The following is a 57,671-nucleotide window of genomic DNA, read 5'->3' on the forward strand; positions in this document are numbered from 1 at the left end:
GGCGAGGACGGTCCTTGCGCACTGGACCGGGCACTACATCTTCAACGTCGACATCACGTCGAACCTCCTTCGATGCATGCTGCTGTACTCATGCGACTTCGTGTCGCACGGCGATGTTGAGCCAGGATCCGTGTTTGGGGGTGTGGTGGATCTCCAGGCGCTGAGCCAGGCTGAAGGCTTCGCCGGGTTCGTATGCTTCATAGAGCGAGGCGATGCCGTGGGTATTGAGGTTGTCCATGACCAGTACGACGGTTTCGGCGTCGGGGTAGTCGACGGTGAGTAGTTCTTTGACCTGCCCGGCCCAGTCGATCCTGGTGCGTCGGGAGAGGGCGTGCACCCGGCGCCAGCCGCGCAGGGGTTCGACCCACACGAAGATCGAGCAGGTGCCGCAGCGGACGTACTCGCTGTCTTCTTTGCGATCCTGGCCGGGCCCGGCGGGGATCGGGTCGCGGACCTGGCCGAGGAGCTGGTAGGGCTTCTCGTCCATGCAGACCACGGGACGGGCGGGGTCGTAGGGCCGGGCGTAGACCGCCAGCACATCTTCCATGCGGGCAGCGAACTCCGCGTTCGCCCGTGGTGGGATGGTCCAGCATTTTTTCAGATGAGGACGCAGTTCCGTTTTTTTAGGACCCGGCCGATGGTGGAGTGATCCAGGTTCGGGATGTCCTCGGTGAGCGCGACGTGTTTCTCCAGCAGTCGCAGTGACCACCGGGCGTGCCCCGCCGGCGGCTGCGAGCACGCCAGGGCGATCAGCCGTGCCTCAACCTCGCCGGTGACCTGCGAGGGCACCGGCGGAAGCTCACGCGGTTTGCGCCCGATCGTGGTCAGCACGTCGTCGCCGGTCTCGTCGAACCGCTTTGCAATCGCCAGCACGGTATTCACCGTGACCGCGATCCGATCCGCGATCACCACCCGATCGGCCACCGGGCCGGCGTTCTCATTCAGCTCCAGCAGCACCCGAGCCCGCATGATCATCCGCGCCGGGTGAGCGCCGGACGAGGTCAGCTTGGCCAAGAACTCACGATCGACAGCCGACAAACCGATCGTGAACACCTTCGGACGAGGCATCGTGAGGGCATCCTCTCAGCAGAAATCGTGCACTGCCAAGAACTCCTACACCAAATACATCCAGACTTAGCGGCGACAGTCTACTAGGAGAGATGACGATGGAGAGTTCACGAGCAATAGTCAAGACCTGTGGATGAAGATCTTTTAGGCGGCTTCCGGTCGGTGATGGTCGTCGGGTCGCTCGACGAGCTTGCCGTTGACGAACGTGGCGCCGGCGCGAACGACCGCGACCAGGTGCGGGCCGTTCACCTCGCGCCAGCGGTCCTGCGCGGCCTCGATCAGCTTGAACGCCATCGCCAACCCGGCCGCCCGCGATCCGGGCCCGCGGGTGATCTTCGTGCGGTGCCGGACAGTGGCGAAAATCGACTCGATCGGGTTGGTAGTGCGCAGGTGAATCCAGTGCTCGGTCGGGAAGTCATAGACCGCTAGAAGCACCTCGATGTCGTCGTTGATCTTCGCGACGGCCGTGGGGAACTTCGCCCCGTAGGCCGCCGTGAAGGCGGTCACGGCGTCGACGGCGTGCCGGCGGTCCTCGGCGTTCCAGATCTCGGCCAGGGCCTTCTTCGCCCCCGGATGCGCCGAGCGCGGGAGGGCCCGAGCACGTTGGCGATCTTGTGGAACCAGCAGCGCTGCTCCCGGGTTGCGGGGAACACTTCGCGCAGCGCCCCAGAACCCGAGCGCGCCGTCCCCGACCGCGAGCACCAGCGCCGACATTCCGCGCCGCGCGCAGTCGCGCAGCAGGTCCGCCCACGACTCGACCGACTCGTGGTAGCCGTCGGTGAGCGCGATCAGTTCCTTGCGCCGGTCGGCGCGCACCCCGATCAAGCACCAGCAGGCACAACTTGTGCTCCTCGAGGCGAATGTTGACGTGGATCCCGTCGGCCCACAGGTACACGTAGTCCACATGCGACAGATCCCGGGTGGCGAACGTGGCTTGCTCGGCCTTCCAGGCCTCGGTCAGCTTCGTGATCACCGATGCCGAGAGCCCGGCGGTGGATCCGAGGAACTGGCCGAGCGCTGGCACGAAATCCCCAGTGGACAGGCCGTGCAGGTAGAGCAGCGGCAGCACCTCGGTGATCTTCGGAGTCTAGCGGCACCACGGCGGGAGGATCGCGGAGGAGAACCTCGCTCGCTCGCTCGTCTCCGGGTCGACCCGGCGGTCGTTGACCCGAGGCACGGTCACCTCGACAGCGCCGGTGCTGGTGAGGACCTCACGGGGCTGGTGGCTGCCGTTGCGCACCACCACCAGCCGGCGACCGTCGGCGTCGCGGTCGGTGGTGAACCGGGCGATGTAGTCGTCGACCTCGGCCAGCAGGGCTTCAGCCAGCATCCGCCGGGCGCCTTCCCGGACCAGCTCGTCGATCAGAGCCGGCGAGCTGCCGTCCTGGCGGGGTTCATCGGCGTCGGCAGCTCCAGGAACTGCGGTGAGCACGGGTCGTACCCTTCCGACCGGCGTTCCAGCGCCGATCTTGCTTGAGAGCCTCAAGATCACCGGAAGGGTACGACCCCTCCAGGGCATCCACAGGTTTCAAGCATTGCTCAGAGTTCACCCACGCCGGCTGACAAGTCGGTTGCGTCGGTAGTCGAGAAGGTGCGCGTGATCGGCCCCGCCCTCCGTGAGCGTGCCCTGAAAGCTGAGCGTGCTGGCCGCCTCTCGGATGAGACGATTGCAGATCTCGATGCCACCGGAGCTTTCAGCATTGCCACCCCGAAGGAGTTCGGCGGCTTCGAACTGCCGGTGACCCAGCTGGCCGAGGTGATCACCGAGGTCTCGAAGTGGGATGGTTCCTGTGGGTGGGTCGTCTGGGTCGGGGCGACCACGAACTGGATCCCGGTGGGGCTCGATAAGCGAGTCATCGAAGAGGTGTGTGACCAGGCCTGGGTCGGACCACGCGTGTCTGGCACAGATCACCATCCGGGCACCCTCGGTCGAGCGCGACGCGTCGAGGACGGATGGATCGTGCCGGGCGGGACCGTGGCGGTTTGCGACCAACTCCCTGTGGACGCCGTTCACGAACCTCGGCTGCATCAGCGAGGAAAACGGACATAGGTCGCTTATCGGCCTGCGTGTCCCTGCAGATCAATTGGAGCACCTCGACGACTGGTCGCCCGCCGGCATGCGGGGGACCGGGAGCGGCTCGGTACGGCTGGTCAACGACGAGGTCTTCGTCCCCCAACACCGCGCCGTGGTCTTCGGTGACGCGACCTTCGGCAATCGGGAGACCGGGCTGGCCGGGTCGATCTGGAAGGCACCTGCCCGAGGACAGTCGTTCAGCCTGATGACGGCCATGTCGGTCGGCATCGCCCGTGGAGCGTTGGAACGATTCATTGAGCGAGCGGCAGGCCGTCCGGTTCGCGGAACTGTCTACAAGGAGCAGCTCGAGGCGCCGATGACGCATCTCATGCTGTCGGAGGTGCATCCCAAGATCCGGTCTGCGCCGCTGATCGCTGACACCAAGCCGAGGCCCGCCGAACCCATGTCCGACAACGACTCCGACTACAAACGTTAGTGATCTAGCCCTGTAGTACTAGGGCGCATGACTGCCGAAGGGCCTTCACTTGTCGCGGCTGATCGCCGCTCGACTGTGCTGGAGTCGGCGCTGGTGACGTTCGGTCGGTATGGGTATCGCAAGGCGTCGATGGATCAGGTGGCGCAGGACGCGGGCATCTCCCGTCCCGGGGCTGTACTTCATGTTCGCCTCGAAGGAGGAGCTGTTCCGTTCCGCAGTGTCGAGGGCGCTGGAGCACGACCTGGCGGAGGCCGCGGCCTCTCTTCGCGACACCGACCTCCCCCTGGCAGCGCGTCTACTGGAGGCCTTCGACCACTGGGCGGAGCGGTACGTCGGGCCGTTGGTCCGGGACATCGCCGGCGTCGTCGAGGACAACCCGGACCTGTTGGGCTCGCTTGCCACCACCGCCGTCGCGGCTGCGGTCCCGCAGCCCAGGACGACAGCCGACCAGCTGGTGCAGACCCTCATCAGCACGTCGATCGGCATCAAGCAGCAGGTCAACACGCGTGAGGAGTACCTCGCCCGTATGACCGTCGCGATCGGCCTGAGCCTGCGCTGAGGCAACGCGCACAGGGGTTCACGGGCAGCTCGCGTACCCGACGCGACTTCCTGGTGTCGAACCCGACAGGTGGGCCTGCCTGGTCAGTGGGCGGTGTTGGCGGCCTGTCGGACCGCGGTGGGGAGGCGACCGCGGTCGAAGACGGTGTGGCCGTTGGCCTGTGCCCATCGTCGGATGGTGGTGGTGTGGGTGCTATCGGGAGGCGTAGACGAGGGTGTCGGGCTCGAGGAGCGGCACCAGCGCGTGCCCGTCCATGTCGCGGCGGATGGTCACCCCGGCCCTGGTCCGCGACTTCAGCATGCCGAACCAGCAGAGCAGCCCGGTGATCAGCAGACCGACGGTGACGATGTTCGCGTCCGTAGCGGTCGGCCAGGCCCGTGGCTACCCGAGGCGAGCGCACCGAAGATGGAGCCGACGACGCTGATGTTGACGAAGTACACAGAACAACGGCGCCGAGGTGTAGCAGGCCGCCGCCGACGCCCAATGGAAACACCACTTCTGGATCATGGGCCCCAGGCCAGCTCCTGTTCATCCCCTCGTTGTCGTGTCCGGAATCGCTCCGGGCCTCTATCGACGAGCGCGAACGGGGGAGCACGGTGGCTCAGACAGTGTCCAGCCACGAGTTGATGTGGGCGTCGTGCTGTCCGCGCAGCGGGGGAGCCGTGTGGGTCTGGCGGGCGGTGTTCCTGCCGTGGAGGTCCTCCAGTCGCACTGGCGGTCCCGGGAGCTGGACAGTCCCCAATGTGGGGTGGTCAACGTTGATGATGAGTCCCTGGCTGCGGGTCTGTTCCCACGTGTAGACCTGATCCAAGGTGCGGACCTTCCCCGACGGGACCCTCGCCGCGGCGAGGCGAGCGAGCCACTCCGCCGAGCTCCTCGCCTGCAACTCGGTCTCCAGCATGGTGATGCTCCGGTCGGTGCTGGACCCGGCTGCGGGCTGTCGCGAAGCGCGGGTCAGCTGGGTCGAGCCCGGTCTCGACCGCGAGCGGTCGAGACCGGGCTCGACCGCTCGCGCGTGCCATTGGACGTCGTTGCCGATAGCAATCTGGATCGTGCCGTCTTGCGTGACGAATGCCCCGTACGGGGCGATGGCGGGGTGGTGGTTGCCCATGGCGCGTGGGACTTCGCCGGCCACCGTCCACCGGGTGTCCTGGAATGCGTGTACTCCGACGAGTGCCGCCAGCAGAGACGTCCGGACAACCGTGCCGTGTCCCGTACGGGCCCGGTCGGTTAGCGCCGAGACCACCCCGAACGCCCCGTACAATTCCTGCGAGTAGGTCACCGATGGGCACCCCGACCTTCGTGGGGTGGTCGGGGTCGGCGCCGGTCAGGGACATCAGTCCTGCTTCGCCCTGGGCGATCTGGTCGTAGCCCGCGCGACCGCCTTCGGGTCCGTCGTGCCCGAAGCCGCTGATGGACAACAACACCAGGCGGGGGTTCAGCTCGTTGAGGCGGTCAATGCTGAAGCTAAGGCGATCCATGGCCCCTGGCCGGAAGTTCTCCACGAGGACGTCCGCCCGCTCGACGAGCCGCTCGAGTCCGCGGCGTCCCTCGTCGGACTTCAGGTCGAGCTGGACCGACTCCTTGTTGCGGTTGGCACATAGGAAGTACGTCGAGACGGGCTCGTCGTCCGGTCCGACGAACGGTGGACCCCAGTGGCGGGGACTCGTTGCCGACGCCAGGCGATTCCACCTTGATGACGCGGGCGCCCATGTCGCCGAGCATCATGGTGGCGTGGGGCCCGGCTAGGGCACGGCTGAGGTCGACGACGACGGTGCCGCTCAGCGGCCCGGTCGCGATTGCCGCGGTCACGGCCGCCGCCGCGGGTACCTGTGCGCCTCGAGTGTGGCGACCACCGGGTCGGTCGGGGAGCTGGCGCTGGCGGGTGTGTCGGAGTGGTTCACAGCTCTCCTGAGAGTTGGACCCGGTGAGGCCTCACTAGGTCTGGTGGTAGGCGGATGGTCGGTCGACGTTGCGGCCGGCGTTCGGAGGGTCGGCCGTCGCCACCAGTGGCCTTCATGATCAGTGCTGCGCCTGGACGGGCAGCTGCAGGTAGGAGGCGTGCTGACCGCCGGTGTGGATGACGTGCGCACCGGCGTTGACGGGCACATACTCACGGATTCCGGGCATGAGGGTCCCCAGCAGGTTGCGGGCGCTGACGACGAACCGCAGCTGCTCGCCGGTGGAGAAGTCCAGGCCGAGGGGGAGCAGGTCGATCTCCACATCGACAACCTCGCCCGGGGCGAGTTTCTCGACCCGGTCGAAGCTGTGGGCGGGGACGTCCTCGGTGGACAGGTCCAAGTCGAGGTGGCGGGCCGAGACGCGCAGCCGCCCGTCGGAGCCCTTGTACTTCAGGATTGTGGCGCCGTGGTCGGTGAGGTCGTGCGCCATGGCGCTCCGGTTGGGCACGGTGAAGGCTTGCAGTGGTGTTCCGTGGGCGTCGAGCTTCTGAACCAGCACAAACAGGTCCATGTCGTCGGCGCCGCGCGCCTCGACCCACAGGTGGGCCTTGGGGTACCCGACCAGGACGGTGTCGTGGTCGAAGCGGGTGAGGAACGAGACCGCGTCCGGGTTGCGGGTGACGTCGTAGGCCACCTCTGCCGCGTCGGCCGGTGCCGTCGTGACCAACGATCGGGAGCGTCCGTCGAGGTAGTACCTCGTCGAGGTCACGTCCGTGGGTGGAAACTCCTTGGCGGGTAGGCCGACCTGGTCACCGCCGTGGAGGTCCAGGACGGAGTAGCGGACACGGGGCGTCTGCTCCCAACCGTTGTCGACGTCTTTGAGGTAGTGGTCGAAGAAGCGGCGCAGGTCCTCCACGTTGGCCTCGTCGTAGTAGTCGGGCCACTCCTGGGTGTTGTGGATGCGCAGCCACTTGTCTTCCGATGCCATCCGTCGCCAGGCGCGGAAGGTGCCGGCGGTGTGCAGGGTGTTGGAGTAGCTGGCCACGACGTAGGCCGGCACGGTGATTCGGTCAAAGGCTGGGATCTTGTCCGCCCACAGCTCGTCCAGGAGCGGGTGCTGTTCGACCTCGGTGAGAATGTCTTCCTTGTGACTCTTCCCGAAGAAACTGCCTTCCTGCATCAGCTGGGCGAAGCCGGTGTCGGGCATGCCACCGCGCCGCACGAGGTCGCGATAGACGTCGCTGACGCCCTCCCACGGGTTGATCGCCGCCAGGTGGGGCGGCTGCTCGGCGGCGGTGAACCACTGCGCGACGGCGAGGTAGGAGGTACCGCTCATCCCGACCTTGCCGGTGCACCAGTCCTGCTCCGCCAGCCACTCGACGAGGTCGTAACAGTCACGGCCCTCCTGGCGGTCCCACAGCACGCTGTCGCCCTCGGAGTCGACCGCTCCGCGGGTGTCGGGGTTGCAGATCGCGTAGCCCTGCGCGCACCAGTACGCCGGGTCCGGGGCCTCGAACTTCTCCAGCCCGGACACGGTGTCGTTGCCCAGCCCGACGAGGCCGAAGACGCCCATCACGCTCATGGAGCTGCCCTGGCCCTTGCCGTAGGGGCTGTAGCCCACCAGGACCGGCACCGGCTCGGTCCCGGTGGGGCGGAACACGTCGACGTAGATGGTCACACCGTCCCGCAGCTGGACGGCGACGTCCTTCTCAAACACGATGTCGACGGGCAGTGCGCGGAACTGGGGGGCGACCTGGTGGCCCGCCGGCAGGGTGCGGGTGCCTGGCTCGAAGGCGGTCAGCAGACCGGTCCGGGCAGCGGGCAGGGGCTGGGAGGGCACGTACACCTTGAGGTCGTCGGTCATCATTGGGCTCCTTCTCGTGGGCCGGGGCCGGCAGAGCCCTCAGCATCGGTGGGTCGGTGGCGCTGATCGTTGGCGACGACCGGGTTGGTCAGGAGGCCCAGTCGCTCGATCTCGACCTCGACGGTGTCACCGGGGTGCAGCAGCCAGGGCGGGGTGCGGGCGTAGCCCACCCCGGAGGGGGTGCCGGTGGCCAGCAGGTCACCCGGGCGCAGGGTGAGGGTGTGGGAGACCAGGGAGAGGGTGTCCCCCACGGTGTAGACCATCTCGGCGGTGGACCCGTCCTGCACGAGCTCACCGTTGACCCGGGTTTGCACGCGCAGCCCGTCGCGAAGGTCGCCGACCTCGCCGGCGGGGACCAGCGGCCCCAGCGGGCCGGAGTTGTCGCCGTTCTTGCCCAGGATCCACTGGCTGGTGAGCTTCTGCGCCCGGCGGGAGGTCACGTCGTTGAACGTCGAGTAGCCCACGACGGCGGCCAGGGCTTGCTCGGGGGTGGCGTCGACGAGGGTGTCGCCGACGTAGGCCACGACCTCACCCTCCCAGTCCACACCGTCCTCGTTCGACGGCACCGGGATCGGGGCGCCCCCCACGGTGAGCGAGGGGGTCCAGCGGGCGAACAGCGACGGGTGAGCGGGCAGCTCCTTGTCGGCGGAGGTGCCCTCGGCGACGTGGCGGAGGTAGTTCAGCCCGATGCAGATCACCCGGGCGCCGGGCAGGACCGGGGGCACCTGCTGCACATCGGCCAGCGCGACAATGTCCCCTGCCGGGATCTGGGTGAGCAGGCTTGCGACGTCGGCCCAGAACTGCCCGAGCCCGGCCAGTACGGTGACCTGGGTGCCGTCCTCGGACAGGGCCGCGACCTCGACCGGTCCGCGGTCGCGGCGGATGCCCACAATCCTCACTGGCGCTGCCCTGCGTGGGGGGTGTCGAGGTGGTGCTGCAGGAGCAGGTCTTCGGCGAAGTCGTGGGAGGGGGACCGCCACACGCTGTGCACGTGGTTGGCGTCGTCCTCGGCGTTGTCGAACTCCACCAGGGTGGCCCCACCCTGGATGCGGAAGTAGTGCGGCTTCTCGATGGTGGTGGCTCCGGCCCAAGCGAAATGCAGCTCCTCGACCCCGCCGACGGCGGCGATACGATCCATCTCGACGCCGACCAGACCGGGCCGGGCGCGGTGCACGAAGCTCGCAAGCAGCCCGTCGAAGGTGACGCGCTGGGTGGGGGAGAGGTCACCGGTGCGGATGCCGCGGGGGTGGTCGCGGAAATAGGCCAGCGCCCGGCGGTCCTCGTCGGTGATCATGGCATCGCGGCGGCCAACGCCGTGGTGGTCCGGATACTCCACCTCGCTGATGCGGGCCACGGTGCGGGTGACGAAGTCCGCCGGCGGCGTCGGGTGGATGACCGCCTCGGTGCGCTGGGCGTCGGTGAGCTGGTCGAGCAGGGCGAACGCGGCGTCCTCCTCCTCGCCGAGGATGCGGAACGGGCCGATGCGGGCCGGTTCGGCGCCGAGCAGGAACGGGGTGGTGGTGAGCAGGTCCCCGTCGACGACGGTGACGTTGAGCGACAGGTGGTGCCCGACCAGGCGCCAACCCCATGTCGTGTCGGGCTGGGGCTGCCCGAAGAACGTCAGGAAGTAACCCCGGGCATCACGGAAGGTGGTGGCGACGTGCCCGAACACCGGCAGGTTCAGCTCACGCAACACGTGTTCGTTGCTCATCACCTGCACCACCCGGGCGTAGGCCGGCAGCGACATCGACTCCACGATCAGCCGGTGGGCCAGCACCTCCTGGGAGCGGGTCAACGCCCCCAAGGCCACGCCGTGCCGGCCGGACTCGGGCAGGAAGTTCCAGTGTGTGCGGCCGGGGTCGTCGTGCGGGAGCAAGATCTGCGCCCGTTGGACACCGTCCAGGCTGTCGAACAGGCCCATCGCGGCGAAGGTGACCACGGTGGCGTCGAACGACCCGTCGTCGCGGGGCAGGTGTGCGGCGGGCAGGTCGGTCATGTGGTGGCCGGTCGGATGACGAGCATGCTGGCCGGCAGTGCGCTGCGGTTGGCCACCTGACGGACGGTGCCCGCCGTGAAGTGCACCGAGTCGTAGGGGTGCAGGGTGGCCTCCTGCTCGTCGCTGATCATCACCAGCTCACCGCTGAGCAGGACGTACACGGTCTCGACCAGCTGGGGGCTCATGTCGGCCTCCCCACCGGGCAGGTAGTGCGAGAGGACGACGGTCACCTGCTCGGTGGGGGTGTCGCGCCCGCCTTGCAGTCGCAGCGGGCCGACGCCGCTGTGCCCGGAGGGGGCGAAGGCCTCAGCGTCGGCCAGCCGGGTGATGCGCATGCTCATCGCGGTCGGTTCCTTTCGGTGATGACGGGCTGGAGCGTGCGGCGCAGCCCCGAGACGAGGGTCGGGGCTGCGGCGTGGTCGCCGGCGCCGTAGACGTAGAAGTCCGGCCGGGACAGGAACACGTCGCAGCCGTGCCGGGTGAACCACCGCTCGTAGGCCCCGTCGACGTCGCACACAGGGCCCGTCGGGGACATGTCGGTGAGGCTGCCGCCGATCCGCTGGAACCAGGCTGCGGTTTCGGCATCGAGCAGAGCGCAGGGGTCACCTACCCGGCTGACGAGCTGCCACTGGCCGCCGACGACGTCGTCGAACAACCCGGTCCGGTCGCCGACGGTGACGCGACCTTGCGGAGCCAGCCGACCCTCGACGTCCCGGCTGGGTACGGTGATCGAGGGGTGGCCGAGCCGGGGGTGGGGTGGTTCGGTGGTCGCAGTGGGGTCGGCCATCTGCTGCCGCATGTCGGCGTCGCGGGCGGCGGCGCGTTGCGGGTCGAGCTCGCAGATGACGCGACCGGCCGCGACGGCTTCGTCGATGATCTCCCGGACGTGGCCGGAGCGTTCGGGGCCGTAGCTGTCTAGCACCGTCGGGTCGGCCAGTCCTGCGTGCACCATGCTCAGACGCCAGGTCAGGGCGCGGGCATCGCGCAGGCCCGCGCACAGTCCCTGCCCCATGAACGGGGGCATGAGGTGCGCGGCGTCGCCGACGAGGAACGTGTCGCCCACTCGCCACGTCTGCGCCCACCGGCCGCGGAAGGTGTAGACGGCGTGCCGCTCCAGCTCGGCTGTCTCGGGTGTCACCCCCCATGGGGCCATGAGAGCCCAGGCTGTATCTTCCCGGGCGAGCTCCTCCGGTGTCACCTCAGCAAGGCGCATAAACTCGAAGCGTCGCCGCCCCGGGCCGCTGTTCACCGCGGTCGTGGGTTGCCGTGGGTCGCAGTACTGCACGACGAAGGCGTCCCACGACTCCTCGGCCAGGGGCCGGTAGTCCACGACCAGCCAGTCGGCCTCGAAACCCGAGTCACCCACCTCGATTCCGAGGTGGGTGCGCACCGGGCTGTTGGCCCCGTCGGCGCCGACGAGCCAGCGGCTGCGCACCGAGACCACCGCGGTGTGGCTGTCGGTGGCCGCCAGCTGCGTCACCGCGCGGCCTTCTTCGTCCTGGGTGCTGGAGGTGAAGGTCCACCCCCGGTGCACGGTCACACCCGGCGTGGCGATGGCGGCGGCCTCCAGGACGGCCTCAAGGTCCGGTTGGTAGAAGCCGTTGGTGTTGGCCCACCCCGACTCGGCCGGGCGGTTCCAGTCGATCGCCTGGAGCAGCTCGCCGTCGCCGTTGCGGAACTGGTAGCCGCCGCGCTCTCCCCGGGAGGGTTCGAAGAGGTGCTCGTGGTCGGCCATGATCCCGGCGGCCTGCAGGATGCGCAGCGATTCGTGGTCGATGGTGCAGGCCCGCGGCAGCGGGTACTGGCGGGGCCACCGCTCGACGACGGACACCTGCAGGCCGGCGTGACCCAGCAGGATGGCGGTCAGCAGGCCGACCGGGCCCCCACCGACGACGAGGCAGTCGACGTCGGTGGGCGGTCCCTGCTGCGGCGCCGGTGAGGTCGCGATCATGCTCGGGTCTTGCTTGCAGGCGCGAGCAGGTGCTTGTTGGGCAGGACGACGCACTTGGCGTGGGGTGAGGCCGCTTGCTCCCGCCACGCTGCGGGGAGCTTGTCGAGGCCGAAGGTGCGGGTTGGCACCTGCAGCTGGCCGTCGGCAAGGGCGGCCCACAGCCAGCTCAGCGCCGGCTGCTTCGCAGCCAGGGCGAGGTGCAGGCCGGCGAAGCCGAACAGGGTGAGCTGCTTGCCGCGTAGCAACCCGGCCGGGAGCTGCGCGGTGGGACCGGCGAGGTTGCCGATGTTCACCAGCCGCGCCCGTGGTGCGCAGACCTGCAGGGCTGCCTCCAACGGCACGCCATACAGCCCATCCAGCACGACGTCGACCGGTCCGGCCGCCACTTCCAGCCGGGCGGCCAGATCCTCGCGGCTCTCCCCCTCCTGCAGCGCGACGACGGTGTGGGCGCCGAGGGTGCCTACCCGTTGCAGTGCGTCGGGGTTGCGGCCCACACCGATGACCCGCCCGGCCCCGACCTGGCGAGCCACCTGGACCGCGATCTGGCCGACGGCACCGGTGGCGGCGAGCACCAGGACCGTTTCCCCCGGGCGCAGGCCTGCGGTCTCCATCAGCGGTATGAATGCTGCGGTGCCGGAGTTGCCGACGGCCGCGGCCAGCACAGGGTCGACCCCATCGGGCAGGGGAAGCACGTCATCGTCGGCGACGAGCACCCTTGTGGCGAAGGAACCCGGGGTGAGCGGTGAGGCGTGGCACTCGGCGTACACCCAGCTCCCGGGCTCATACCGGTCGGAGGCGAGCACCACGCCCACGCACTCACTGCCCGGAACATACGGCGCCTCATGGCGGGCCGAGTGGAAGCCACCAGAAGCAATGAGCAGGTCCAGCGGGTTCAGTGGCGCCGCCACCACAGCCAGCAGGGTCTGCCCGCCCGCTCTCGGCGCCAGGATGATCTCGCGGACAGAAGGTTCGCTGCCCGGGAAGTCCACCACGGCCGCCCGGACCCCCCCTGGAACTGTGCCGGCCCCCGGTGTGGCCACACCGGTGCTCACGGCTGGGCCGCACCCCACGGAGCAGCGGGCGACGTAGTGAGCGTTGTGGTCACAGGGACCTCCGGATAGTCGGCGGCGACCCATGAAATGTTGCACGCGGCGAGTGACATGTCAATCGGGCGCGCCCACGTTGGTCTCCTGACCCCAGATGCAGGACGGCGGGTCAAGAGCTGGCGGTCACAACGACCTCGCTGCTCATGACCGACGGCCAGCGGGCGACGGCAGTCAGTACACGCCGGTGCACGTCCTCGATGTAGCGACTTGCGAGCGCAGCGGCTTCGTCCGGGTCGTCCTCTGCCAGGATGCGGCGCACCCAGTGCTCCGCCGGCGCAGGGGGGGTGGACACCTGGTCGGAGGTCAGGAGCAGGACCCGGATCCGTCCCATGTCGCCCATGAGCCGCTGGTAGAGGTTGACCAGGTAGGCGTTGCCGGTCGCCTCCGCCAAAATGCCGAAGGTGCCGTTCACGACCTCGATATCGCGGACGACCGAGCCGACGCCACCCTCACCGGCGAGGCGGTCCAGCTCCGCGAAGTTCGCCTCCGCGGCCGCGATCTGCTCCGCGGTCGCGTGCCGGATGCCGAGCCGGATGAGCTCGGGTCCCACGATCTGCCAGAGAATGAACAGGTCGTCGATCGACTTCGGGGTCAACGGGGTGACCTGGTAACCCTTACGTGGCAGCGTCCGAATGAGGCCCTCGTGGTCGAGCCGGGTGAGGGCATCGCGCAGCGGGGCGATGCTGAAGCCGAAGTCGGCCGCCAGCTGTTTTTCCGTCAGCCGCTGCCCCGGGGCGAGGCGACAGGCGATGATGTCCTCACGAAGTCGGCGGTAGGCCACTTCGTTGAGCGAGACGCGCGGTCCGGGTGCATGCGTCACGTGGGACTCCCTCCGACCTCCCGAGGCCGGGAGCATTCGGCGATCAGCGTGCCAGACGCCCCGCCGCGACCGCCGGGCCCCGAGGGTCTATCAGGGCCGCCACGACCACCACCATCGCGGCCCGCCGCGCCAGCAGAGGCCGCGGCCGTCCGACTTCATCCGGGCCGGTCACGCGCGGTTGGCCCGAGACGGATACCCCGCGGGGCCCGGGTCGACCGCCCTTGACACACCGCGCCTTCCCCCCCAACATGTCACAGAACACTTTAAGAAATGTCACAGGCACCTTACGAACGGAGCAGCACCGTGGCTGACGATGCCGACAAGGCAGCTGTCATCGAACTCCTCAACCTCTACGGCTTCGCCCTCGACGCCCACGCCTGGGACCTGTTCGACCGCATCTTCGCCGAGGACGTGGTGGCGGAGTTCGGTCCTGCCGGCAACGCCTGGGTGGGACTGGAGGACTTCAAGCGCTCCTTTGCCGAGTTCCACGAGACCCTCGACAGCCACCAGCACACGATGATGGGCCAGCTGGTCCACGTCGACGGGGACACGGCCAACGCGTTCAGCTACGGCAACTGGCTGCTCATCCGGGAGTCGGCCGAGGACGGCACGACGTGGACGGGCACCGGTTGGTACGACGACGAGCTGGTGCGGACCGAGGCCGGGTGGCGCATCCAGCACCGGGTGTGTCGGCTGCAGGGCTGGACCGGCAACCCGCTCGTGCCTGAGCCCAACGCCGAGCACCGCCCCGACATGAAGCTCAACGTCCTGCAGGAGCACGCCGACGCCGGCAAGGTCGCCTACCTCAACGCCATCCGGGGCCAATAGCAGCACCCCCTCCGGGCGTGAGGTGAGGCCCCTGCCCGACCGGGCGCACCATCGCACGACCCGGCCGGCCCACGTCAGGGGCCCCTCTGCCCCGCGCCGCCCGTACCTATTCGACGACGAGAAGTGGAACCCCATGGTCAACGGCGATCACACGACGACCGACATCCGCACCGGTGTCTTCGCCGGCCCGACGGCTGGCCTGACGTATCAGACCCCGACCCGCCGCGGCGTCACCGACGAGCGCGGCCGGTTCGAGTTCGCAGACGGCGAGGTCGTCTCCTTCCTGCTCGGCGAGCTCGTGCTGGGGTCGGTGCCGGGTGCGCCCACCGTGAATCTGGCGCAGCTGGTCCACCGGGTGGACGGGCGGATCGACAGGCTCCACGACCCGGCCGTCACCAACCTGGCCCGCCTGGTACAGACCCTGGACCGCGACGGTGACGTGGAGTCCGGCGTGACCATCGTGCCCGCCGTGCACGACCTCGTCCCCTCCCTGCTCTCCTTCGAGCAGCCCGAGGCCGCGTTCGAGAGAGCGGTCGAGGACCTGCTGCAGGCCCTCAACGCCGCGCCCGACGTCTACACGGCACGGACGCCGCGTACCCTGCACACCCCCGAGGCCGCCCGCAACGAGCTGCGGCGCAACATCCGCGGCATCGTCAAGACCACCGACGTCCGGATCCCCCTGCGCGACGGGTCGTTCGTCTACGCCGACGTCTTCCGACCGGCCGCCGACGGCCACTACCCGGTCGTCATGAACAAGGGCTTCTACGGCAAGGCCTTCAACCACGACTGCATCGGCAGCCCCGAACAGGCCCAGGAGAAGGAGGCGCTGGAGGACCGCTTCTTCTCCGGCAACCCCGACGGCCTCCAGTACGAGAACCACGAGAGCGTCGACTCGGCGGTCTGGGTCCCGCAGGGCTACGTGTGCATCCGCGTGGACAGCCGCGGCGTCGGCCGGAGCCCCGGACTGCAGGCGCCCTTCAGCGTCCAGCAGTCCGAGGACTACTTCGACGCCATCGAGTGGGCCGGCACCCAGCCCTGGTCCAACGGCAACGTCGGCCTGTGGGGCATGTCGTACCTGGCCATGACCCAGCACATGGTGGCCAGCCTCCAGCCACCCCACCTGAAGGCGATGATCGCCCTGGGCACCGACGCCGACCTCTACAACGAGGCCACCTACGGCGGCGGCCTGTTCGGCGAGGGCTTCTGGATGTGGTGGTGGAAGGCCATGTCCGGCCACAACTTCGTCGGCGAGCAGCGGCCCGAGACCGACTGGATGGCCCGCCTGCGCGCCACGGAGTTCAACGACCCGCAGGCGTACGGCACCAACGGATCGATCTTCATGAGCGCGGACCTGGACCGGGCCACCGCTCCCGTCTGGATCATCGGCCCGCAGACCGGTGTCACCATCCACCAGCTGGGCAGCAGCGAGACGTTCATCCACTCCACCGCGGCGTCGGCCCGCCGCTTCGACTTCGTGGACGCCTGGTTCCCGCACAGCTACGCGGAGTCGACCGTCGCCGAGCACGTGCGGTACTTCGACCACTGGCTCAAGGGCGAGGACAACGGCGTTCTGGACGGGCCGTCCGTCCGGGTCCAGGTCCGGACGGGCAACGGCGCCCACCACGTCCTGCACGAGCAGGAATGGCCGATCGCGCGCACCGAGTACCGGCGTTGGTACCTCGACGCCACCCCCTCGGACTGGACGGGCGACAGCCGGCGAGACGACATCCTCCGGATCGTCGACGAGGCGCCCGACGCCCCGAGCCAGGCGGACTACGAGGCCCACCTGGACCTCGGCCGCCCCACCCTGGCACCCACTGGGCCGGTGGGGGGCACCCCGCGATGGTCCACGGGCGTGTCCTTCGTCAGCGACCCCCTGGCCGAGGATCTCACGCTCGCCGGCTACATGAAGGCCGGTCTGTGGGTGTCGTCGACCAGCACCGACATGGACGTGTTCGTGTCCCTGCGCGTGATCGACGAACACGACCGCGAGGTCCGCTACGAGTCCGTGGTGCTGCCCATCGACCCGGCGCACATCCACCCGGTCGGGCACGGGCTGCTCAAGGTGTCGCACCGCGGCATCGACGAGAAGCGGTCCACCGACTACTGGCCGGTGCACACCCACGCCGAGGCCGACCACCAGCCGCTGCGCAGCGGCGAGGTCGTGCCGATCGAGGTGGGGCTGTACCCGAGCACCGCGCTCATCCGGGCGGGCTCGCGGCTGCGCATCGACATCCAGCCCTACACGCCCGCGGGCATCCCGGTCCGCGCCTACGACCAGAGCTACCACGACGGTGCCCGCAACACCGTCTACACCGGACCCGACCATCCCAGCTACGTGCAGCTACCGATCGTGCCGCCCACCTGACAGGCCGGCCAGCAACGCACCACCGGCGGCCACGACCACCAGCAACGACTCGCACGAACCCCCAGTGGAGATGACGATGACAATGACAACGACGCGTACCAGAGCCGACCGCGCCGCGGCGGTACTGGACAACATGCGCGCCCTGGGGCCGACCCTGCGCGAGCGTGGGCTCGCCGCAGAGCGCGCGGGCCGTCACTCCGACGACACCATCGCCGACCTGGCCGCGACGGGCGCCTTCGACATCGCCAGCCCCGCCGAGCACGGTGGCGCCGAGCTGACCGTGCGCCAGCAGCTCGACATCATCATCGAGGCCTCCAAATGGGACGGATCGTGCGGCTGGATCGTGTGGGGGGGTGCCTCGACGAACTGGATTCCCGCCGGCTGCGGACCTCGCGTCATCGAGGAGGTCTACGGCCCAGAGTGGGCCGGACCCCGAGTCGCCGGTTCGAGCCACTTCCCGGCCTCTCGCGGGCGTGCCCGGCGGGTCGAGGGTGGCTGGGTCCTCTCGGGCGGACCCTGGACCTTCGCCACCGGCTCGCTGTGGGCGCCCTTCACCAACCTGGGGTGCCTCGCCGACGACGGTGACGGGCCCTTCCTCGTCGCCGCCCAGGTGCCCCGTGACCAGCTCCGGTTCCTCGACGACTGGCATGTCGCCGGTATGCGAGGCACAGGCAGTGTCTCGGTCGCTCTCGCGGGCGAGGAGCTCTTCGTTCCCGGCTACCGCGGCATCGATTTCCGGGACATCGCCGGCGGGGCCCTGGACAGCGGACTGGCGGGCTCGCTGTGGAAGGTGCCCAACCTTGGTTGGGCGTTCACGACGATGGCCGGGATGTCCATTGGCCTCGCCCAAGGTGCGCTGGAGCGGTTCCTCGAGCGGTCCGCTGGCCGACCCATCCGTGGCACCACCTACAAGAACCAGCTCGAGGCACCGCTCACGCATCTGATGCTCGCTGAAGTGCACTCCAAGATCCAGTCCGCGACGTTGATGACCCGCGCCAACGCCGCGGAGACGGACCGGCTGGGCACGCTCGCCGCGGCCGGCACCGCGGCCGACCCGGACTACATGCAGCAGTTCAGCGCCCGAGTTCTCCTCGAGACGGCCTACGCGGCCCGCTGGTGCGCCGAGGCGATCGAGCTCCTGCAGAGGAACTCCGGATCCACCGCCATCATGGAGACCGAACCCATCCAACGGGCCTGGCGTGACGCGCGGGTCATCACGTTGCACGGCGCGCTCAACCTCGAAGCCCTCTCCGAGAACTACGGACGGCTGATGGCCGGCAGAGAGCCGCACAAAGTCGCGGGGATCACGACCTTGGACCGCTTCGCACCGGCCCCACAACCCACAGCCACTGCCTCTCCGGCTACGCCCGATTCGATGAGCGCGTCCACCTAAGGCCGGAACAGAACGAGACGACAAGACACGCTGACCGCCTCGTACTGAACGCACCTTTGGGCGCCTCATGATTCCGCAGTTTCCAGACGGCGGAGTGGTTGCGATGCACCCGAACCGACTTCTGCGTGAACCGTAGTGCCAGCCGAGGGCGGCCCCGAATTGTTGGGAGGACTGAACAGTGATACTCGTAGCCGCCGCCAATGGGAACCAAGGCAAGCTGTTGGTCCCCAAGCTGCTGGCCACTGGCCATCAGCTCCGCGCCTGCGTCCGCTCCGACGAGTCGGCGCGCACCCTGCACGCCGCTGGCGTGACGGACGTCGTGGTCGGTGACATGGCCAACTCCGATGTGCTGGCCCGCGCCATGCGCGGTGTGGAGACGGTGTACTACGTGGGGCCAGCGCTTCATCCTGAAGAAGCGCGGATGGGTTTCGCTGCAATCGACGCAGCACAGGACGCAGGTGTGAGTCACTTCGTCTTCAGCTCGGTGCTCCACGCGATCCTCACTGACCTGGTCCAACACCAGAGCAAGCGTGACATCGAGGAGTACCTGGTGTCATCGGGACTTGAGTTCACGATTCTTCAGCCCGCTAACTACATGTTGCGACACAGGCTCGTACCTGCCTTCGAGCAGAACGTGTTCCGCCTGTCCTGGTCCCTTGACCGCTCCCAGTCGATGGTCGACGTGGACGACGTGACGTCGGTGGCGGCGGCCGTCTTGTCTGACCCCCACCGCCACTCCGGTGCCACCTACGAGCTCGTCGCGCCGGGCCAATACACGGCGCACGACCTCGTAGCAGTCATTTCCGGAGTGACGGGACGCACGGTGGCGGCCGAACAGATAAGCCCCGATACCTTTCTCCAGGCTGCTTTCGGGGTCGACAGTCTCAACGACTTCCCCTACCAGACCGAGGTGATGCGGGCGATCAGCGCCAGGTACAGCAGTCACGACTTCATCGGGAACCCCAACGTACTGACGTGGCTACTCGGTCGACCCCCCACGACGTTTGAGCAGTTCGTGCGGCGGGAGTTCCTCAAACTTCACAGTTCAGCGCGTGGCTGAGTCGACGATGCGGCACGCACACGACCAAGGAGCACGGATGCGAACGATGACCGTTGACCTGCCGCGTGGTAGGTCCGCCCGGGCGGGAAGGGTGGACGTGGGCCGAGCCGCTGGGGCGTCCCGTCCTGGGCTCGAGGCTCGGCCCGCGGGAGGGCGAGGGGGCCACCGTAGGGCCTGGCGGGCGGCCGCGGCCTACGTGTCGGCGTTGACGGTCATATCCGTCGCGGCCTGCGGTTCCTCCTCGTCGGGTTCACGCTCCTCCGCGAGCGCTGGCTCGGGGGGACCGGCGAATGTCACGGCAGCCACGGCAGCGATCGCCCCCTTCCAGAGCCCACCGACAACTTCCCGGTGACCGAACCGCTGCCGCAGAAGCTCCCGGCAGGAACAACTTTCGTCTACCTGCAGTGCTCGACGCCCATCTGCGCTCAGGTGGGCAAGCTGCTGCAGGTGAAATGCAGGCCATCGGCGGCAACGCTGAGGCCGCGGCGCTGGCCGGGGTCCCCACCTCGCGAATCATCCTATTCACGTTGGTCACCGGCGGGAAGGTCAGCGGGTTGGCTGGTCTGCTGGAGACGTCCAAGCTGTCCACCGGCGACCCCACGGTGGGGCCAGGCTACCGTTCCTGGTGATCGCCGCCGTGTTCCTGGGGTCCACCCAGATCCGGGGTGGCCGGATGAACATCTGGGGCACCGTTGTCGCCGCCTACGTCCTGGCCACCGGGGTCAAAGGCCTTCAGCTCGCTGGGCTGCCCATCTGGATCCCCGACCTGTTCAACGGCCTCGCCCTCCTGCTGGCCGTGGGGCTCGCAGCGTGGTGCCGGACTCCCACCGCCCGCCGCACGGCGCTGAGTCGCTTCCTGCGTTTGCGGCGCGCGGTATCTGCAGACATACCGAACTGATCGTGCGCGTTCAACCCCGATCCCAGCCATTTCACGGTAACAAGGTGTGGTAAGGAGATTGCATGTCCAAGACCATCGATGGGGCGCTGTTTCGCGAAACGCTGGGCCATTACCCGACCGGGGTAGCTGTCGTTACCGCCGTTGCCGATGATGGCAACCTGGTCGGTATGGTCGTCGGGACTTTCTCCTCTGTATCCCTGGATCCACCGCTGATCGCCTTCTTCCCTGCCACCAACTCGAACAGCTTCGCGTACCTGCGGACCGCCGCCGCGTTCTGCGTGAACGTCCTAGCCTCTGATCAGGAGTCGCTCTGCCGCCAGTTCGCCACCGGCGGAGCCGGCAAGTTCGACGGTGTGTGCTGGCGGCCCGGGCCGCTCGGTTCACCCATCCTCGAGGACGCCGTGTCCTGGATCGAGTGTACTTTCGAGGACATCCGAGAGACGGGCGACCACTACATTGTCGTGGGTCATGTGCACGAGCTCGCGGTCGCCCGATCGACGCTGCCCCTGCTGTTCTTTCAGGGCGGCTACGGGCGGTTCTCGCCCGGGTCGTTCATCGCCACCCCGGACCCCGACCTCATCCAAGCCGCTCAGCTAGCCGAAGCAATCCGATACCGGGTCGAGGACCTCAGCAGCGAGCTCGGGGTCAACTGCGGCATCCTCGTCAAAATCCGAGGGGACGCGGTGCAGGTGCTCGCCGCGAACGGGGGATCCGTCGCCGAGCCGTTTCCCCTCGGCCACCGGCAACCGATCATCCCGCCACTCGGAGCCGCCTTCTTGGTGCACTCGACGCCGTCCGAGATCGAGGCGTGGCTGCAGCGTGCCCCCGAGGACGGTCATAGTCGCCGCGACCTCTACCGCGCCCAGCTCAACAAGGTTCGCGAGTGCGGCTACTCCCTCCTCCTCGCCGCCGAGCCGGGGCTTCTCCAGCGCCAGCAGGCGGCGCTGTCCGCGTTCGAGCTATCCGACCGCTTGCCGCGACACGAGCGCGCAGTACGGCAAGCAACCTCTGAGCTGGCCGCGGTATTCTGCCCCGACCTCCTACCAAGCGAACGGTACGACCTCGCGTCGATCGTCGTACCCATGAGCTCACGGGCGGACCTGCCCCCCATGGCTATCCGGATGACCAGCCTGCCCACCTCGGTGACGACACAACAAATCGAGTTCTGGATTCGCAGACTCCAAGAGGTCGCCGCCACCGCCGGACGGCCGTCACCGAAGGGCGACGGTGACCGGTACGCCAAAAATCGGTGACTGAGGTGCGTCGAGAGGCAGGGGAGGTCCAGATCGACGACCTCGTTGTTCTGTTCAGACGGAGAACCAGACTACGACAAGGAGTATCGAAGTGAGCAAATCACCTGTACCGCCGCGGGGGGCCTCATCTCGCTCCCAACCCGGTATGTCGGTGCGTGAGGCGGCGTTGCCGCCCATCACACCGTTGTTCTGGGTGCTGACGGTCCTGGCAGCTGGCCTGGGTCAAGCAGTTGCCGACTGGCTCATTGACACGGGGGACGGGCTGCCGGGACTCGGTCTCGGCGGGGCTCTCGGAATTGAGGCGGGACTGTTCGTACTTGCACTGACCCTGCAGTTCGCTATGCGTCGATACGTCCCTGCAGTGTATTGGCTCGCGGTTCTCGGAGTGAGCATCTTTGGGACGCTCCTGCCGGACGTGATGCATTTCGCTATCGGCATACCGTCCTCGGCGTTGCCCCTGATCTATGCGCTGGTTCTAGCCATGACCTTCTCGTTCTGGTACCACGCCGAGCGCTCCCTGTCGATCAACACCATCCGAATACGACGGCGCGAATCCACTTACTGGGTGACCGTGCTGCTCATCTTCGCTCTGGGCACCTCTGTCGTTGATCTCGTGACTCTTCAATGGCACGTTGGGTCCCTCGCCGCCACAATGGGCTTCATTGTAGCAATGCTTGCGGTGGGGGCCCTGCACGCACGGATTCGGGGTGCGGCTGTGCTTTTGTTCTGGTCGGCTTACGTCATTGCCAGACCGCTAGCTGGCTCGCTATCGGACTGGCTCATCCACGACGAAGGCGTTAAAGCCAGCACAGTCACACTCGTGGGGATCGTCCTCGCCGTCATGATAATTGGTTCATCGACAGTCGCATATCGCCGTGCCAGTCGGCGGCACGGAGCCACATCAGCCGCGACCATTGAACCCGACTGACGTTTTCCCAGTAGTGACTTGATCAGGTTGCGCGGTCGTACTCGGTGTGAAGCAGGACCGGAGCTGCGGGCCGGGGGCCAGGAAAAGAGAGCTTCGGTACCACCGGCCACAGCTTGGCCAGCACCACCGGGATCAGCACCAGCCTGAGGATGACGTGCAGACCCTCGGTCAACCGGAACAGCCACGACGGGCGGGTGGGCCAGTCGAACGGCGGCAACCGCAGCCACCCCACATCAGTGGGGATGGAGTGGGCGAACTGCGGGCCGCACACGGCCCAGTCCAACAGCCCGGCGATGATCACTATCGGGAGTGCGCCCAGCAGCACCGCCCCGAACACCGCGGTCAACCACGGTCCGCGTCGCGGACTGAGCCACGCCTGCGTCCGCCCAAGCCCAAGTGGCCGGCGCCGCTCCAGCGCTTGCCACAACCCAGCCGGGAACCCGTAGTCCCCACGGCCCCGTTGGTAGTGTCTACCTGCTCGTCGAACAACCCCAGCTCGGTGCCCGAACCCGGCCGCCCGCCCCAACGTCTCCCGCGCCCGGGACACTTGCCCGGTTAGGGCTTGGTTAGGGCCAGCGCGTGCGCCAACCAGAACGTGCACAGCAGGAACGTGCTCTCGGGTCCGTCGAAGCCGTCCCCGCTACGGTAGCGGAACAGCAATCCATGCTCGTCGGACAGGCCTTTCTCGACCATATCGATCGTGGCGAGCAGTCGCGGGTCATCGGGCGTGAGTAGGAACCCGACGATGGCCAGCAACAGCGTGGAGGCGTCCAGCGCGTCGGATCCGTAGAACCGGGTGTAGGCGCCGACCTGTTCGTTTCAGCCGTGGTCCAGGACGGACGCGCGCGGTTCGTCGCGCACCGCCGCCCTGCTCATCGTCGGGCGGAGTTGATCGGTTATGGCCAGGCCGCGGTCCACCCGGGTGTGGGGCGTCGTCCCTCGGGGCGGGTCCGGCGACCTCATCCCCTTTGAGCTTGCTTGACCGAGGACGAGTATGCGGACGATCAGGTTCCGCTTACCTGTCACAATCTACCGAAGCGGACGGAAGACTTCCACTAGCTAACGGGTGATGCATTTCGACGTGTACAGGCGGTCTACCGTCTGACCCACCCGCCAGCGAGGCCATCACACGCAGCCGCTGGACTCGCGTCGCACGGGGCTATGTGTCTGGTAGGCACAGTCGTCGTCGTGCGTTTCCCGGGCCGGACCGGTCGCGAAGTAGAGTCCCTTGGCGGTGCGTAGACGCACCGTGGAGACTTTTCGCGCGAGCAGAGTCATCACTCGTGGTCCGAATGCGATCCGAGTTGTCATGATCGGGTCTCCCATTGGTCGTTGATCGCCGGGGGATGGTGGACGGTCGAATTCGATCGAACTTCGACATCGACTTCGACGTCTTCGATGAGCTGGCGATTGGGGTTGCCGAAGACGTCCGCGAAGACGAGCACCGCGACAGCTATCGCACTCTCGCCTGGTCGTCCGCGACGGCGCGGCAACACTCATGTGGCCACGTCATACCGGTAGGGACCCAGAAACAGAAACAGCCCTGCACAGACCGCGCACAACACGGCCAGGGCCAGCATCGCCGGAGTGTAGGAGCCGAAGCTCTGCCGGCTCACGCTCACCGCATACGCCGCGACCGCGGCGGCCAACTGAAACACCGCGAACGCGATACCGTAGATCTTGCCGAACGCTCGGCGCCCGAAGTATCGAGGAATCAGGTAGCTCAGCACATCGAACTCGGCGCCAATCAACAACCCCGCCAGCGCCGCAGCGACGATCGCCGTTGTCACGTTCGGTCCGGACGCGAACAGCAGCGACGCAACGACGCCACCGCTGAGGTAGACGACCATGATCTGCGACGCCGCGACGCGGTCCAACAGCCACCCGGTGACAAGTCGGCCCACGATGAGCGCCACCCCTAGCGCGGCCGGCATGACGTTCGCGACGCCCGGTGAAACTCCAGCGTCGAGGAGCAGCCGGATCTGGTGAACGAGGATCGCGGAGCCGATCGCCCCGAGCAGGAAAAACGCGCTCAATATAAGCCAGAACGGTCGTCTAGTGGCCGCGACCTTCAGCGTGTCGCCAGTGGCGAAGACACTTGTGGTGCGCGGGCTCGGTTCGGTGAGGAGGAAGAACGCGACCGGGAAGGCGATGAGTGCGATCGCGCCCAGTGCGAGGAATGTCGCTCGCCAGCCGAGCGTACCGATGAGCGCAGCGGCGAGAATGGGAATAAGCACTGTGCCGACCCCGATGCCGGAGTTGGCGACCCCGAGCGCGAGTCCGAGCCGCCGTTCGAACCAGCCCGCGGTGACCCGCAGGTAGGACACCGGCCACAGCCCGAAGCCGCAGAGCGGGATAATGGCCCACGCCAGGTAGAACATGGTCAGGCTGTCGGGCAGGAAGTACATCGCCATCAGCGATAGTGCGAACAGCGGAGCGCTGCACAGGACGAGTCGGCGGCCGCCGAACCGGTCGATCAGATAACCCTGTACGGGTGAGATAACCATGATGGTGACGCTGAGGATGGACGCGCCCAGGGTGATCGCGGGCACGCCCCAGCCGAACTCTCGATCGAGCGGGGTAATGAACGCTCCGAACGTGGTGACCGTGAGCACGCTGGGGCCGCACGTCAGACCGATCAGGGCTGCCACGGCCGTGAGCCAGCCTTTGCGTGCGCCTCCTCGGATGCTGGTGTCAACGCCGCGGAGTGGCTGTTGGGTAGTCATCTGGGTCACACCTCGTCATGCGTCCTTGGAACCTGAATTTTGTCGAGCGGTCACGGCCGAAAGGGCGGTGCGTCGCGACGTGCCGCCGTCGCAAACAGCTGCTGATCACCTGGACGGACGCGTCCTATTGAGACAAGTGCTCTCTTCTGCCGTCGATCACTCGCTACAGCAATAAGAAGGAGGATTCGGCCGGTTATCCGTGCTTTTCTCGCCCGATGCTGGCCTGATCGATGGAGTTGTCGCACGTCAAGCGTCGTCGGTGAGGGTGAGCTGGTGCCCGGTCTCCTGGGCGACGAGCGCGGCTCCGTAGTCGTTACCGTTCGGGGTGCGCGTAATGGTGTGGGTGTGGAACTTGGCCGGATGTTCGTTGGTCAGCATGATTCCCGCGTGGTGTTCGTACTCGATGAGCACCACCGGGCTGTGGATGCGGAAGTAGAATGGGCTGTCGGGCCCGGACCCGCCGATCCAGCACAGCCACGTCTCGTCGAGATGGGCGCGGATGTCGTTGAGGCGCGCGTGATACGGGCCGGGTGGGAGATGCTCGAGGAAGGTGCCGGCCAGCCGGCACAGCAGGTCGCGGCTGTAGGGCGGGAAACTGACGGCGCAGACTCCCTCGTAGGGGATGACACGGTTGTCCTGGAACATGCCGCCCAGGTGCAGTTCGTCACCGAACACTTCCCGGCCGGGTGGGATCGCGGGATCGCGCTTGTCCGGGTAGAGCACCACGGCGTCCCGGATCGAGTCGGGCAGGCCGTGCAGCAGGTTGAGGGCCAACCGGTCCGGTTCGCCGAACAGCCTGGTTCCCGCGTGGGGGCCTTCGTCGATGAGGTTCGGTTCGGCGCCGAGGAACACGGGGCTGGCAACCATCTGCGTGCCGATCACCATGACGTTGATGCAGACGTGGTGCCCGTAGAGCGACCAGCCCCACGGGGCGGTGTCGCTCGGTTCGGCGAAGAGGTTGACGTTGTAGCTGAACTCGTTCATGACGCGCGGGCCGCCGACCAGCCGGCCGAGGAAGTCGTTGGTCCGCATACACCCGCGTATCTTCTCGAACCCTGCTTCGCTGAGGCTGGCCCGCATCAGCGCGAGCACCGCGTCGCGCACGTCGGGCGCGACCTCGTCGAGGCGAAGACCGAAGCGGTTGACGTAGAGCTCCGGATTCATCCACGCGCGCCAGACGCGGCTGTTGAGCGGGTGGCGCACGGCCTGCGACTGCTTGTCGTCGAGCCGTGCCGAGCAGCCGCCGTGCCGCGATCACCAGCTCGCCGGTCGGGGCCGCCTCGGCGCGTCGTGGGTACAGCCCGGGCCGGGGCTCACCGTCGGTGGTGATCCCGCGAAACGATGTGGCGGCGAACAGCCCGGTCCACGCTTCGACCGCGTCGCGGAACGTGTCCTGCTGCAGGTGCCGGTCCACCCACTGATAGGCGTCGAGGTCCTCGATGCCGGTGATCTTCTCGGCATCAGGCGGCATCACGTAGTCGCGGAAGTTCTCGGGCATCAGCAGCAGTCCTCGGCGATCGGTCATGCAGGGCGGGCGAAGTCGAACGTGGCGGTCTCGCTGGTGCGTTACTCCGACAGCGAGTGCGCGGTGTCAGTGATTCGGCTGAGCCAGGAGCGCAGAGCGTGTCCGTGCTGGTCCAGGCGCGGTGGTGGACGGTGGGTGGTTCGGGTGCGCTCAGTCGCCGACGGTGCGAAGAAGCGCAACGGCGGTCCGGGAAGAGTGATCGTGCCCAGAGAGTCGTGCTCGACGTCCACGAGCAGGCCCTGGCTGCGCGTCTGCTCCCACTCGTACACCGCATCGAGGCTGCGCACCGTGCCGGCGGGGATACCCAGGCCGTCCAGGTGGGTGAGCAGATCTGCGGCGTTCCACGTCGAGAAAGCCTTCTCTATAAGGACGATGACCTCGTCGCGCCGCACGACCCGGTCAGAGTTCGTGGCAAGGCCCGGAAGGTCGGCGTCGATGCCGAAGCCGGTAGCGAACCGGCGCCATTGCGCTTCGGTGCCGACCGCGATCTGCACCGACCCGTCGGCGCAGCGGAAGAGGCCGTACGGGGCGATGGCGGCGTGGTGGTTGCCGGCGGCGCGCCCCACCTCCCCGGCGACGGTCCAGCGGGTGCCCTGGAAGGCGTGCACGCCGACGGCCGCCGCCAGCAGTGAGGTGCGCACGATCTGACCGCGACCGGTCCTTTCGCGTTCGTGCAGCGCGGCGAGGACACCGTAGGCGCCGTACATGCCGGCCAGCAGGTCACAGATGGGCGTGCCGAACTTCTGCGGGTCCCCGGGACCGGATCCGGTCAGCGACATCAGACCGCCCTCGCCCTGAGCGATTTGGTCGTAGCCCGGGCGGCCGCCCTCGGGTCCGTCGTGGCCGAACCCGGTGATCGATAAGACCACCAGCCGCGGGTTGAGCTCGTGCAGCCGCTCGGCCCCGAGTCCCAGCCGGTGCATCACGCCGGTGCGGAAGTTCTCGACCAGGACGTCGGCGCGGCGAACCAGTTCCTCCAGCAGCATGAGGTCGGCGGCGTCCTTCAAGTCAAGGCAGATCGATTCTTTGTTGCGGTTGACGGAAAGAAAGTAGGTCGACTCGCGATCGTGCTCTGCGGTCGTCATGAACGGTGGTCCCCAGCCGCGGGCGTCGTCGCCGGTGCCCGGCGCTTCCACCTTGATCACCCGCGCGCCTAGGTCGCCGAGCATCATCGCGGCGTGCGGGCCGGCTACGGCCCGGCTCAGATCCACCACGAACACGTCGCTGAGCGGTCCAGCCGCGTGCTGCTCGGGTGGGTTCGCAGCGCCTGCAGATGTCATCAACGATGTCCTCCTGCTATGGGTACCGAGGCCGCTTGCCCGGTATCGGGCAGTGCACGCGACACGCGCTCCGCCGCGTGTGTCAGGTGGGTGACGTACAGGTCGACGTCGGCGTGGGCGGCATCGGGTGGCAGGCCGTCCACTGTCAGTTGCATGACGACGCGTTGGCGGGCGTCGAAGACGGGAACAGATACGCTGCGAATGCGATAGTGCTGATTCGGGTCGTGCAGATCGTCGGGTTCGTGTTCGCTGCCGAGTTGATCGACCAGTTGCCGGACCGCGCGGCGGCCGTGCGGGGTGAGGCCGTGGAGGGTGGTGTCGTCGACGCTGGATTCGAGCTTGCGCAGGCTGTCGCTCCACGTGGCGACCGACCAGCCGCGGGCGCGGACCCGGTCGACCAGCTGCTGCGGGTCGTGCTGCCGGGTGGCGGTGTCGCCTGCTCGGGCGATCCAGGCTTGGGTGGCCGGCTCGGACCACGCCACCAGCGCGGTGCCCAGTGGGGGGATGTGCGGGAGCCGCTGGCCGACCCGGCTGTAGGTGCGGCCGCCGGCCGGAGTGCCGGCGGTAGCCAGCAGGACGATGTCCTCGCTGACCGCGGCGGAGGCCAGACACTCCACCCGGTTGCGTTCGGCGAGGTCTTCCATGATCGGTCGGGCCACATCGACCAGCCGCAGGTGCTCGACGAGGTCGGCTTCGCCCGCGGCCGCCAGCGACAGCGGCGCGAACCGTCCGTAGCCGCCTTGGAAGAACAGCAGCGGCAACGACGGCTCTGGCGCGTCGAGCGAGGTGACCCGGCCGATGACGATGTCGTGGTCGCCGGCGTCGTGGACGGCGTCCACCGTGCATTCGATCCAGGCGACCGCATTGTCCAGCCGCGGTAGGCCGCCCGGCGACGGTGTCCAGTCGAGGCCGTCGAACTTGCGGTCGCCGCCGGTGGCGAAGGCACGCGACGCCGGCTCCTGGTGTGCCCCCAGCACGTTGACGCAGAACCGTCCGTTGCGCAGGATCGTCGCGGACGTGCGGGACTGCTTGCCGGGCAGGAACGCCACCAGCGGTGGTGACAGCGACACGGAGATGAAGGACCCGACCGTCATTCCGACCGGGCCGCCGGTGTCCCCGCACGAGGTCACCGCGGCGACACCGGTCGGGAAGTGCCCGAGCACGTGACGAAAGTGCTGCGGGTCGATGGGTTCGGACATACTGGGGCTTCCTCGTCGTGGTGGCCGGTCAGGTGGTTCGGCGTTCGAGCACGCTGGTCGACAGCGCCGCGGCGTCGACCCCACACAGCGCCCGGCCGACGTTTTCCAGCCACGTGTCGAGGTGATTGGCCGCGTGCATGCTGCCAGCGAGGCAGTTGCGGGTGATCAGCTGCAGCGGGTTTCGCTTGATGATCGCCGAGGCTCCCGACGCACGGAACAGCGTCTGCACCGCGGCACTGCACGCGTCCCAGATGTAGGCGGCGTCGGTGTGCAGCTGCAGAGCTTCCCGCTCGGACGGGTCCGCGCCCTCGGCCTGATACCGGTCGAGTTCGGCCACCGCGGCGTCGGCCACCCGGCCCGCCGCGCGGATCTGGGCCCAGGCACGCCCGACGCTGTGGTGGGCGACAGGGGCGTCGAGCTGGCGGGCGTAGGGCGAGTAGGGCAAGCTGCGCCGGCCGATGGTGGCCAGGAACGCCTCCATCGCCTGGTCAGCCATGCCCAGGGCGAGGCCCGCGCCGATGATGAGGGAGCGGACGAGCCCTCCGCGGGCCGGGCCGCGTCCCTGGTGGGTGAGCTCCTTGATTTGTGTCGCGAGCTGGGCCGGGTCGCTGAAGCGTTCATCGGGGACGAACAGTTCGCCATCGGTCGCGACGGTCTGGCTGCCGGTACCGGCCAGTCCCATCGCGTCCCAGTCGTCGCGCTCGATCAGCTGATCCTTCGCGACGAGGGCCATGCCGACCTTGTCGTCGTCGGTCTCGTCGTAGAACACCGCCAGGTAGCCGTGGGAGGCGTGGACACTGCCGGTGGCGAAGGGCCAGGTGCCCCTGATCATCCAGCCGCCCTCGACCTGGCGGGCGGTGCCGGACATGCGTCGGCTCGTGCCGCCGAGGGCGAAGGTGCGGTTGCCGACCCAGGGCGACTCGTACACCGGAGCGATCACGTCCTCGGGAAAGGCACAGCTCCACAGGTTGCCGCCGGCCGCGGCCCAGACCACCCAGGCGGTCGCCCCGCACCCGGAAGCCAGCGCCCGGATGATGTCGTGGGTCTCCCGGGTGGTGAACTCGGCGCCGCCGTAGCGTGCCGGGGTCGTCAGGCTGAAGATGCCGGCTTCGTCGAGACGCTCGATGGTCTCCTGCGGGATTCGGCGCTGGGCCTCAGCGTCGGCTTGGTGTTCACGCAACCACGGTGTCATCTCCGCGACGTGCGCGAGGATTTCCTGGGCGTGGGGCCGGTCAACGGCCACGGTGCCGTTCATCGCCATGTGTTCCTCACCTCATATTTTAATTGCTTGCTGCGGTTGCTGCGTGCTCAGGCTTCGGCAGCCGGCACGACGGGCAGCTGCATGTAGCTCGGGTACTCGGGGCCAGTGAAAATCGTGTTGCGGGCCCCAACGTGATAAGACCGGTCGTAGGCGTGGCGCATCCCGTGCCCGGTGCCGGTGTAGGGCTGGATGTCGACGCGCAGGCGCTGTCCCTTCCGGATCACGCAGGTGTTCGGGATGATCTCGACCTCGACGGGCACGATCTCGTCCTCGCGCAGCGGTGCGTGGTCGGCGCGCAGGTGGGTGTGCTTGGGCCGGAAGTTGGTCGAGCGCTGCAGGTCCAGCGCGCGATGCGACGCCTTGAGCCAGCCCTTGGCCAGTGGGTAGAACCGCGTGGAGATGCCGGGAATCAGTGCCGGGCCGCAGAAGTCGACTTCCCGGTCGTGCTCGTCGAGCACGCGGAGGGCGACGAAGATGTCCATGTCGTGGCTGGTGGAGGCGACCCAGACGACGAGTTTGCTGTAGCCGGCGAGCACGGTGTCGTCCTCGAACGGTGCGCTGAGGAAGGTGGCTCCGTGCGAACAGGGCGCCGCGGTCATCGTGTCCGCGGGGACCGTTGGTGCTGGGGGCCGGCGGACTTCGGCCACGTCGACCTCGGCCGAGAACGCCACCGAATCCTCGACATCGGCCGAGTAGGTCACCGACTGCTGCTCGACGGGGATGGCGTCTATCAGGCGGCCGACATTGTCGCAGCCGTTGTGCTCGTCGTGCGGCGGTGTGGCGTCGAGGTACCACTTGACGTACTCGGTGCGCGCGATCGGCCATTCGTGCTCTTCTTGCAGGTACGATCCGCCGCGTCCGGTGCGGATCTCGAGACGCACCGGTGGGGTGTCCATGATCCCGTTGTCGGCGCCTTTGAGCCAGTGGTCGAAGAACGCGACATGGTCTTCAACCGCAGTGGCGGAGTAGGACTTGACGAACCAGTCTTCCCAGAAGTCGATCTTTTTGTTCGGCGTGGGGGTGTTGAGGTAGGTTTCGCTGCTGCCGAGCTGGTGGAAGTTGGCGGGATGCGCCGTCGCGGCCACCGCCCACAGTGGGGTGTCGACCTGGGTGAGGTCAGGGCTCATTAGGACCTCGGACCGGGGTCCGAAGATCGCCGCGGGGTCGGAGTCTTTGAAGGGGGTGGCCCGCGCCGCGGCCAGGAAGTCTGTGGCGTCGATGTCGCCGCAGATCGCGGGCACGATCCCGTTGGCGAACCAGCCGGGGAAGAACTCCTCGTTGAGGATGCCGCCGGTGTACGCGACTTCCTCGTAGAGGTCGGTGTCCGTGCCGATGGCGATCATCGCTTTGAGGTGCGGCGGTCGGAGGCTGGCCACCGCGTGCTGATTCACTGCGTAATAGGACATGCCCCACAGGCCGACGTTGCCGTTCGACCAGGGCTGAGCACCGGCCCATTCGATCGCGTCGTAGTACGCCTCGGCTTCCCCGATTCCCCAGATACCCAGGGTGCCCGGGCTTTTGCCGGCGCCCGGGCTGTCAACGCGGACAAGGGCGTAACCGCGTGGAATCCACGTCGCGGTGTTGATGCTTTCGTGGTTCTCGTACTCGTACCCGTCCGGGTTGCCGCGAAAGTAGCGGTCTTCCATCGCCTCGTGGCGTTCGGCGTCCTGCTCGTCGCAGATGGAGTGATGGACGAACGCTCGGCCGTAGACACCGCAGTTCATGACGACGGGGACCGGCTCGTCGCTGTCCGGGCGAAAGACATCGGCGTAGACGAACGAGCCGTTGCGCAAGGGGATCTTGACGTCGCGGAATCGCCTGATACCGAGGATGTTGCGGCGAACCTCGTTGCGCGCCGCGGCTGGGGAGGTGAGGGCGCGTGGCACGGCGTCACTGAGGAGTTTCGACTGGTTCAGGTCCTCCAGCAGTTGCGCGACGACCGGATCGTCGGTGAAGGCTTGAACCGGATCGGCCGGAGCGCCGGGCAGGGACATCACCTGGTAGCGGAAGTCGATGGCACGATCGGCCACCAGCTCGTGCATCTGCGGCGACACAGTGATTCCGTTGTCCGGGTTGCCGTCTTCGTCCAGCGTCAGCAGGAACCGGGCGATGTTAGTGAGTGCCGGGTCGGCCACCTTGCTGAGGTTTCCGTCAACTCTCGCGACGAGGTCGGCGATCGTGAGGCGTTCTGCACCGCGCACTACGCCGACCATCACCCGGCCGACGGAGAACGTGACGACCTCCCCGTCGCGGAAACGGAACGTCCCCGCGTGGTCGGTGACGCCCGAGCACGTAGGGGTGTCGAACTGCAGACCTGCAACGGGTCCGGCGAGCTTTCCCTCACGCACCATGGCACTTCCCTGTCCATTGAGGCCCTGAACTGTCCATTGAGGCCCTGAACTCAAACATCCGTATCTTTCGTGTCTTTTGCTACTCTGATGCGACGGCGGTGGTCTGTCAAGTTCACCTGCACTACATGGTGAGCCGTCCAGTCCGCGTCCTGCGAGCCCGACAGCCGAAACACTCCACCTCGAGAAGGAGCCCTTCGTGGCGACGACCGGCAGTACAGCGATCGCGCGCAGCGCTGCATCGACCGTGCCCACTGAGTCACGACGTCGTGACGCTGACGCGGCATCAACATCCCGATGCGCAGCATGACCGCGGGCGCCGCTCTGCCTCATCGATCGACCGCGCGCCCGACACGATGCCGGTGGTGATCATCGACACCCCTGGCGCCCGAACCTCGACTGGGTACGGTCGCGGTGCCGTCCCGCACGCCTGGCACCACCGTGGTGGCCGTGATCGCGGCGCCGTTGAACCCGCTGGATCTGGCGATCGCCTCGGGGACGTTTCATTCCGTTCGTCACGAAGCTCCCTACGTCCCGGGCAGTGAGTGCGTGGGCATGGTGCTCGATTCCGACCGCTATCCGCCCGGCTCCTGGGTCTATGCCGAGTGCCACGCCTCGCCGACCGCTCCGGGGACCTTCACCACGCAGGTCCCTGTCGCCGACGAGGACCTGCTCGCACTACCGGAGGGACTCGATCCCGTCCTGGGTGCGGCCGTGGGTAACTCTGGCACTGCGGCGTTTATGCGGCTGATCGAGGCCGGTGGCCTGCGCCCTGGGGAAACGGTACTGGTGTTGGGAGCCACCCGGGGCTGTCGGGCAGATCGCGGTCCAAGTCGCGCACCGTAGCGGAGCAGGTCACGTGGTTGGCGTTGCCCGCGACCAGGCGGCACTGCAGCGCCTGCACGGCCTCGGCGCGGACGCGACTGTTGATCTGCGGCCAAAGGAAACCGCCGCGGACCTGGCGGACCGTATCCTCGCCGTGGCCGGGCCGGTAGATGTCGTCCTCGACGGCGTGTACGGACTGCCCTTCGAGGCTGCGCTACAGGCGTGCGCGCCGTACGCACGCGTGATCAACATCGGTAGTGCCGCCGGCACCACCGCGCAGATACCGGCCGGAGCGTTGCGCGCCAAGCAGCTGACGTTGTCCGGGTTCGCCGGTGTACACACGCCTCTGCAGGCAAAGCGGACAGCGCTGGACTGGCTGTGGGCCGCTGTCATCTGCGGCGAGCTGCAGGTCGAGGTTCGCGCTATCCCGCTCGAGCAACTGCCGGCAGTGTGGCGGGCACAGGCTCATTCTCCACACGAGAAATGTGTTGTCGTACCCGCAGAGGGCCCGCGGCACAGCGCAGTCCTGCCCGTCGGGCATTCGACGGCCTGAACGTCCGCGAGGTCAACCGCGCATTGGCGACACTCCATTGCGGGTGCTGACCGCGACCGCCGGGGGGCAGCGGCGTTCTCGTCGCGTCCCCGTCGTGACTCGCGCGCGACAGGGCGCAGACGTGGCAGCGCCGGCGCCGCGATCGGCACAGCACCGGCCGCCAGGAGCCATGTGAGTCGAGTCGCCACCGTGCACCCGCGCCGATCTCCGGTGCCGAGTGATATCCCAAGAAGCCGACCGAGGCCAGCCGGCTTTCATCGCCGGGTGTGAGACGTCTCGCCCTCGTGATCTCTCACCGCGCACAGCAGGGCTGTGCGCTATGGCGCAGCCGGGCGTGTGACGGTGAGGACCGCGTCAGGCGAGCCAGGAGCCCGTTACTCGCTGGACGGCGGCGCCGTCCAGGTCCGCCAGCTTGATGCCGGCGAGACCGCGCGCCTGATCGGAGGTCTGACTACGGAAGGCTGGTGACTCGGCGCAGAGCACAGCGACGATCGAGGCCGCGGCCTCAGCCCGGGTCTGTGCGCCGGCGAACGCGTTGAGGGTCCGGTCGAGGTAGGAGCGCAACGTGATCGCGTACGGTCCGGCCTCGGCGGTGTCGAAGGTGTCTACGCCGGTGTTGCTGATGAAGTCACTGGCTACCGCGCCTGGCTCGACCACGACCACGACCACCCGCACGCCGGCGCTGGCCGCGACCGGGGCCAGCGGCTCTATGAAGCCCTCGACGGCGAACTTCGCCGTGAAGTAGGCCTCGTTGAGCGGTTGACCGACCACGCCACCGACGCTGGTCACCGTCACGACCCGGCCGGAGCTGGCGCGCAGATGCGGCAGCGCGGCACGGGTGACGGTGAGAACACCGAAGAAGTTGACCTCCATCACCGCGCGCACGTCATCGATCGTCTCCTGCTCCAGAGTTCCGACATGTCCGGAGCCTGCGTTGTTGATCACCGCGTCGAGTGAGCCGTAGTCGGCGACGATGCCGGCGACGCAGCGCAGGACCGATTCGGGTCGGTGACGTCGAGGTGCCGCACGTCGACAAGGTCGGTCACTCCCGCGATCTCCGCCGCGGCGAGCAAGGCCGTTGCCCGGGCGGAGTCACGCATGGTGGCGACCGTCCGCCAGCCGGCCTGCGCGGCGGCGGCGGCCAGCCCGATACCCGAGGAGGTATCGGTGATGAGAACTACCTTGGCGGACATGTCGGTGCTCGCTTTCTCTGTGGTCAGGTCGCGGCAGAGACGCGGCTGCGTCGGACAGTTCGGGGGGATGCCGACAGTGCAGCGCCGCGGAACGGGAGATCGGCGCCGCCATGCGCTGCCGATTGTCACGGTCATCGCTCACGACGTGGCCGGGCGTCAGACCGCAGCGCCCGCTTCTGAGCACCTCGTCGGCGGCCACCGGTGACGCCGGATCTCGTGCACGACATCGTGATCGACTGATCTGTGGTTCGGATCGATCACAGGCGACAAGCCGTCTCCTGCATGTCTTCGCCTACCCGTTCATCAGGACCGGCCCGCTGAACAGTGATTACTCAGGGCTGCCGTTGGTGGGCGCGAGGGCGACCTCCGGGAGGGCGTGTTCGCCGGCGGCTGTGGGCATCCGGCCTGCGCAGCCGTCCAGCACACCGGACGCGGCGTCGCCGCGATGGGCGGCCACGGCGGCGCGGACGCGATCTGCGTCGCCGAGCCGGATCGCCTCGACCAGGTCTTCGTGCACGGTCATCCGCTCGGCCAGGTAGTCCCTCGATGCCGTCGACGTTTCGGGGTCGGCCCGGACCGCCAGCTCGGTGATGGCCCGAATCAGTGCGACGTACAGTGCGCGGGCCAGATCGTTGGACGTGATCGCGGCGATGCGCTCATGCAAGGACCAATTCGCGTGCAGGAAGCCTTCGAGGTCATCGCCGGAGCGGCGCATCGTGTCCAGATAAGCGTCTAGTTCCCGTAGATCCCGGTCGGTCCGGTTCGCCGCGGCCTCAAGAGCGACGAGCTCCTCGAGTGAGTCACGGACGGCGATGGCATCGGCGACGGTGGTCGTCCCTTGCGGAACCGTCAGCAACGTTTGGCGCAGTCGCACCATCGGGCTGGTCTTCGCCACAAACAGGCCGCCGCCTCGTCCCGGGCGGACGTCGACGATCCCGCGTTCGGTGAGCAGTCGGCAGGTTTCCCCGATGGTGGCGCGACCGTAGCCGGTCTGCTCACGCAGCTGCTCCATGGTGGCGACACGATCGCCGGGACGTAGACCGCGGGCGCCGATCAGCTCCTCGATCTCCGAGGTGAGGTTCTGCGCAAGGCCGGGGGGACGGGAAAACATACGCATAGTTTAGCTCTTGACAGCGCGCCGGTGTCAACGACAGGATCAAAACCACCCGAAACATACGGGTTATTTTAGTTGGAACGGTCTCCGGAGGCCGTGGCGGTGTCGTCGCGAGACGACAGAAGGGCGACAACTCGTGACACAGCGGACTCCACCGTGGGTGATCTCGGCGGCTAACGCGCTCGCGGCCACCATCAAGGACTGCCCGGCGGCCCTGCGCACCGGAGAACTGGACGCATGACGATGCCACCGGGGCAAGAACCTGCCATGGCGCCGCGGCGGGCGGTCGACTGCCTGGTTGTCGGCGGCGGCCCCGTCGGCCTGCTGACCGCAGTCCTGCTGGGACAAGCCGGGCTGCAGGTCGCCGTCGTGGAGCGCTGGCCGCAGCGCTATCCGCTCCCTCGGGCCTGCACGATCGACCACGAAGCGATCCGCATCCTGCAGGCCGCCGGCGTCATGGCCGACCACGTCGCTCTGTTCGAGCCGTCTCAGGGCACGCGCGGCGGGTATGAGTTCCGCAACGGTGACGGCGAGCTGCTACAGGCCATCGACTGGAACCGGACCGCCGAATCGGGCTGGGCCAATACCAACGGCTTCCACCAGCCCGACCTCGAGACCGCACTGGAGAAGCTGGCCGTCGCGACGCCGGGAGTGAGTGTTCACCGGGGCTGGTCGTTTCGAGCTCTGATGCAGCACCACGACGGTGTGTCGGTACGCCTGACCCGCACCGACACACCCACCGAGGTCGTGCAGGTCGAGGCACGGTGGCTGGTCGGCGCCGATGGCGCCAACAGTGCCGTGCGCTCCCAGCTCGGGATCGGCATGCAAGACTCGGGATTCAGCGCCGACTGGCTCGTGGTGGACTACCGGCCGCTGGCCGAAGAGAATTGGACCGCCTTCGTCACCCAGTACTGCGACCCGGCGCAACCGGCGACCGCGGTCAGCAGCGGGCCGGGACGGCGACGGTTCGAGTTCATGCGCCGCGCGGACACGACCATCGACGAGCTCGGCCAGGAGAGCACGGCCTGGCGGCTCATGGCGCCCTGGGACATCACACCCGAGACCGCCCGCTTGGAACGGCACGCGGTCTACACGTTCCGAGGACGGTGGGCACAGCCGTGGCGCTCGGGCAACGTCTTCCTGGCCGGTGACGCGGCGCACGTCATGCCACCCTTTCTCGGGCAGGGCATGTGCTCGGGCCTGCGGGACGCCCGCGCACTGACCTGGCGGCTGAGTCTCGTGTACCGCAGGCTCGCCACGCCCGCGGTGCTGGACACCTACGGGCCCGAACGCGCCGGGCACGTCCGGGAGCTCATCGACGAAGCCGTAGCCGCCGGCCGGGTCATCTGCGAACTCGACGTCGACCGGGCCGCCGCCCGCGACGCCGAGATGAAGAAGCGCTCGGCTGACCCGGATGCCGTCACCCGCGAACCACCGCACCCCCGCCTCGGCCGGCCGTCGCTCACGATCGACAGCAACGGGGCCGAGGGGCGGCTGGCACCCCAGGGACGAGTGCGCGTCGGCGACCGCGTCGGGTTGTTCGACGACGTGGTCGGCGGCGGTTGGCAGCTGATCAGCCTTGGCGGCGATCCCGCCGAACTCTGCGATCTCGATGACCTGTCCTGGTTCCGGCAGGTCGGCGGTGTCGTTGCGGACGTGTCCGGCCACGGCCGCATTGAGGATGTCGACGGCGGGTACCGGCGCTGGTTCGCCGAGCGCGGCTGTGAGGCAGTGCTGGCCCGCCCCGACTTCTACGTCTTCGCCGCCGGTGCGCACACCGACGTTCCGCGCTTTCTGACCCGCCTGCGCCAGGCGCTGGCACCGACCGCAGGAGAGTGAACGATCATGAGCATGCAGGTCCACCGGCTCGCCGATGCCGAACTGTTCGACCCGCCCGGCCACCGGGGCGTGGGACCCGTCCGGCTCCTGGGCGGCGCGGACGCGCCGGCGACCGGGGTGACGGTGACCTTGTCGCACTACCTGCCCGGCGGCGAAGCGGACATGGCGCCCCAGCCGGCGGACACCGTGTATGTCATCGTCGCCGGCGCGCTGACGATGATCAGCGAGGGGGTCGAGGAGACGCTGCATCCCTACGACTGCGTGCACTTCACCGCCGGAACGTTGCGTCGAGTGCTCAACCGAACGCCGTTGCCGGCCAGCATGCTGGTGATCAGACCGGCGAGCACATGAGCAACCTCGCGCCTGACCACGGCACCGGCCCCTGCGACGGCGCCACCCGAGCCTGGTCGACCCCTCGTCGGTGGGTGCCGGTGGCCGCACCCGATCACTGGCACATCCCGCCGCGTCATCACCGACCAGCCATTTCGAAAGGGAACCGATGCGCATCGTAGGCGTCAGACGACCGCACCACGGTGATGGTGTCGAGGTCGCCAGCCTGGCCGAGCACGGCGACACCGTCACCCTCATCGCCTCACTCGCGGACTTCTGGGCCGACCCCGCCGCATACCTGTCCGCGTCTCCTACGGGACCGACACTGGCTACCGCGCAGCTGCAGCGGGTACCGCCGGTGTTGCCCGCCGCGCGGGTGCTCTGCATCGGGCTGAACTACCACGACCACGTCGCCGAAGGCAGCTACCGCGACCAGGCTTTGCCGCCGTATCCGACCCTCTTCGGCCGGTGGACCCAGTCCCTGACTGTCGACGGAGCGGAAGTGCCCGTCCCTGCAGGCGAAGAGGGGCTGGACTGGGAGGGCGAAGTCGTGGCCTGGGTCGGAGCGCCGCTGCTCGACGCCTCTCCCGAACAGGCCCTGGCCGCCGTCATGGGCTACTCGGTGTTCAACGACCTGACCGCCCGCACCGCGCAGAAGCGCACCTCCCAGTGGACGTTGGGCAAGAACGCCGACCGCTCCGGACCCCTCGGGCCGATCGTCCCCGCCGCCGAGGTCGGGGACCTGAACCAGGGCCTGCGGCTGCGAACCCGCGTCAACGGGCAGACCGTGCAGGACGCCCGGACCGACCAGATGATGTACACGGTGGAAGACACACTCTCCCAGATTTCCCACACCCTCACCCTGCGACCCGGCGACCTGCTGGCGACCGGGACACCATCCGGGGTCGGCTACGCCCGCACCCCGCCCCGGCTGCTGCAGCCGGGCGACACGGTCGAAGTCGAAGTGGAACGCCTCGGCGTGCTGCGCAACGCCGTCGTCGGCAACGAGCAGCGCTTCGCGGCTGCCGCGTTTGCGTGAGCCGCCCTGCGGCCCCGCCGTTGACCACCATCGCCACCCGCCACGCATCACCGATGAGACGCCTGTCGAGGAGAGATTAATGAAGATCGAAGAACTCGGCGCACGAGCCGAAATCCACGACGTCTTGCTGCGCTACTGCCGTGGACTCGACCGCGTCGACATGAGTCTCGTCCGCGGTGCCTTCCACCCCGACGCCTGGGTCCAGTTCCCCGAAAGCCTGCACGCCGGATCCGTCGACGGATTCGTCGAGTTCCTCTCGGCGGAGATGCCGCGGTTCGTCCGGACGATGCACATGCTCGGCAACAGCCTGATCGAGTTCGACGGCCCATCCGTCGCCCACGTCGAAACCTACCTGCAGGCGGATCACCAAGGATCCGAGCGGCACCACTGGAAGGGTGAATACGTCAAGCTGTGGGCACGCTACCTCGACCGGTTCGAACTGCGCGACGGTGTCTGGCTGATCTCGCGCCGCCAGTTATTCGTCGACTGGATGTACCGCTACCCCGCCTCCGGCTGGTTCGACGATCACCCCGACGCCTCCGTCGGCTTACGCGACGGATCCGACCCGAGCCTGCGTGCCGTCGCCGGCTTCGACGGCACGCCGCTGACAACGGAAAACTGGTCCGCTCAACCGGGAACGACCCCGGCCGCGACCTAGGTACCGTCGTCGCGGCCGGGCACACCCCCACCTCGACCGTGACCATCTCCGCAAGCCACCGTGGCTGAGCGCCATGAACAATCCGCCCGCTGTAGGAAGGCGCCGATGTGACCGCAGAACAGCAACTCGAGCTCGTCAAGCGCCACTACTCTCTCAACGCTGCCGGCGACCACGCGGCGGCCGAGCAACTCCTGACCGATGACTTCGTCATCGAGATCCCTCCGTAGATGCCCTTCGCGGGGACCTATCGGGAAAAAAGGCGCTTTTCGTGAGCTGATCCCGATCGTGGTCGAGAGTGTCGGGGGGCAGCGAGATGAAGTTCGTCGCCACCACCGTCGGAGACGGCTACGCGGTCGAGCTCGTCGAATTCACCCTCGCCGGGCAGGACAATCCGCCGGCGCAAGTCGCCGAACTGATCCGATTCTGCGACAATCAGATCTGCGAGATCCGCCCCTTTTACTTCGATCCTGCCCATTCATCGACGCCACCGCGCGCCACACCGCTTAGGCAAAACCATTCGCACAGAGAGGAAACAGGTTATGGGGAACGACCGCGACAAAGCAGCTATCATCGAGGTTCTGAACCTCTACGGATTCGCGCTGGACGCGCACCAGTGGGACTTGTTCGACCGCGTCTTCACCGACGACGTCACCGCCGAGTTCGGCCCCGCCGGCGCCGCGTGGTCGGGCCTGGCCAACTTCAAACGCTCCTTCGCCGAGTTCCACAACCGGTTGGACAACCACCAGCACACGATGATGGGCCAACTGGTTCACGTCGACGGCGAAAAGGCCAACGCCTTCAGTTACGGCAACTGGCTGCTGGTGCGCGACGCCGCCGAAGGCGGCTCGACCTGGACCGGAACCGGCTGGTACGACGATGAACTCGTGCGCACAGAGCACGGTTGGCGCATCCGGAGGCGCGTGTGCCGATTGATGTCGTGGACCGGCAACCCCTCGGTCCCGGAGCCGGACCAGGAACACAAGCCCGACATGGAGACCAACGTGCTACGCCAGCACAGCGAGGCAGGCAAGATCGGCTACCTGAAGGCGATCACGGTGCGGTAGGCGCGCAACGTTCCACCGCCGGTCCCACCACGGACCGGAACCTATTGGATACCCGCCCGCAGCACGAAGGCTGTCGGCGGACCGACGCCCGGTGCGCCGGTCATCGTGCCGACGGGAAGGCTGGCTGGACACGATGGTGCTCGGATCCTCTTTGACACGCCCGCCTGGGCCGGACGCCGAATACTCTAAGAAGTCCTTCTGATGACACGCAAGAGTGAGAGTCTCATGCTCAACACTGATACAACGTCTAAGTCAGCCGACCTCGCCACCGGCGTCTTCGCCGGCCCGATCCGCGGGCTGAAATACCAGACACCGACCACCTCCGGCTTTACCAACGACCGCGGTGAGTTCTACTACCGCCGCGGAGAAGCAGTCACCTACCTCGTGGGCGGGCTGGTCCTCGGCGCCGTCGAGGGAGCACCGCGGGTGAACCTGGCCCAGCTGGTCAACCGCGTAGCCGGCAAGATCGACAGGCTCCACGACCCCCTGGTGACCAATCTCGCGCGGCTGATCCAGACGCTGGACCAGAATGGCACCGCCGAAAGCGGTGTGTCGATCGCACCGCTCGTGCATCAGCTGATCGAGCCGGTGGTCATCAACTTCAGCCAGGCCGAGTCCGAAGCCGACACCTTCGCCCACGACCCCGTGGTCACAGGCCTGCTAGACAAGCTCAACGCCACGGCAGGCGTGTTCACGGCGACCACACCGCGCGAACTCCGCAGCCCGGCCGCCGCACGCAACGAGCTACGGCGCAACATCCGCGGCATCATCAAGACGACCGACGTCAAGATTCCCCTGCGGGACGGATCGTTCGTCTACGCCGACGTGTTCCGCCCGGACGACCATGCCCGCCATCCCGTCGTCATGAACAAGGGGTTCTACGGCAAGAGCTTCTATCACGAGTGCATCTGCAACGCAGAGGACGCGCTGAAGAAGGAGCAACTGGAAGACCGATTCTTCTCCGGCAACCCGGACGGCCTGCAGGACGAGAACCACGAAAGCGTCGACTCGGCGGCGTGGGTTCCGAACGGCTACGTCTGCATCCGGGTGGACGCCCGCGGTGTCTGCAAGAGCCCGGGGCTGCAGTCTCCGCTGAGCGTCCAGGAAGCCGAGGACTACTACGACGCGATCGAATGGGCGGGAACCCAGCCCTGGTCCAACGGCAACGTCGGGCTGTGGGGGATGTCCTATCTGGCGATGACCCAGCACAACGTCGCGAGCCTGCAGCCACCCCACCTGAAGGCGATGATCGCCCTGGGGACCGACGCGGACCCGTATAACGAAACCTTGTACAACGGCGGCATCTTCGGCGAAGGCTTCTGGAGCTGGTGGTGGAAGACCTGGTCGGGCAAGAACTTCTGCGGCAAACGCCGGGAAACCGACTGGATGGCTCGCGTCTTGGCGACCCCGTTCAACGACCCGGCGGCCTACGGCCCTCGAGGCTCGATCTTCATGCGCCCCGAGCTCGAGAAGGCGACAGCACCAGTGTGGATCGTCGGCCCGCAGACGGGCGCCGCGATCCACCAGCTCGGCAGCAGCGAAACCTACATCCGCTCCACCGGGGCGACAGCGCGGAAGTTCGACTTCGTCGACGCCTGGTTCCCGCACTGCTACAGCGACTCCACCGTCGCCGAACACATGCGGTTCTTCGACTACTGGCTCAAAGGCGAAGACAACGGCGCGATGGACCAGGCGCCCGTACGGGTGCAAGTCAGGACCGGCGACGCGGCCTACTACGTGTTGGAGGAGCCCGAGTGGCCCATCCCGCGGACCACCTACCGCCGCTGGTACCTGGACGCGAGGCCGTCGGACTGGCACGGCGACGGACGGCGTAACGACGTCCTGCGGATCAGCGAGAACGTTCCTGCTTCCGGACACAGCACGAACTACGACGCACATCTCGAACTGGGTCAGGCGACACCGGCGCCGACGGGCCCGGTGGGCGGCACCCCCCGCTGGTCGACGGGCGTCTCGTTCGTCAGCGACCCTCTCCAGAAGGACATGGTGCTGGTCGGCTACATGAAGGTTGGCTTGTGGGTGTCCTCGACCAGCGCGGACATGGATGTGTTCGTGTCGCTGCGCGTGTTCGACGAACAAGATCGGGAAGTCCGGTACGAGGCCATGGTCCACCCGGTCGATCCGGTGAACTTGCATCCGATCGGACACGGCTCGCTGAAGGTATCCCGACGCAGGCTCGACGAGGCGCGGTCCACGAACTACTGGCCGGTCCACACCCACACCGAAGCAGATCACCAGTCGCTGAACGACGAAGAGATCGTCGCCATCGAGGTCGGCCTCAACCCGAGCAGCGCACTCATCCGGAAGAACAGCCGTCTGCGGATCGACATCCAGCCCTATTCGCCCGCAGGTGTACCCGTCCGCGCTTATGACGAGAGCTACCACCTCGGCGCGGTGAACACCATCCACACCGGACCCGACCACCCCAGCTACGTGCAGCTGCCGATCGTGCCGGCGCGATGACATGACCACTCCGCGAGAGGAGACGGCAATCATGGCCGTCACTGAAGACAACACCGAAAGGCTCGCGACGATCCTCGGCAAGGTCCGCGAGCTCGGACCCACCTTGCGCGAGCGCGCACCCGATGCCGAACGCGCAGGCCGTCTCTCCGATGAGACCATCGCCGACCTCGATGCGACAGGCGCGTTCACCATCGGCAGCCCCGCCGAGTACGGCGGCGACGAACTGTCCGTGCGCCAACAACTGGACGTCGTGTCCGAAGTCGCCCACTGGGACGGCTCGTGCGGCTGGAGCGTCTGGGTCGGCGCCTCCACCAACTGGATCCCCGCCGGCTCGGGCGCCCGCGTCGTGGACGACGTCTACGGCTGCCCCTGGGTCGGACCGCGAGTCGCCGGCTCCAGCCACTTTCCCGCGTCCCGGGGACGTGCGAAACGGGTCGAGGGCGGCTGGGTCATTTCCGGTGGGCCCTGGACGTTCGGCAGTGACTCACTCTGGGCCCCCTACACCAATCTCGGATGCATCGCCGATGACGGTGCCGGGTCCTATCTGGTCGGCGTCCAGGTCCCGCGCGACGCGCTCCGGTTTCTCGACGACTGGCACGTCGCCGGCATGCGCGCCACTGGCAGCGTCTCCATCGCGATCAAAGAAGACGAACTGTTTGTCCCCGACTACCGTGGTGTCGACTTCCGTCACGTGGTCGGCGGAACTCTCGACAGCGGCCTCAAAGGCGCCCTGTGGAAGGCACCGTCGCTGGGCTGGGCCTTCAGCCTGATGGCCGGCATGTCGATCGGTATCGCGCACGGCGTGTTGGAGCGTTTCCTCGAATGCTCCGCAGGGCGGCCCATCCGCGGCACTACCTACAAGAACCAACTCGAAGCCCCGCTCACGCACCTAATGCTCACCGAAGTTCATGCCAAAATTCAGTCGGCGACGTTGATGACCCGTGCGAATGCCGAGGAGACCGACCGACTCGGCGCACTCGCCGCTGCCGGAACTCCCGCGGATCCGGAATACTTGCAATTGTTCAGCGCACGTGTCCTGGCCGAGACCGCGTACGCGGCCAAATGGTGCGCGGAGGCGATCGAGCTACTCCAACGGAATTCCGGCTCGACCGCGATCATGGACTTCGAGCCGATCCAGCGAGCGTGGCGCGATGCCCGGGTCATTACCTTGCACGGGGCACTTAACCTCGAAGCACTGTCCGAAAACTACGGACGGTTGACGGCCGGGGCCGAACCCCACAAGTTCGATGGCATCACTACCCTCGACCGGTTCGCGCTCGTTGCCGTGGCGAAAGCCGGATAGCGCGGTGAAGCACCTCGTCCGCGCTCAGGGCGTGTACCTGGGTGCCAGTAGCGCCTGCAACGCTTCAGCGGCAGTGTCCACGACGGATTCGAAGGCGGCGTTCGCGATGGTGGGCACGCGCACGACGCGTCGTGCCACGATGATGCCGACAAGCATGGCGGCGACGACGCCCACGCGCAGGCGGGTGGCGTCGTCGTTGCGCAGGTGGGCTGCGGCGCCGATCATCAGCCGGGCGTCGATGAACTCCCGTAGCTGGGTGGGCCGCCTGCTCGTGAGCGATCGCGCCCCGCAGCATCGCCAGCAGCGGCTCGGATGCCTGCGGATCGTTGACGAACACCTCAAGGAAAGCGCGCGCGACGCGTTCTCCGATACCGTCCGCGGAACCTTGCCACGCATCGGTCATCCGCACGAGCGCAGCCGAATGCCTACCACGAAAGTGCAACCAATACGATCTACACCGGACCCGCTCATCCCGGCTATCACCAATTGCCGATAGTGCCAACGATTTACACCCGCGGCCGCCCCGAACAGAAAGTAGATACCATGCATATAGAGGGCGTGAATACATGACCGAAAGTAGCTATTCAGCTGGGCTGAGTGCTGGTGGTAGCCAGGCACCGGTGGCGAACAGTTCCCGGAGTGTGTGGAGCTTGTCGATGTCCCACTTCGTGGCGGTGTCCAGATAGGACTCGACGACGGCGAAGTCGATCTTGGAGTCTTACGACGATGAACGTCTCACCGCTGTCGGGGAAGGCCTCGATGTGACCAGCGACACTATGACCTTCTTGTGGTCCAGAGCGAGGAGCGGCGTCGGCGGCGATTGTCAATTCTTACTCGTGCGGCGCGGGAACCGGCCGTCGCGCGGCAGGTGGAACGTCGGCCGAGCTATTTTGGTATGTCCACTCGCCTCTGATGACTGCGGGCGAGACATGCCCGTTCGTCGGGACGTCCGCGACGCGGCGGCACCCTTCTGGCGGCCGGACCTGGTGTGTTGGCGGCCTCGTCGCCGCGGCCGGCCGAGCTGTGGCTCATCCACCCGGACGCTGCCACGCCGGATGACAGCGAGATCGCTGAGGCTCTGAGTGGGGCGTTAGGCGTAACAAGTCTTACGGCAGAGAGGAAGAGGCAGGCGACTTGGACGCGCTCGCTATCTCTTGTGATTCAAAGATCTGAAACATGTTCATGGTCGACTTTGCGCCCGCCTTGTGTCATCTTGTGCTACGCAGTATCAGCGATCAGCGAGAATCTTGTGGCATCAGGCACGAGATCGCAATCGAAATCGAGGTCGGCTTCGATGACGACACAACCTACCTTTGCTGCTGCCAACAAGGAAAGCACGGTGGACCCAGCCGCCGACGACAGATCGACACTCGGGTCGCGTTCGGTGACGACAGCTCTTCTGGAGACTCCGCCCGCGGTACCCGCCCCGTCCCGGCACATCAGAGCGGCCCGTCCCTTCGAGCGCAGCGAGCTGCGATCGGTGCTGCCTGCCCGGGTAGCGGCGTGGTTCCGGGCGCACGTCGACGTACTGGCCGCGGCAATGGCCGCGGAGATCCAGCAGTCCGTCCCGGAATACAGCCTGCCGACCGGCATCAGTCTCGAGCAGGGCATCCGGCTGGCCGTCGGCCAGTGTGTGGAGAGGGTCTTCGCCCCGGACTCCCAGCCTGATGCGTGGGACTTGGTCTTCCGCGAATTCGGGAAGATCGAATTCGACGAAGGACGGACTCTCGACTGCCTGCAGAGCGCCTACCGGATCGGCGGCAGGGTGGCCTGGAAGCACGTCTCGGCGGTCGGGCGGTCGTTCGGGCTGAGCACGGAGGTCGTGTGCCGGTGCGCCGAAGCCATTTTCGCCTACGTCGACGAGATCTCCGCTTTGTCCATTGAGGGCTACGCCGCCGCGCAGGCTCGCGCGGCCGGTACCATCGCGCTTCGTCGCAGACGCTTGCTGGACATGCTGCTGACCGATCCATCGACTCCTGTCCGGGCGCTGAGCCCCCATGCGGCTTCGGCGCAATGGAGCTTGCCGCATGAGGTCGCCGTCGTCGTGCTCGAGCCGCGCACTGCTGACCGTGGCATCGACATACCGGTTCTGCCCAGCAATGTGCTGGGAGATTTCGAAGGCCGTGAGCCTCGCCTGATCGTCGCAGATCCGGGCCGTGAGCTGGATGACCTGGCGGGCAGTTTGCGAAAATGGCGTGTGGTGGTGGGCCCGACCGTGGTCCTCGCGGCGGCCCCGAGTTCGTTGGCCCGTGCGCGGCAGGCTATGCGGTTGCTCCGGCGTGGCGTCATCGCCGACGCGCCCGTCGTCTGGTGCGCCGACCACCTCACGACACTGTGTCTCTACACCGACGAGACACTGCTCAAGGAACTCTGTGTCCGCGCATTGGCACCGCTGGCCGGCTTGACGTCCAAGCAGCGTGCCCGCCTCGGCGCTACTTTGCTGGTCTGGCTGCAGTCCCGGGGGAGTGCCCCGGAGATCGCCGCGAAGCTCCGGGTCCACCCGCAGACCGTGCGCAACCATATGCACCGGCTGATCGAGCTGTTCGGCGCTCGTCTCGACAACCCCGACGACCGCCTCGACCTGGAAATCGCGTTGCGGGCGGAGGCGCTTCACGCCGCCAGCTAAGGTCGAGTAGCCGGAGGGTGCAACTCCCTCCGGCTACTCGACCTGAGACAACTGCGAACTCCGGCGGCGGCGTCGCGTCGCCAGCCCTACCACCTGCTCGTCAGCAAAAATCAGCCTCTACCAGACGAACACTCGGCCACGAAATCGGGTCGGGTGTTCGCCTTGTCGTGCTGCGTGGAAAAGTCTGCCGCTTTCGGAGCTGGCGCTCGTCCCTGTTCGCGGAGTTCTACGAAAAATACCAGTCTTGCTCTTGCTAGAATTGGCGAAGCCGCAGTATGGACTTGTTGCCATGCAACTTCCTGCAGTGGTGAAACCCCGATCGGGAAACCAGGGTCAGCAAGATGATTCATGTTCACCCCAACTCGAACACCGGACAGGATGAAGACACCATGCCACGGGTGAGCACAGTCGTGATTACCGCCACATTCGGTGTCGCCATAATGATCGCCGAGGGCGCCACCGCGTCAGCCGCGGCCGGGCCCACGCCTGCCAGCTCTCACCAGACGCTGCGGCTCGACGCTACCGACGGTGGTACCGACCGGCACGTGATCCCCGGCGGCTGTTGACAACGAACGCCGCCCTGAGGGTTGCCGGGTTCGCGACCCGTGAATACATGCCCGCGCTAAGCGAGCCAATGCGGGCTCTCCCTGTGCCAGTGCCGAAAGGGATCTCTTTTCTTTCCTGATCCAATGAATGGATTGTGCTCGACCGCTGTGCCCAAAACAGTTCGGGGTTCTCACATGGATCGTACGCGAGCGCGCAATCCGATGCTTTCCCTAGCTGATCTGACTATGTGGAGGTCCAACCATGACCAGTCTCGTCAATTCGTCGACCGGGCTCCTTCCGGCTGACACCAGTCAGCGCTATCTGGCGATTCTGGATGACCCGATGTATGCCTGTCTGGTCCGTCTACAGGACCTGGTCAGCTATGAGACGGCCCGGTTCTGGCGAGCACGCGAGGTTCGTGCGCTCCACCTGCCGGTGACCACCGGTTCGATCTCCTCGCCGATGGGTCTAGGCAGCGATTCGCTTCCCGTGCAGGTCGACATGTTCGGGGTGCCGACCTATCTCGCCGACTCGATGCAGTTCATGCTCGAATACGGGTGCCGACTCGCGCCGAACGGTTGTTACTACCTCATGCCGAGCTTCCGCGGGGAAAAGGCCGACAGCACGCATCTGAGCCAGTTCTTCCACAGTGAGGCCGAGATTCCGGGCACGCTCGACGACGTCATCTCGGTGGCGGACTCCTACGTCCGGTACCTGGCCGCCGCAGTGCTGGAACACCTGTCCGGTGAGGTCGCCGAACTGGCCGGGGAAGTCGCCCACATCGAATCTTTCCTCGCCACGCCGACGGCCAGAATGACCTTCGACGAAGCGGTGGACGTGCTCGACGCGAACACGGCGTGCTTCGAAGTGCACGACCAGTGGCGGACGATCACCCGGCTGGGTGAGTCGAAGCTCATCGAGGGGTATGGCCCTGGCGTCTGGCTCAGCCATTTCGACCAGCTCTCGGTGCCCTTCTACCAGGCTGTCGACGAGACGGGTACCAAAGCCCTCAATGCCGATCTCCTGCTGGGACCAGGCGAGGTTGTCGGCTGCGGTGAGCGCCACACGTCGGCCGAGAACGTCCGCGCCGCATTGTGCGGCCACGGCGTCGCCGAGGAGGACTACCAGTGGTATGTGGACATGAAGGACCACCGCGCCCTGCACACCAGCGGGTTCGGAATGGGGGTCGAGCGGTTCCTGATGTGGGTGCTCAAGCGCTCCGACATCCGCGATCTGCAGTTGGTCGAACGCTACAACGGCGAGATCACCGTTCCCTGAGTCCGCGTTCGTACGACACCGGTTTCGCCGGCCAGAGGAGGTAGCTGATGTTGTTCGGCGGTGAGCGGACACGCTCTGTCCTGTCCGCTTTGGACACATTGGGGTTCGAGCGGCTGCTCGCGCTGCCCGCGGTGCCCGTCAACAACCCCCGGCGGATGCGGTACCCGGTGTCGGTGACCACCAGCGTCGACGATGAGCAGTGGTACGTCCGGTCCTTCGGTACCGGGTTCGACCTGGTCGACCCGATCCGGCGCGGCTCACTCGGCCGCTGGTACTCCCTGGGCTGGGGTCTCGTGGACGACCTGCAGGCGGCGGAGTTGCTGATGGTGCACGCCGGGGAGACCGATGCCGGCGGCCTGCCCTCGCTGGCCGAAGGCTTGGCGGTCGAGATCACCGAGCAGTGCGCCACCCGTTCGGAGAGTTGTGTCCGGCCGGGGCGATGGGGAACCGAACTGCGGATCTCCGCCGTGTTCGACCGAATGCCTGAGGGGCGGTGCTGACCAGCGATGTCGGCTCCGCCCTACGTACGCGCTCTCGAAGCAGCCAAGTTCATCATGGGACCGCCGTCGATCAAGGGCATCCCGCTGTGGCGCGGTGCCGGCCTTCGCGCGGTGCAGCTCCTCATTGAGGGGTTCCTCGCGTTGGTAGCCCGTCGCGAGGAGGCCGCCTTCGCCGAACACGGCTTCCTGTCGTCCGCCGAGGCCAATAAGGAAGTGTTCGGCAGCTACGCCAACGTCTACGAGCTGCTCGACGTGCCGGGGCATCCGGGCACCCAGTTCCGTTCGGACAACATCGTCACCTCCATCGCTCGGTTGCAACGCGAGGACAGCGCCGCTCCGGTCGTCGCGGTCGGCAGCATCCTGCGCGACGCTGCGGGCAAGACGCCTCCGCTGTTTCGCGACCGGAACATCTGGCCGGTCGTCGAGCTGAACCAGCTCGCTGACAGCGACAAGGCCTTGGAGTTGTTGGGCTTCTACGCGACGGTCATCGAGGACCTGTTGTGGTCCATCGGTGTCCCGTCGGTCACGGTCGAAACTCCCGCGCTGGCGAGCTATGGCAAGACGACGTACCTGACCGTCGCCGTGCTACCGAACAAACGGCCGACCGTGCTGGCCACGCTCTACATCCTGGCCGACGAACTCCGGGTGGCACTCGGTGAACAGCACGACGTGATCGACGTCGGGTTCACCGGCAAGCTGCTGGCGACGGCGGCCATGGTGCACGTCGACGCTCGCGGGCTTGCGTTGCCGAGCACCATCGCGCCGGTTCAGGTGGGAGTGACACTGTCCGCCGGCAATGACCAAGCACAGTCCGCACAGTGGCTGGAAGAGCTGCGGGCCGGCGGGTTGCGGTGTGAAACGACACTCGCGGGCAGCCAGGGAGCTCGGGCGCGAGCCGAGCAGGCCTGGCATCGCAGGAGCGTTCCGTTGGTGATCGGGCTCGACCGAACGCCCGGCGCGGTCACGACGTGCACCCGTCTTCCGATCAAGCGGACGGAACTGCCAGAGCTTCCCTCACCGCAGGCGGTCCACGACCTCCTGGCCGCGGGTGACGCGCGGCTGGCGAAGACGGCGCGGCGGCTGTTCGACTCGGCGATGGACGAGGGGGGACATCTGCGGTCGAGGTGCGACTCCTGCGCCGAGGACGCCGGCCTCGCGGTGTTCGGTGTCGTGGTTCCGCGGACGCCGGTGCGCTGCGAGCGATGCGGCACCACCGGGCAACGACTGTTCATCAGTGACGAAGGACGGTTCTACTGATGACGGAGTCCGTGTTCGTGTCCACCACCATCCCGTACGTCAACGCCTGTCCGCATCTCGGCCACGCGTTCGAGTTCGTGCAGGCCGACGTGACCGCCCGGCATCTGGCCAGGCAGGGCAAGGAAGTGTTCTTCTCCAGCGGCACCGACGAGAACAGCCTCAAGAACGTCCAGTCGGCGGAGAAGAACGGCGAGTCGACCGCGGATCTGGTGCGACGCCACGCCGCGGACTTCGCAGGCCTGATGTCCCAGCTGGGTGTCGTCGTCAACAGGTTCGTGCGTACCAGCGTCGATCCCGACCACCGGACGGGCGCCGCCGACCTGTGGCAGCGTATGGCGGATCGGGGCGACATCTATTCGCGCCACTACGAGGGTCTGTACTGCGTGGGGTGCGAGGAGTTCCGAACGCCGGCCGAGCTGGTCGGCGGGCGGTGCGCGGTGCACCGGACCGAGCCCTCGACCGTTCGGGAACGCAACTACTTCTTCCGGCTTTCCAAGTACCAGGACGCCATCGTGGGCGCGTTGACCGGCGGCGATCTACGGATCTGGCCTGCTTCCCGGCGCAACGAGATGCTCGGTCTCGTCCGGGGTGGCCTGACCGACATCAGCATCTCCCGCTCGGTCGGGCGGGCGCACGGCTGGGGAATCCCCGTGCCGGGCGACGACAGTCAAGTGATGTACGTGTGGATCGACGCGCTCACCAACTACGTCAACGCCCTGGGCTGGGCCCGGGGGAGCGAGGACTACGACCGGTACTGGCGCGACGCTGGCCGGCGGATCCACGTGATGGGCAAGGACGTCACGCGGTTCCACGCCGTTTACTGGCCCGCGATGCTGATGTCCGCGGGCCTGCCGTTGCCGACCGACGTCGTCGTGCACGGCCACGTGCTGCTGTCAGGCCAGAAGCTGAGCAAGTCGCTGGGAAACGTCGTCGACCCGTTCGAGCTGATGCACCGGTACAGCACCGAAGCGGTGCGTTTCCTGATGCTCGCGGAGTTTTCGCCGTGGGCCGACGTCGACTTCACCGACCAACGGCTCGTCGCCCGGTACAACACCGATCTCGCCAACGGTCTCGGCAACCTCGTCGACCGGGTGACGGGGATGACCCAGCGTTACCGCGATGGGGTCGTGCCCGAAGCCGGACGACGCGGGCCGCTGGAACTTTCGTTGCTGCACAGCGCTGTCGAGACAGCCGGCGGGTGCCGGGAGTCACTCGACCGGTTCGATCACCGGGAGGCGGTTGCCCGGATCTGGGACCTGGTGCGGGCAGCGAACAAGTACGTCAACCTGCGCGCGCCGTGGGACCTCGCCGGGGCCGCCGACAGCGGTGACACCGACGCCGCGACAGTGTTAGACGCCGCCCTGCACGATCTGGTCGCGACGCTGCGGACCGTGGCCCTGCTGCTAGGGCCGATCCTCCCCGGAACGTCCGCGAAGGTGCTCGATGCTCTCGGCCTGGTCGTCCCGGACACCAGGGAAGACGGTTTCAGCGCTCTCGACGGTTGGTCACCCGGGGTCGCCCAGTCGAAAGTCGGCCATCCGCCGCACCTGTTTCCTCGTCTGGAGCTGACATGGTGACCGCCAACCGCAAAGACCCGCGGCTGCCGCACGCGATCGCCCCGGGTGCCGCGCTGGGCATCTGGACGCCGTCCGCACCGGCGCCGGCCCTGTTCCCGCGGCGTTTCGGGCGTGCGGTGGATGCCCTTCGATTCGAAGGCTTTCCGGTCGTGTTCGCCGATTCGGCGCGGGGGAATGTCGGAATCGGGGCGGACTACCCGGCCGCATTGGCCACCGACCTGCACAAGCTGCTCACTGATGAACGGGTTGGAGCAGTGCTGTGCACGACCGGCGGGTACACGTCTTCAGCGGTGCTGGCGCATATCGACTGGGCGTTGGTGCGCGAAGCGGCGAAGCCGATCATCGGATACAGCGACATCACCTCGGTGTTGTGGGCGGTACTGTCCCAATCCGAGTTGATCTCCTTCCACGGCCCGATGCTGATCTCCGAATGGGGCGAGTGGGGCGGTCCGTGGTCGTATACTTTGGACAGTTTCCGCCGCGCGCTGAGCCCAGGACCGGTATCGGCCACGCTGGCCGAACCCGACCGCTGGACCGACGAAACCCTGTGGTGGGACAAGGAAGACACCCGTCGCAGGACAACACAGACCGGCGGCTGGCGTTGCCTCATTCCCGGCAAGGCGCAGGGATGGCTGCTGCCAGGCTGCGCGGCCACTGCGGCCCATCTGTTCGGCACGCCGTACCTACCCGACGTCGAAGGCGCCCTGCTCTGCCTCGAATTCGCCGACATGGGACCGGACCAGGTATGGGCGCACCTAGTGCAATGGGCGGACAGTGGCCGGCTCGATCGGGTCTCCGGGCTCGTCGTCGGCCGCCACTCCGGCCCGCGAGCCGCCGCCGGGGGATCCCGCGACTTCGACGCCGTCGTCCGCGACGTCGTCGGAAACCGAGGATTCCCCGTGCTGGCCGACGTCGACTTCGGCCACACCGAACCCATGGTCACGCTCCCGGTCGGCGGCCGCGCACTGCTGGACGCGACCGCCCGCCGACTGACCCTGCTCGAACCCGCCACCTCCCCCATCACGTCCCCCCTCATCAGGAGAACACCATGAACGGCACGCATTTCACCGACGTCGACGACCAGATCGTCGTCCATACCGACCAGACCCTGTGCGTCCGCTGCGTGCTGCCGGAGAACTTCCCCGGCACCCACGTCGACGCCGACGGAGTCTGCGAGTACTGCCGGACCGAGGTCGAGCGGGTCGACACCTCGCGCGACGAAGTCGACACCGCGCTGGCGGAAGGCCTGGCGAAGACCGCCGGAGTCGCCGACTACGACTGCGTGCTGCTGTTCAGCGGCGGCAAGGACAGCTCGCTGTCGCTGATCCAGCTGGTCAAGGAGCATGGCCTGCGGGTACTCGCGCTCACCCTGGACAACGGGTTCCTGTCGCAGGTCACCGCAGCGAACATGAGCTCGGTCCTCGACAGCGTCGGTGCTGACCACATCGTGGTGCGGCCGCAGAAGCGCGTCATGCACGGCGTCTATCGCAGCGCGCTGACCAGCTCGTTCGGCCCGGAGACAGTGAAGTACTCAACGGCGGCGTGCGGCTCTTGCATCGGTATGGTCTTCGCCGCGGGCATGCGCACCGCGGCCTCCTATGGCGTCCCGCTGCTGGCGGGCGGCTGGACCCCCGGGCAGCTCACGACCTCGGCCTTCGTCCCGGCGAGCTTCCTGCGCGAGGTCATCGGCCGCAACCTCGACCCGGTGCGGGCCACCACCCCGGCGCTCAACGACGACCTCGACGCGTGGACGCGCGATTCGGGCGAGCTACCAACCGGGCTGGTCAACCCGCTCTACGCGACCGACTACACCGAAGCCGGCGCGCTGAAGATCCTGGAGAAGCACGGCTGGCACGCACCGCGCGACACGGACTCCTGCTCCACCAACTGCCGGCTCAACGGCTTGCTGATCATCGACCACATCAGCAAGTTCGGCTACCACCCCTATGTCTACGAGATGGCGCACCACGTCCGCATCGGCGCCATGTCCCGTGACGAAGCCCTGTCCAAGCTGCGCAACGTCAACCTGAAGAGCTCGGCCGTCGGCGCGGTCGCCGTCGAACTCGGCATCCCGTCACCGCTGCGCGTCCACTGACCCGCTCGGCCGAACCCCCCATTCGGCCGAACCCGAAATCCCGCCACCAACAGAGAGGCCTTTCATGGACACCGCAACCATCGCCACCGCCGCCGAGGCGATCGACCGGCTCTCCGCCGCCGAGATCCGCGCGCTGGACTTCTCCCGCGTCGTCGGGCTCACCAACGAGCCGAACATGCCCTCAGGCGGGGGCGAAACCGTACGCCGGGTGCTGCAGCTGGCCCGGCCGCGGCCGGGCCGTCCCGTGCTTGAGGTCGGCAGCAACACCGGGTACACCAGCATCGAGCTGGCCAGTTGGCTCGACGCGCCGGTCACCGGGCTGGACTACAACCCGGTGTCCAACGCCTTCGCCGCGGACAAGGCCCAACGGGCGGGGATCGACAACGTCACGTTCGTGCTCGGTGACGGCCAGCGGATGCCGTTCGAGGACAAGACGTTCGATCTGGTCTTCTGTAGCAACGTCACGTCGTTCATGACCGACCATGAGAAGGCGATCGGCGAGTACTACCGCGTCCTGAGCGCCCGCGGAGTGCTCGCCGCCGTCCCGATCTACTACCGGACCGCGCCGCCGGAGTCACTGCGCTCGGCCGTCGAAGAGGCGATCGGCGTCCCGCTCAAGGTCACGGACAAGGACTACTGGGCCGACATGTTCTCTTCGGAAGGCGTCAGCCTGGTGGCTGACGAGCCGTACGAATACATCCGCCAGAGCAGCGAGCGCATCAACTCCTATGTCGAAACCGTGACGCGCCAGCCGCACCTCGAATCGCAGCCCGCGGAGAAGGTCGCCGCCTTGCGCGAGCGGCTGGCGCACTTCTACGAGTTGTTTGACGAGAACCTCTCCTACTGCGGGTACTCGATCATGTTGTTCCGCGTCGGACACCCGAACCCGGAGCCCGTCCTGCACGCCACCCGGCCCGCGCGGCCGACGTCGCTGTGACGGCGGCTGAAGTGCGCAGCCCGTTGCGCGCGTTGATGGACGACGGCGTGCGGCCCAACCGGCTGCAGGACGTCGCGTGGCTGGGGGAGTACCTCGAAACCGGGGCGCGGGCGGGAGAACCCATCTTGCTCAGCCTCGGCGAGACGTGGTCCGGCACGCCGGAACCGTTGCTCGCCGCGTTGCGGGAGGTCCCCGCGGATTCTCACGGGTACCAGATCTCGATGTACGGGCTGCCGACGCTGCGCAAGGCGCTCAAGGAGTATGTCGCTGACACCCAGCGACTGCCCCGCGGCGCGTCGTGGGAGCTGGCCGTGAGCTGGACCGGGACCCGCAGCGCGATGCGGGACTTCGCCACCACTCTGGAGCGCGGCACGAGCCTCGCCGTCGCGCCGGCGTGGGACTACAGCGGGGTTTTCGAACCGCTGGGCTTCCAGAGCGCGTACGTCCCGTTCGATCCCGCGGAGCAGTCGGGGCCGAGCGTCGAGGGGGCCCGCGCGGCCGCGGCCGCGGTGCCGGGAAACCTCGCGCTGGTCGTCATCAACGCCCAGCACAACCCGACGGGCGCGAACTGGTCGCCGGAGCTGGTCGAGGCGTTGATCGAGATCGCGATCGAGCGCGACGCGGCGATCCTGGTCGACGACGCCTATTTCGGCGTCTGCCAGACCGAGCCGCCACCGACGTCGGCGCTGGCGATCCTGCTGACGCGGCTGGCCGGCGAGCCCTCGCCGGTCCCGTGGCTGGGGGTGCGTTCGCTAGGCAAGCAGTTCCATTGCAACGGCTGGGCGCTCGGCGCGGTCGTCGCCGAGCCCGTGCGACTCGACGACCTCGTGAACGACGTCCGTCCCCAGCACACGTTCAACTACGCGATCCACCTCCAGTGGGCGATGGCCCAGTGGCTGGCGGATCGTCCTGCGGTAGAGCGGTATCTGGACCGGGAGCGCGCGGAAACCGCGGAGAAGCGCGCGGCGGTTCTGGACTGGCTGCCGGTGGGGACCCGTGACCGGGTGATCGCTGGACCGGCCACGCCGTACTTGCTCTACCCGGTACCGGACGACACCGGCAGTAGCGACGTCACCGCGTACCTGCGCCGCGCGGTGCTCCAGTGCGGGGTCGTGCTCTCCGACGCTTGGCCGCTGGCGCGCGTCGGACCTACGGCGTCGACGGGGTACGTGCGCATGTACCTCGGTCCCGGGCTCGCCGAGCTCAGGACGGCACGGGATCGACTGGCCGACGAGGGGCTGTGGCCGAGCTATGACTGAAATCAGCACCGAAGTCGTCCCGTCTGAGGTGGGGCGGTTCCGCGGACATGGGGCACTGCTCACCGCCCTGGTCGTGGACGGCGCCGGTTCAGGGTTGTTCCTGCCCTTCGCGGTCTTGTATTTCCTGCACACGACAACGATTCCGCTCGCGTCGGTGGGGGGCGCCCTGACTGCGGGCGGCCTGCTCGCCCTGCCGACCCCGTTGCTCGTGGGGCCGTTGATCGACCGGTTCGGGCCGCGGCGGCTCACCGTCGCCGGGAACTTGCTCAGCGTGGTGGCGTTCCTCGGGTACCTGTTCGTCGGTTCGACGTGGCAGCTGGCGGCGGCGGCGTTGATCGCGGGCGTCGGCCAGAGC

53 protein-coding genes and 4 pseudogenes (1 of these 57 running past the window's edge) are annotated in these 57,671 nt (G+C 67.4%); 31 read left to right on the top strand and 26 right to left on the bottom strand.

Features of this window, described 5'->3' with window-relative positions; genetic code table 11:
- Positions 1-88: 88 nt before the first annotated feature.
- From QMK34_RS22215 to QMK34_RS22225, 3 genes and pseudogenes are all read right to left on the bottom strand, one after another.
- Positions 89-709 (bottom strand): IS630 family transposase, encoded by a 621-nt coding sequence (locus QMK34_RS22215; RefSeq protein ID WP_326416209.1) that lies wholly within the window; start codon positions 707-709, stop codon positions 89-91.
- The gene (locus tag QMK34_RS22220) at positions 598-1,068 is read right to left on the bottom strand and encodes a helix-turn-helix domain-containing protein (RefSeq protein WP_326416129.1); all 471 of its coding nucleotides are present in this window, start codon (positions 1,066-1,068) and stop codon (positions 598-600) included. Before QMK34_RS22220 ends, QMK34_RS22215 begins: the two co-directional genes overlap by 112 nt.
- A gap of 144 nt (positions 1,069-1,212) precedes the next feature.
- Positions 1,213-2,587: pseudogene (locus QMK34_RS22225) on the bottom strand (IS256 family transposase).
- A 78-nt stretch (positions 2,588-2,665) separates the two neighbouring features.
- Here QMK34_RS22225 and QMK34_RS22230 point away from each other — a divergent pair.
- The 3 genes from QMK34_RS22230 (at position 2,666) to QMK34_RS22240 (ending at position 4,137) form a co-directional block, all read left to right on the top strand.
- Positions 2,666-3,118 (top strand): acyl-CoA dehydrogenase family protein, encoded by a 453-nt coding sequence (locus QMK34_RS22230; RefSeq protein ID WP_326416130.1) that lies wholly within the window; start codon positions 2,666-2,668, stop codon positions 3,116-3,118.
- A gap of 34 nt (positions 3,119-3,152) precedes the next feature.
- Entirely contained in the window at positions 3,153-3,578 is a 426-nt protein-coding gene (locus tag QMK34_RS22235) for a hypothetical protein (protein ID WP_326416132.1), read from the top strand.
- Between the two features lie 181 nt (positions 3,579-3,759).
- Positions 3,760-4,137: a hypothetical protein gene (locus tag QMK34_RS22240; RefSeq protein ID WP_326416133.1), complete on the top strand. Its 378-nt coding sequence runs from the start codon at positions 3,760-3,762 to the stop codon at positions 4,135-4,137.
- Positions 4,138-4,220: 83 nt separating this feature from the next.
- Here QMK34_RS22240 and QMK34_RS47890 read toward each other — a convergent pair whose 3' ends face one another.
- The 10 genes and pseudogenes from QMK34_RS47890 to QMK34_RS22285 all read right to left on the bottom strand — a co-directional run bounded on the left by QMK34_RS47890 (position 4,221) and on the right by QMK34_RS22285 (position 13,775).
- Positions 4,221-4,313, bottom strand: a complete 93-nt coding sequence (locus tag QMK34_RS47890; RefSeq protein WP_442785189.1) for an Lsr2 family DNA-binding protein — start codon at positions 4,311-4,313, stop codon at positions 4,221-4,223.
- 425 nt (positions 4,314-4,738) lie between these two features.
- Positions 4,739-5,419, bottom strand: a complete 681-nt coding sequence (locus QMK34_RS22245; protein ID WP_326416134.1) for a CoA transferase — start codon at positions 5,417-5,419, stop codon at positions 4,739-4,741.
- A 37-nt stretch (positions 5,420-5,456) separates the two neighbouring features.
- A pseudogene (locus QMK34_RS22250) lies at positions 5,457-5,819 on the bottom strand (CoA transferase); the annotation flags it as partial.
- Positions 5,820-6,159: 340 nt separating this feature from the next.
- Positions 6,160-7,902, bottom strand: a complete 1,743-nt coding sequence (locus QMK34_RS22255; RefSeq protein WP_326416135.1) for a CocE/NonD family hydrolase — start codon at positions 7,900-7,902, stop codon at positions 6,160-6,162.
- Entirely contained in the window at positions 7,902-8,801 is a 900-nt protein-coding gene (locus QMK34_RS22260) for a fumarylacetoacetate hydrolase family protein (RefSeq protein WP_326416136.1), read from the bottom strand. Before QMK34_RS22260 ends, QMK34_RS22255 begins: the two co-directional genes overlap by 1 nt.
- Positions 8,798-9,898 (bottom strand): DUF3500 domain-containing protein, encoded by a 1,101-nt coding sequence (locus QMK34_RS22265; RefSeq protein WP_326416137.1) that lies wholly within the window; start codon positions 9,896-9,898, stop codon positions 8,798-8,800. The genes QMK34_RS22260 and QMK34_RS22265 overlap by 4 nt, the downstream gene beginning before the upstream one ends.
- Positions 9,895-10,239, bottom strand: coding sequence for a cupin domain-containing protein (locus QMK34_RS22270; protein ID WP_326416138.1), 345 nt, complete (start codon positions 10,237-10,239; stop codon positions 9,895-9,897). Before QMK34_RS22270 ends, QMK34_RS22265 begins: the two co-directional genes overlap by 4 nt.
- Entirely contained in the window at positions 10,236-11,849 is a 1,614-nt protein-coding gene (mhpA, locus tag QMK34_RS22275; RefSeq protein ID WP_326416140.1) for a bifunctional 3-(3-hydroxy-phenyl)propionate/3-hydroxycinnamic acid hydroxylase MhpA, read from the bottom strand. Before mhpA (QMK34_RS22275) ends, QMK34_RS22270 begins: the two co-directional genes overlap by 4 nt.
- A complete protein-coding gene (locus QMK34_RS22280) occupies positions 11,846-12,841 on the bottom strand; it encodes a quinone oxidoreductase family protein (protein WP_326416142.1) in 996 nt (331 codons plus the stop codon). Before QMK34_RS22280 ends, mhpA (QMK34_RS22275) begins: the two co-directional genes overlap by 4 nt.
- 223 nt (positions 12,842-13,064) lie before the next feature.
- Positions 13,065-13,775: a GntR family transcriptional regulator gene (locus QMK34_RS22285; RefSeq protein WP_326416144.1), complete on the bottom strand. Its 711-nt coding sequence runs from the start codon at positions 13,773-13,775 to the stop codon at positions 13,065-13,067.
- Between the two features lie 303 nt (positions 13,776-14,078).
- Here QMK34_RS22285 and QMK34_RS22290 point away from each other — a divergent pair, with 303 nt between their 5' ends.
- The 8 genes from QMK34_RS22290 to QMK34_RS22325 all read left to right on the top strand — a co-directional run bounded on the left by QMK34_RS22290 (position 14,079) and on the right by QMK34_RS22325 (position 22,503).
- Positions 14,079-14,603 carry a nuclear transport factor 2 family protein gene (locus tag QMK34_RS22290; protein WP_326416145.1) on the top strand — a complete coding sequence of 175 codons (525 nt, stop codon included), beginning with the start codon at positions 14,079-14,081 and terminating at the stop codon, positions 14,601-14,603.
- Positions 14,604-14,736: 133 nt separating this feature from the next.
- Complete coding sequence (locus tag QMK34_RS22295) at positions 14,737-16,971, top strand: CocE/NonD family hydrolase (protein ID WP_326416146.1); 2,235 nt, start codon at positions 14,737-14,739, stop codon at positions 16,969-16,971.
- Between the two features lie 76 nt (positions 16,972-17,047).
- Positions 17,048-18,364, top strand: a complete 1,317-nt coding sequence (locus QMK34_RS22300; RefSeq protein WP_326416147.1) for an acyl-CoA dehydrogenase family protein — start codon at positions 17,048-17,050, stop codon at positions 18,362-18,364.
- A 178-nt stretch (positions 18,365-18,542) separates the two neighbouring features.
- Positions 18,543-19,424 carry an SDR family oxidoreductase gene (locus QMK34_RS22305; RefSeq protein ID WP_326416148.1) on the top strand — a complete coding sequence of 294 codons (882 nt, stop codon included), beginning with the start codon at positions 18,543-18,545 and terminating at the stop codon, positions 19,422-19,424.
- 452 nt (positions 19,425-19,876) lie between these two features.
- Entirely contained in the window at positions 19,877-20,053 is a 177-nt protein-coding gene (locus tag QMK34_RS22310; RefSeq protein ID WP_326416149.1) for an ABC transporter permease subunit, read from the top strand.
- Positions 20,050-20,322, top strand: coding sequence for a hypothetical protein (locus QMK34_RS22315; protein WP_326416150.1), 273 nt, complete (start codon positions 20,050-20,052; stop codon positions 20,320-20,322). The genes QMK34_RS22310 and QMK34_RS22315 overlap by 4 nt, the downstream gene beginning before the upstream one ends.
- 62 nt (positions 20,323-20,384) lie before the next feature.
- Positions 20,385-21,575, top strand: coding sequence for a flavin reductase family protein (locus QMK34_RS22320; RefSeq protein ID WP_326416151.1), 1,191 nt, complete (start codon positions 20,385-20,387; stop codon positions 21,573-21,575).
- A 193-nt stretch (positions 21,576-21,768) separates the two neighbouring features.
- Positions 21,769-22,503, top strand: a complete 735-nt coding sequence (locus QMK34_RS22325; RefSeq protein WP_326416152.1) for a hypothetical protein — start codon at positions 21,769-21,771, stop codon at positions 22,501-22,503.
- 22 nt (positions 22,504-22,525) lie between these two features.
- On the opposite strand, the gene QMK34_RS22330 is transcribed toward QMK34_RS22325, so the two are convergent.
- From QMK34_RS22330 to QMK34_RS22370, 9 genes and pseudogenes are all read right to left on the bottom strand, one after another.
- Positions 22,526-22,849, bottom strand: coding sequence for a hypothetical protein (locus QMK34_RS22330; protein ID WP_326416154.1), 324 nt, complete (start codon positions 22,847-22,849; stop codon positions 22,526-22,528).
- Positions 22,850-23,058: 209 nt separating this feature from the next.
- Positions 23,059-23,298: pseudogene (locus QMK34_RS22335) on the bottom strand (glycoside hydrolase family 15 protein); the annotation flags it as partial.
- A gap of 512 nt (positions 23,299-23,810) precedes the next feature.
- A complete protein-coding gene (locus QMK34_RS22340; RefSeq protein WP_326416155.1) occupies positions 23,811-23,948 on the bottom strand; it encodes a hypothetical protein in 138 nt (45 codons plus the stop codon).
- Between the two features lie 51 nt (positions 23,949-23,999).
- Positions 24,000-25,229, bottom strand: a complete 1,230-nt coding sequence (locus QMK34_RS22345; protein WP_326416156.1) for an MFS transporter — start codon at positions 25,227-25,229, stop codon at positions 24,000-24,002.
- Between the two features lie 246 nt (positions 25,230-25,475).
- Positions 25,476-26,450: pseudogene (locus QMK34_RS22350) on the bottom strand (DUF3500 domain-containing protein); the annotation flags it as partial.
- A 345-nt stretch (positions 26,451-26,795) separates the two neighbouring features.
- On the bottom strand, positions 26,796-28,034 hold the full coding sequence (locus tag QMK34_RS22355) for a CaiB/BaiF CoA transferase family protein (RefSeq protein ID WP_326416157.1): 1,239 nt from the start codon (positions 28,032-28,034) through the stop codon (positions 26,796-26,798).
- Positions 28,034-29,233, bottom strand: coding sequence for a flavin reductase (locus QMK34_RS22360; protein ID WP_326416158.1), 1,200 nt, complete (start codon positions 29,231-29,233; stop codon positions 28,034-28,036). The genes QMK34_RS22355 and QMK34_RS22360 overlap by 1 nt, the downstream gene beginning before the upstream one ends.
- Positions 29,234-29,261: 28 nt before the next feature.
- A complete protein-coding gene (locus tag QMK34_RS22365) occupies positions 29,262-30,488 on the bottom strand; it encodes an acyl-CoA dehydrogenase family protein (RefSeq protein ID WP_326416160.1) in 1,227 nt (408 codons plus the stop codon).
- A gap of 53 nt (positions 30,489-30,541) precedes the next feature.
- Positions 30,542-32,845, bottom strand: coding sequence for a CocE/NonD family hydrolase (locus tag QMK34_RS22370; RefSeq protein WP_326416161.1), 2,304 nt, complete (start codon positions 32,843-32,845; stop codon positions 30,542-30,544).
- A gap of 438 nt (positions 32,846-33,283) precedes the next feature.
- On the opposite strand from QMK34_RS22370, the gene QMK34_RS22375 reads away from it, so the two are divergent.
- On the top strand, positions 33,284-33,688 hold the full coding sequence (locus QMK34_RS22375) for an alcohol dehydrogenase catalytic domain-containing protein (protein ID WP_442785190.1): 405 nt from the start codon (positions 33,284-33,286) through the stop codon (positions 33,686-33,688).
- A gap of 13 nt (positions 33,689-33,701) precedes the next feature.
- Positions 33,702-34,220: a zinc-binding dehydrogenase gene (locus tag QMK34_RS22380; RefSeq protein ID WP_326416163.1), complete on the top strand. Its 519-nt coding sequence runs from the start codon at positions 33,702-33,704 to the stop codon at positions 34,218-34,220.
- 354 nt (positions 34,221-34,574) lie between these two features.
- On the opposite strand, the gene QMK34_RS22385 is transcribed toward QMK34_RS22380, so the two are convergent.
- The 3 genes from QMK34_RS22385 to QMK34_RS22395 all read right to left on the bottom strand — a co-directional run bounded on the left by QMK34_RS22385 (position 34,575) and on the right by QMK34_RS22395 (position 36,524).
- A complete protein-coding gene (locus tag QMK34_RS22385) occupies positions 34,575-35,165 on the bottom strand; it encodes an SDR family NAD(P)-dependent oxidoreductase (RefSeq protein WP_326416164.1) in 591 nt (196 codons plus the stop codon).
- Positions 35,162-35,413, bottom strand: a complete 252-nt coding sequence (locus tag QMK34_RS22390) for a hypothetical protein (protein ID WP_326416165.1) — start codon at positions 35,411-35,413, stop codon at positions 35,162-35,164. The genes QMK34_RS22385 and QMK34_RS22390 overlap by 4 nt, the downstream gene beginning before the upstream one ends.
- 328 nt (positions 35,414-35,741) lie before the next feature.
- The gene (locus tag QMK34_RS22395) at positions 35,742-36,524 is read right to left on the bottom strand and encodes a FadR/GntR family transcriptional regulator (RefSeq protein WP_326416166.1); all 783 of its coding nucleotides are present in this window, start codon (positions 36,522-36,524) and stop codon (positions 35,742-35,744) included.
- Between the two features lie 240 nt (positions 36,525-36,764).
- On the opposite strand from QMK34_RS22395, the gene mhpA (QMK34_RS22400) reads away from it, so the two are divergent.
- The 7 genes from mhpA (QMK34_RS22400) (at position 36,765) to QMK34_RS22430 (ending at position 45,241) form a co-directional block, all read left to right on the top strand.
- Positions 36,765-38,366, top strand: a complete 1,602-nt coding sequence (mhpA, locus tag QMK34_RS22400) for a bifunctional 3-(3-hydroxy-phenyl)propionate/3-hydroxycinnamic acid hydroxylase MhpA (protein WP_326416167.1) — start codon at positions 36,765-36,767, stop codon at positions 38,364-38,366.
- A 6-nt stretch (positions 38,367-38,372) separates the two neighbouring features.
- Complete coding sequence (locus QMK34_RS22405) at positions 38,373-38,717, top strand: cupin domain-containing protein (RefSeq protein WP_326416168.1); 345 nt, start codon at positions 38,373-38,375, stop codon at positions 38,715-38,717.
- Between the two features lie 148 nt (positions 38,718-38,865).
- Positions 38,866-39,735, top strand: a complete 870-nt coding sequence (locus QMK34_RS22410) for a fumarylacetoacetate hydrolase family protein (RefSeq protein WP_326416170.1) — start codon at positions 38,866-38,868, stop codon at positions 39,733-39,735.
- 79 nt (positions 39,736-39,814) lie between these two features.
- Positions 39,815-40,393 (top strand): nuclear transport factor 2 family protein, encoded by a 579-nt coding sequence (locus QMK34_RS22415; RefSeq protein WP_326416171.1) that lies wholly within the window; start codon positions 39,815-39,817, stop codon positions 40,391-40,393.
- Positions 40,394-40,932: 539 nt separating this feature from the next.
- Positions 40,933-41,457 carry a nuclear transport factor 2 family protein gene (locus QMK34_RS22420; RefSeq protein ID WP_326416173.1) on the top strand — a complete coding sequence of 175 codons (525 nt, stop codon included), beginning with the start codon at positions 40,933-40,935 and terminating at the stop codon, positions 41,455-41,457.
- 201 nt (positions 41,458-41,658) lie between these two features.
- A complete protein-coding gene (locus tag QMK34_RS22425; protein WP_326416174.1) occupies positions 41,659-43,938 on the top strand; it encodes a CocE/NonD family hydrolase in 2,280 nt (759 codons plus the stop codon).
- Positions 43,939-43,969: 31 nt separating this feature from the next.
- Complete coding sequence (locus QMK34_RS22430) at positions 43,970-45,241, top strand: acyl-CoA dehydrogenase family protein (RefSeq protein WP_326416175.1); 1,272 nt, start codon at positions 43,970-43,972, stop codon at positions 45,239-45,241.
- A gap of 24 nt (positions 45,242-45,265) precedes the next feature.
- On the opposite strand, the gene QMK34_RS22435 is transcribed toward QMK34_RS22430, so the two are convergent.
- The gene (locus tag QMK34_RS22435; RefSeq protein WP_326416177.1) at positions 45,266-45,637 is read right to left on the bottom strand and encodes a TetR/AcrR family transcriptional regulator; all 372 of its coding nucleotides are present in this window, start codon (positions 45,635-45,637) and stop codon (positions 45,266-45,268) included.
- An 898-nt stretch (positions 45,638-46,535) separates the two neighbouring features.
- Between QMK34_RS22435 and QMK34_RS22440 the strand changes: the two genes are divergently transcribed.
- From QMK34_RS22440 to QMK34_RS22490, 11 genes are all read left to right on the top strand, one after another.
- Positions 46,536-47,867 carry a helix-turn-helix domain-containing protein gene (locus tag QMK34_RS22440; RefSeq protein ID WP_326416178.1) on the top strand — a complete coding sequence of 444 codons (1,332 nt, stop codon included), beginning with the start codon at positions 46,536-46,538 and terminating at the stop codon, positions 47,865-47,867.
- A 398-nt stretch (positions 47,868-48,265) separates the two neighbouring features.
- The gene (locus QMK34_RS22445) at positions 48,266-48,433 is read left to right on the top strand and encodes a hypothetical protein (RefSeq protein ID WP_326416179.1); all 168 of its coding nucleotides are present in this window, start codon (positions 48,266-48,268) and stop codon (positions 48,431-48,433) included.
- A 241-nt stretch (positions 48,434-48,674) separates the two neighbouring features.
- Positions 48,675-49,691: an amino acid--tRNA ligase-related protein gene (locus QMK34_RS22450; RefSeq protein WP_326416180.1), complete on the top strand. Its 1,017-nt coding sequence runs from the start codon at positions 48,675-48,677 to the stop codon at positions 49,689-49,691.
- A 47-nt stretch (positions 49,692-49,738) separates the two neighbouring features.
- On the top strand, positions 49,739-50,191 hold the full coding sequence (locus QMK34_RS22455) for a hypothetical protein (RefSeq protein WP_326416182.1): 453 nt from the start codon (positions 49,739-49,741) through the stop codon (positions 50,189-50,191).
- Positions 50,192-50,197: 6 nt separating this feature from the next.
- Positions 50,198-51,448 (top strand): hypothetical protein, encoded by a 1,251-nt coding sequence (locus QMK34_RS22460; RefSeq protein WP_326416183.1) that lies wholly within the window; start codon positions 50,198-50,200, stop codon positions 51,446-51,448.
- Positions 51,448-53,025, top strand: coding sequence for a methionine--tRNA ligase (locus tag QMK34_RS22465; protein WP_326416185.1), 1,578 nt, complete (start codon positions 51,448-51,450; stop codon positions 53,023-53,025). Before QMK34_RS22460 ends, QMK34_RS22465 begins: the two co-directional genes overlap by 1 nt.
- The gene (locus QMK34_RS22470; RefSeq protein WP_326416186.1) at positions 53,019-54,077 is read left to right on the top strand and encodes a S66 peptidase family protein; all 1,059 of its coding nucleotides are present in this window, start codon (positions 53,019-53,021) and stop codon (positions 54,075-54,077) included. Before QMK34_RS22465 ends, QMK34_RS22470 begins: the two co-directional genes overlap by 7 nt.
- Complete coding sequence (locus QMK34_RS22475) at positions 54,074-55,120, top strand: hypothetical protein (protein ID WP_326416187.1); 1,047 nt, start codon at positions 54,074-54,076, stop codon at positions 55,118-55,120. Before QMK34_RS22470 ends, QMK34_RS22475 begins: the two co-directional genes overlap by 4 nt.
- Before the next feature lie 64 nt (positions 55,121-55,184).
- A complete protein-coding gene (locus QMK34_RS22480) occupies positions 55,185-56,057 on the top strand; it encodes a class I SAM-dependent methyltransferase (protein ID WP_326416188.1) in 873 nt (290 codons plus the stop codon).
- Positions 56,054-57,316, top strand: coding sequence for a pyridoxal phosphate-dependent aminotransferase (locus tag QMK34_RS22485; protein ID WP_326416189.1), 1,263 nt, complete (start codon positions 56,054-56,056; stop codon positions 57,314-57,316). Before QMK34_RS22480 ends, QMK34_RS22485 begins: the two co-directional genes overlap by 4 nt.
- Positions 57,309-57,671 carry the beginning of an MFS transporter gene (locus QMK34_RS22490; RefSeq protein ID WP_326416190.1) on the top strand. The gene runs 891 nt beyond the window's last position, so only the first 363 of its 1,254 coding nucleotides appear in the window; it begins with the start codon at positions 57,309-57,311; the stop codon falls past the right edge of the window. The genes QMK34_RS22485 and QMK34_RS22490 overlap by 8 nt, the downstream gene beginning before the upstream one ends.

It is taken from the genome of Amycolatopsis sp. H20-H5 (assembly GCF_035828755.1).
Lineage (GTDB): Bacteria > Actinomycetota > Actinomycetes > Mycobacteriales > Pseudonocardiaceae > Amycolatopsis.

Coding starts and splice junctions, on each gene's coding strand:
- QMK34_RS22465 (WP_326416185.1), top strand. CDS start 51,448: ATGACGGAGTCCGTGTTCGTGTCCACCACCATCCCGTACGTCAACGCC.
- QMK34_RS22395 (WP_326416166.1), bottom strand. CDS start 36,524: ATGTTTTCCCGTCCCCCCGGCCTTGCGCAGAACCTCACCTCGGAGATC.
- QMK34_RS22425 (WP_326416174.1), top strand. CDS start 41,659: ATGACACGCAAGAGTGAGAGTCTCATGCTCAACACTGATACAACGTCT.
- QMK34_RS22360 (WP_326416158.1), bottom strand. CDS start 29,233: ATGTCCGAACCCATCGACCCGCAGCACTTTCGTCACGTGCTCGGGCAC.
- QMK34_RS22480 (WP_326416188.1), top strand. CDS start 55,185: ATGGACACCGCAACCATCGCCACCGCCGCCGAGGCGATCGACCGGCTC.
- QMK34_RS22450 (WP_326416180.1), top strand. CDS start 48,675: ATGACCAGTCTCGTCAATTCGTCGACCGGGCTCCTTCCGGCTGACACC.
- QMK34_RS22475 (WP_326416187.1), top strand. CDS start 54,074: ATGAACGGCACGCATTTCACCGACGTCGACGACCAGATCGTCGTCCAT.
- QMK34_RS22310 (WP_326416149.1), top strand. CDS start 19,877: ATGCAGGCCATCGGCGGCAACGCTGAGGCCGCGGCGCTGGCCGGGGTC.
- QMK34_RS22270 (WP_326416138.1), bottom strand. CDS start 10,239: ATGAGCATGCGCATCACCCGGCTGGCCGACGCTGAGGCCTTCGCCCCC.
- QMK34_RS22370 (WP_326416161.1), bottom strand. CDS start 32,845: ATGGTGCGTGAGGGAAAGCTCGCCGGACCCGTTGCAGGTCTGCAGTTC.
- QMK34_RS22460 (WP_326416183.1), top strand. CDS start 50,198: ATGTCGGCTCCGCCCTACGTACGCGCTCTCGAAGCAGCCAAGTTCATC.
- QMK34_RS22240 (WP_326416133.1), top strand. CDS start 3,760: ATGTTCGCCTCGAAGGAGGAGCTGTTCCGTTCCGCAGTGTCGAGGGCG.
- mhpA (WP_326416167.1), top strand. CDS start 36,765: ATGACGATGCCACCGGGGCAAGAACCTGCCATGGCGCCGCGGCGGGCG.
- QMK34_RS22430 (WP_326416175.1), top strand. CDS start 43,970: ATGGCCGTCACTGAAGACAACACCGAAAGGCTCGCGACGATCCTCGGC.
- QMK34_RS22365 (WP_326416160.1), bottom strand. CDS start 30,488: ATGAACGGCACCGTGGCCGTTGACCGGCCCCACGCCCAGGAAATCCTC.
- QMK34_RS22405 (WP_326416168.1), top strand. CDS start 38,373: ATGAGCATGCAGGTCCACCGGCTCGCCGATGCCGAACTGTTCGACCCG.
- QMK34_RS22255 (WP_326416135.1), bottom strand. CDS start 7,902: ATGACCGACGACCTCAAGGTGTACGTGCCCTCCCAGCCCCTGCCCGCT.
- QMK34_RS22420 (WP_326416173.1), top strand. CDS start 40,933: ATGGGGAACGACCGCGACAAAGCAGCTATCATCGAGGTTCTGAACCTC.
- QMK34_RS22455 (WP_326416182.1), top strand. CDS start 49,739: ATGTTGTTCGGCGGTGAGCGGACACGCTCTGTCCTGTCCGCTTTGGAC.
- QMK34_RS22345 (WP_326416156.1), bottom strand. CDS start 25,229: ATGACTACCCAACAGCCACTCCGCGGCGTTGACACCAGCATCCGAGGA.
- QMK34_RS22300 (WP_326416147.1), top strand. CDS start 17,048: ATGACAATGACAACGACGCGTACCAGAGCCGACCGCGCCGCGGCGGTA.
- QMK34_RS22415 (WP_326416171.1), top strand. CDS start 39,815: ATGAAGATCGAAGAACTCGGCGCACGAGCCGAAATCCACGACGTCTTG.
- QMK34_RS22435 (WP_326416177.1), bottom strand. CDS start 45,637: ATGCGTGGCAAGGTTCCGCGGACGGTATCGGAGAACGCGTCGCGCGCG.
- QMK34_RS22265 (WP_326416137.1), bottom strand. CDS start 9,898: ATGACCGACCTGCCCGCCGCACACCTGCCCCGCGACGACGGGTCGTTC.
- QMK34_RS22470 (WP_326416186.1), top strand. CDS start 53,019: ATGGTGACCGCCAACCGCAAAGACCCGCGGCTGCCGCACGCGATCGCC.
- QMK34_RS22390 (WP_326416165.1), bottom strand. CDS start 35,413: ATGTCCGCCAAGGTAGTTCTCATCACCGATACCTCCTCGGGTATCGGG.
- QMK34_RS22295 (WP_326416146.1), top strand. CDS start 14,737: ATGGTCAACGGCGATCACACGACGACCGACATCCGCACCGGTGTCTTC.
- QMK34_RS22440 (WP_326416178.1), top strand. CDS start 46,536: ATGACGACACAACCTACCTTTGCTGCTGCCAACAAGGAAAGCACGGTG.
- mhpA (WP_326416140.1), bottom strand. CDS start 11,849: ATGATCGCGACCTCACCGGCGCCGCAGCAGGGACCGCCCACCGACGTC.
- QMK34_RS22220 (WP_326416129.1), bottom strand. CDS start 1,068: ATGCCTCGTCCGAAGGTGTTCACGATCGGTTTGTCGGCTGTCGATCGT.
- QMK34_RS22410 (WP_326416170.1), top strand. CDS start 38,866: ATGCGCATCGTAGGCGTCAGACGACCGCACCACGGTGATGGTGTCGAG.
- QMK34_RS22355 (WP_326416157.1), bottom strand. CDS start 28,034: ATGACATCTGCAGGCGCTGCGAACCCACCCGAGCAGCACGCGGCTGGA.
- QMK34_RS22320 (WP_326416151.1), top strand. CDS start 20,385: ATGTCCAAGACCATCGATGGGGCGCTGTTTCGCGAAACGCTGGGCCAT.